This is a genomic window from Micromonospora sp. NRRL B-16802, from assembly GCF_001279555.1.
Classification (GTDB): Bacteria; Actinomycetota; Actinomycetes; order Mycobacteriales; family Micromonosporaceae; genus Micromonospora; species Micromonospora profundi.
In genome coordinates, this window is record NZ_LGEB01000086.1 from 169,502 (window position 1) to 226,459 (window position 56,958).

The window sequence follows — 56,958 nt, forward strand, 5'->3', positions numbered from 1 at the left end:
CCGCGCTCTACGCCGCGCACCCCGACTGGGTCTACTCCGTCGACGGTCGGCCGCTCACCCCGGTCCGCAACCAGTACCTGCTGGACCTGGGCCGGCCGGAGGTCGCCGAGTTCGTATACTCCACAGTGGACGGCCTGCTGCGCCGCTACGACATCGACTACCTGAAGTGGGACTTCAACCGCCCGCGTACCGAGCCGGGACGGCCGGGCGGCATCGGCCCCGTCGACCTGGACGGCGCGCACGTCGCCAACCTGCACCGGATCTACGAGCGGCTGCGCCACGACCACCCCGGCGTGTTCATCGAGGCGTGCGCCGGCGGCGGCGCGCGGACCGACCTGGCGATGGCCGCCCGCGCCGACGTGTTCTGGCCCAGCGACAACACCGGCCCGCTGGACCGGCTGGCCATCCAGTACGGCTTCCTGCACGCCAACGCCCCGCACCTGCTCAGCTCCTGGGTCACCGACGCGCCCGGCCTGTTCGACACCCGGCCGCGCTCGTTGGCGTTCCGGTTCGTGCTCGCGATGGCCGGCGTGCTCGGCGTCGGCGCTGACATCCGGGCCTGGACTGCCGCCGAGCGGGCCGAGGCGGCCGGCTGGATCGCCCGCTACAAGGAGATCCGGGACGTCGTCACGCACGGCGAGGTGCACCTGATCGGCGGCCCCGACCAGGCGCGCTGCGCCGTGCAGTACACCGCTGCGGACGAGAGCCGGGTCGTCGTGCTGGCCTGGCACACAGGCCACCTCGACGGCACCGGTCTGCTCCCGTCCCGCCCGGTGCGGCTGCCGCTGCGCGGGCTCGACCCCGTCGCGAGGTATCGGCACGGCGATCGGCGCTACTCCGGCAGTCACCTGGGCGCCGTCGGCCTGCCCGTGCAGTGGAGCCCGACCCACGACGCCGACCTCATCGTGCTGACCCGCGACTGAGGTCGGAGCACCACCACCCCACCCCCGAGGGACAGGAGTACCTCCATGCGCCTGATCCGACCGCTGACCGTCGCTCTGGCCGTGCTCGGCCTGGGCGTCGTCGGCCCGCTGCCGGCCACCGCCGGCCCACCGCCCGCCAGCCCACCGCAGCCCGGCCACGGCCACGCACCCGGCGGGCCGGGTCGACCCGGCCACGCCCCCGCCGCGACCGGCGCCGAAGACCAGGGCGCGCCGACGTTTCACAACAGCGGGCTCGCCCCCACGCCCTACCAGGGCTGGAACACCTACTTCGGCCTCGGTGGCGACCCCACCGAGGCCGAAGTACGGTCGGTCACCGACCACATGGTCAGCAGCGGCCTGCGCGACGCCGGCTACACCTACGTCTGGATCGACGGCAACTGGGCCGCGCCCACCCCTCGTAACGAGGCCGGTCAGCTCGTCGCCGACCCCGCACGCTTCCCGGGTGGGATGGCCGCGCTGGCCGCGTACATCCACAGCAAGGGCATGAAGGCCGGCATCTACACCGACGCCGGCCCGTACCTGCCGGGGCAGTGCGGGCTGGGCAGCAACGGCCACTACGCCGCCGACGTCGCACAGTTCGCCGGCTGGGGCTTCGACGCGCTCAAGGCCGACTGGCTCTGCGGCCGGGCCGCCGGGCTGGACCCGGAGGCCACCTTCCGTGAGCTGGCCGAGGCGGTGCGCCAGTCGCCCCGCCCGATGCTGCTCAACATCTGCAACCCGGTCAGCTCCGACTGGGGCGGCGGGCCGTACACCCCGGAGCAGCTCTCCACCTGGAGCTACACGTACGCGCCGACTGTCGCCGACTCGTGGCGGACGTACACCGACGTGGGGCTCACCGACCCGACGCCGCAGTGGGCGTTCCCGTGGGTCCTGCGCAACATGGACGTCAACGCGTACCACCCTGCGGCGACCGGGCCGGGCCACTACAACGACCCGGACTACCTGCTGCCGATGCGTCCGCTGCCCGACGGCGGGTACGAGTTGAGCCTGGAGGAGTCCAAGACACAGCTCGGCATGTGGGCCATCATGGCCGCGCCGCTGGTCATCGGCTCCGACCCACGCGGTCTGCCCGACGAGATGATCTCGGCGCTGACCAACCCGGAGATCATCGCGGTGGACCAGGACCCGCTGGTCCGCCAGGGCGTCAAGGTCGCCGACACCGGCACCGACGCGCAGGTCTGGAGCAAGGTGCTCACCGGCGCCGGCAAGCGGGCGGTCGCGCTGCTCAACCGGCACGACTCCGCCCAGCAGATCACTGTGACCTTCGCCGACGTCGCGCTCGACGGCCCGGTCCGGGTTCGTGACCTGTGGGCCCGCGCGGACGTCGACGCCGCGCCGAGCACGGCGGGTGTCCAGCCGTTCACCGGCTCGTACACAGTGGAGGTCCCGGCGCACGGCGTGGCCATGCTGGGTCTGCGCGGCGCCGACCAGGTCGCCGGCGCCAACCTCGGCGGCACGGCGAGCGCCAGCCCGGCGCTGGTCCGGGTGGACGACACGCACGCCACAGCCTTCGTCCGCGACGCGCAGGGCGCGTTGGCTGTCAACACCCGCTCCGGTACGACCTGGGGGACGCGCTGGACCTCGCTGGGCGGCCCGGTCGGCGGCCGGATCCTCGGCCAGCCGGCGGCGTACGCCTCGGCGGACGGCCGGATCGACGTCTTCGTGCGGGGCACCGACAACGCGGCCTGGCAGCGCAGCTTTGTCGGCGGGAAGTGGGGACCGTGGCGCAGCCTCGGCGGCTCGCTTACCGACGGACCGACTGTGGCGTGGACCAGCCCGACACAGTGGACGCTTGTCGTCCGTGGCGCCGACGGCAAGCTCTGGTCACGGACCCCGGGCGCCGGTTGGACAGGCGTCGGCGCTCCCGACGACAGGCCGATCTACGGCCGGCCGAGCGCCGTCGTCGACGACGCGGGAGTGCTGCACGTGGCGGTTCGCAGCCGTACCGACGAGGTGTGGTGGCGCAGCCGGACCGGCACCACCTGGTCGGCCTGGACCAACCTGGGCGGCACCACGAGCGGCAGCCCGACACTGCTCGCCACGTCCGGTCGGGTCTACCTGTTCGCGCTGGCCGCCGACAACCGGCTGTGGCAGCGCAACCTGACCGACGGAGGGTGGGGCGGCTGGTTCCGCCGCGGCGAGTTCGCCACCGACGCCTTCCGGGGCGCACCGGGAGCCGCCGCCGGTGCCAACGGCAGCGCCTGGCTCGCCGTACGCGGCGTTGACGACCGGGTGCACCAGATCGTCCTCTGATCCACGAATGGCGGGCCGTCGTCTCACGGCCCGCCATTCAGCATGCTCGGGAGCCCTCGGCGTCAGTCGCGGCGGATCAGGCCCGGCCCGGCGGTGATGTCGATGTCGCCGCTGTCGACGTCGTGACCGGCCGCGCAGCGGAGCACAGCCCGCACGGGCTCGCCACAGTCGTGGTGGAGGGCGATGATCGGAGGGCCTGCGTCGTCGGCGGCCCAGGCGTCGCCCCAGTTGCGCAGCGCGGTGATGACAGGCAGCAGCTCACGCCCCTTGGTGGTGAGCCGGTATTCGTGGCGGGTGCGCTGCCCCGGCTCCCGGTAGGGGATCCGTTCGAGCAGGCCGGCGGCGACCATCTCCTTCAGTCGGGAGGCGATGGCGGGCTCGCCGATCCCGACCCGGCGGACGAAGTCGTCGAAACGGCGCGTACCGAGCAGAGCGTCGCGCATGATCAGAAGCGTCGACCTGCTGCCCACGATGTCCATCGCGCGGGCCACCGAGCAGTTCGTATTCGACCAGGAGTCGCGGTCGTCCCGTAGGTCCTCCATGCGTCCAGCCTACCTGACTTGCATTAGAGCTAGTCAGGTGCTTCACTGGGTCGCTGCTGGCTTCAGCAGACGCAAGTCAGCCGGACGCACACCGTGAGGACGCCAATGGCCACCAACACCGCAGCACCCAGACCGGCTGCCACCGCCCGCTCGTCCCTTCGTGGCTCTCCCGCCGCGACGCTTCTCGCCACGTGCCTGGGCGCGATGATCACGTTCCTCCAGATCACCGCCACCGTGTCCGCCCTGACCACCATCCAGCGCGACCTGCGGGTCGACGCCACCACACTGATCTGGATTCCCAGCGCGTACACACTGGTCGTGGCGAGCGTGGTGCTGTCCGCCGCCACTCTGGGCAACCGGTACGGGCGTCGGCGCATGTTCAGCGCGGGCGTCATCGCCATGATCGTCGGCGGTGCCGTGGTGGTGAGTTCGCCCACAGTGACCTGGGTGATCGTGGGGCAGATGGTCGCGGGTCTCGGTGGTGCCCTGATCCTGCCGAACAGCCTGGCGATCCTGGGCGCCACCTTCACCGACCCGCACCGCCGTACCGAGGTCATCACCGCCTGGTCGGCGGCCTCCGGCATCGGTCTCGCGGTCGGCCCGCTGATCGCCGGGGCGCTGTTGCAGCACCACTCGTGGCACAGCGTCTATCTGTCCACGATCGTGCTGGGCCTGGTCACCCTCGTCGTCGCCGCGATCGGAGTGGCCGAGTCCCAGCCGAGCGCGGGCCGCCTCGACGTACCCGGCCTGCTGCTCGGCACCATCGCCATCGCCGCCGCCGTCTACGCCATGATCCGGGGCGGCCGGGACGGCTACACGAGTCCGGTGGTGACGTCGGCCTGGGTTGCCTCGGCCGCCGCGCTGATCGCGTTCGTGCTTGTCGAACTGCGCACCGGCGCACCGATGCTCGACGTACGGCTGTTCCGCTCGAAGTCGTTCAGCGCCGTCATGGTCGTCGCCGCGGTGTCGCTGTTCGGCTTCACCGGCGTGGCGATCCTGCTCGTCCTGTTCCAGGAGCGGGCGCAGGCCCTCAGCCCGCTGGACACCGGCTGGCGGATGCTCGTGCTCTTCGGTGTCTACGCGGTCGTGGCCTTCGGCGCGGGGCGGCTGATCCGCCGTACCGGGTTCAAGGCGCCCCTCACCGCCGGCCTCGTCCTCGGGGCACTGGCCAGCTTCGGCCTCGCCACCCAGGGCCCGACCACTCCGTTCGACCAGCGGTGGCCGCTGCTCGCGCTGTTCGGCGCGGCCTGCGCCCTGGTGGTGGCTCCGGCGACCGCGGCGGCACTGGCGAGCGTCGCGCCCGCGCAGGCGGGCATGGCCTCCGGCGCCGTCAACGCCGCCCGCCAGGTCGGCTCGGTGCTCGGCTCGTCCCTGCTCGGCACGCTGCTCACCACAACGATGCTGTCCGACCTGCCCGAGCGGCTCGCCGCCCACCAGGTCGACGCGCCCACCCGGGTCGCTGTGCAGGCAGCCGCGGCCACCGGCGCCACCGACGGCCAGCCACTGCCTGATCCGGTACGGGCGGCGCTCGCCGAGGCCCTGACCTCCGGAGTCCAGGCCGGCTTGTGGATCAACGGCGTCGTCTTCCTCGTCACCGCCGTTCTCGCGCTCACCCTCATCCGCAACCGGCCGCACCAGCACTAACCGCCGATGGTGTCGACGTCCTCGATCGCGTCGGCCGAGCCGGTGCGGGGAGGGGCCGGCCATCGGCGCCACGAAGGGTCGGCGACCTGGTCGATGGGTGTGCGGCGGTGGGCGATTCCAGCGTACGCCTCCGCCAACGGCACCGCTGTGCGAAAGGCTTGCGCCGCACCCTGCCGTCGGTGCCCGTGCAGCCGAACAGGTTGGGGGCGTACGGTGGGCATGTCGCCCGGGGCCACCGGTGGCCGCCGGATGTCGTCGCCACCAGCCCGCCAGGGCGTTACCGATCGGTCAACCCCACCGCTGGACGTGTTGGTCGTCGCCGACCAGGTCTCGCCAGTCGATTTAGCTGATACCGCCCATTCGGGCTTGCGTGATGACCGGACACGGCATCCCACACGCGCTTTCACACCGCCGTCCACGCGCAGAAGAATTCCGGACGGCTCAACCATGGGAGCACCAGATGAGGATCGCCAAGCACAGGATCGTCGACGCACTTCGCGACCGCGGCCAGCAGGCCAGGGCCGACTGGGTCGAGCGCGAGCTGCCCGAGCGGGTGGATCCGGCCAAGCACTCCGGCCTGCTCGCCACCCTGCATCTCGACGCGGCTGACCTCGTCGACGCGCCATCCCCATGAGGGTTGCGCTGCTCGGACCGGTCGCCTGGCGTACGCCCCCGCACCACTACGGCCCCTGGGAGCAGGTGACCGGCCTGCTCGCCGAAGGGCTGGTCGCCCACGGCGTGGACGTGACCCTCTTCGCGACGCTGGACTCGGTCACCTCCGCCCGACTCGACGGTGTGTGTCCCCAGGGGTACGCCGACAACCCGGACATGGACGGCCGGGTGTGGGAGGCGATGCACGTCTCCCACGCGTTCGCCCGCTCGGCGCAGTTCGACCTGGTGCACAGCCACCTCGACTGGCTGCCGCTGGCCTTCGCGGAGCACTGCCGAGCACCACTGCTCACGACAGTGCACGGCTTCTCGAGAGCGGGGATCCTGCCGGCCTACGCCCGAGCCCGATCGTCCTACGTGTCGATCTCCGACGCCGACCGGTCGCCGGAACTCGAATACGTCGCCACGGTGCAGCACGGCGTCGACCTCACCGGTCTGCCGCTCACCCCTGATGCCGGCCCCGGCTTGGTCGTGTTCGGCCGGATCCACCCCGACAAGGGCACCCACACCGCGATTGAGATCGCTCGCCGCGCCGGTCGGCCCCTGACCATCTGCGGCATCGTGCAGGACGAGCGGTACTTCGCCGAGCAGGTGGCCCCGCACATCGACGGCGACCGGGTCGTCTACCTCGGATCGGTCGGTCCCCGACGACGCGCCGAGGTGCTGGGTGCCAGCAGCGCCCTGTTGCATCCGATCGCCTTCGACGAGCCGTTCGGACTGTCCGTGGTGGAGTCGATGGTCTGCGGCACGCCTGTCGTCGCGTACGCGCGAGGGTCCATGCCGGAGGTCGTCGACGAAGGCGTGACGGGATACCTCGTCCACACCGTCGAGCAGGCCGTCGACGCGGTGACCCGGGTCGTCGACCTCGACCGAGCCGCATGCCGGGCGCGGGCTCGACAGCGCTTCAGCGCGGACCGGATGGTCACCGACTACCTCGCCGTCTACGAGCGTGTCGTCCGGGGCGGAACCCCACCCGCCGAGCGACCGGTCGTTCCCGACCAGGCGAACCTGGTCAGATCGCATCCGTAGCTGACCGTCCCCCGAACACGTTCCGCCGGTCACACACGCTGACCGGCGTGCGCCGTCACCGCGTGAGGTGCGTCCCCGTACGTGAGGTGGCCGCCGACAACCCGGAAGGCCAGACGTTCATGCCCAGTTACGGATTCCTCAGCACCCACCCGCCGACCCGGTGTGGACTTGCCACTTTCAACTCGGCCCTCGCCGCCCAGCTCACCGCCGACGGCACGCGCGGTGGCATAGTGCGGGTCACCGACCACGGGGACGACCCGCGGCCCGGCCCCGGCGTGGTGCACACCTGGTCGACGCGGACCCCGGCGGGCTGGCGGGACGCCGCGGCGGCCCTGAACTCCTTCGACGTGGCCATCGTCCAGCACGAGTACGGCATCTATCCCGGCACCGACGGCGAGGACGTCCTGCCGTTGCTGCGTCGGCTCACCGTTCCCAGCATCGTGGTCCTGCACACCGTGCTGCGTAAGCCTTCCGCGCGGCAGAAGTCCCTGCTGGAGCAGATCGTCGCCACCGCCGGTGCGGTCGTCACGATGACCGACACCGCCCGCGACCGCCTGCTCGTCGGCTACGCCGTGGCGGCGAGCAAGGTGACGGTCATCCCGCACGGCGCCGCGGAACTCGCCGGCGTGCCCGTCGAGCGGCGTACCCGACCGCACCTGCTGACCTGGGGGCTGATCGGCCCTGGCAAGGGGATCGAGTGGTCGCTGCGCGCCCTCGCCCGGTTGCAGGACCTGGAACCGACGCCCACTTACACAGTGGCCGGCCGGACCCACCCCAAGGTGATCGAGCACCACGGCGAGACGTACCGGGCGGGCCTGCACCAGCTCGGCGCCCAGCTCGGCGTCGCGCACGCCGTGGACTACCAGGACCTCTACCACGACCAGGAGACCCTCGGCCGCCTGATCCGCTCCGCCGACGTCGTCGTGCTGCCGTACGACTCCCGCGAACAGGTCACCTCCGGCGTGCTCATCGAGGCGGTGGCCGCCGGGGTGCCCGTCGTGGCAACGGCGTTCCCACACGCTGTCGAGCTGCTCACCGGCGGACCCGGTCTGGTCGTACCCCACCAGAACCCGGCGGCGCTGGCCTTGGCGATCCGACGGGTCCTGACCGAGCCGGGCCTCGCCGCCCGGCTGGCCGGTCGGGTCCGGCCGTTGGCCGCGGATCTACGCTGGCCCGCGGTGGCGGCCCGGTACGGCACCCTCGCCGAGCGACTCACCGAGGTGCGCGCGCCCGCCGTCAGTGTGGTGTCGGCGTGACCGCGACCGCCGGCCGCCCCCGGACAGCGGTCGGCCGGCAGTGGGCGCCGGCGCCCGCGCCGAGCTTCGCGCACCTGGCCCGGCTGAGCGACGACACAGGTCTGTTCGAGCACGCTAGGCACGCCATCGTCCGCCGGGAGCACGGCTACTGCACCGATGACGTGGCCCGTGGCCTGGTCGTCGTCTGCCGTGAGCCGGAGCCGACCGAGGAACTGCTACGGCTCGCGGAGCGCTACCTCGCCTTCCTGACCCATGCGCAGGACGCCCGCGGCGCCTTTCACAACCGACTCGGGTACGACAGGCGTTGGGCCGACGAGCCCGGGCTCGGCGACTGGTGGGGCCGGGCGCTGTGGGGGTTGGGCACGGCCGTTGCCCGCAGTCCGGCCGCCTGGATACGGGAGGAGGCGCTGGTCGCCTTCAGCCGAGGTGCTATCCGCCGTGCCGCGGCCCCGCACGCGATGGCCTTCGCCGGACTCGGCGCGGCCGAGGTGCTGCGTCGACATCCGGGCCACGTCGCCGCCGCCGCGTTGTTGACGGCGGCCGCCACCGCCGTCGGAGCGCCGGATTCCGACTCGCGGTGGCCCTGGCCGCAGCAGCGGTTGACCTACGCCAACGCGGCCCTCGCCGAGGTGGTGATCGTCGCCAGCCAGCTGTGCAACGGTGGCCCGACTCTCGACGAGGGCCTACGGATGCTCGCCTGGCTGCGAAGTGTCCAACTCCGCGACGGACGGCTGTCCGTCGTGCCCGCCGCAGGGTGGCAGCGCGGGATCGTACGGCTGCACCACGACCAGCAACCGATCGAGGTCGCGGCCTTCGCCGACGCCTGCGCCACGGCAGCCATGGTCACCGGCGATCCGGTCTGGGACGACGGTGTGCGGCAGGCGATCGCGTGGTTCCTCGGTGACAACGACATCGGCACGCCCATGTGGGATCCGGCAACCGGCGGCGGCTACGACGGACTGACCGCGCACGGACCCAACCTCAACCAGGGCGCCGAGTCGACCCTCGCGCTCATCTCCACCCTGCAGCACGCCCGGCGTTGGTCGTGACCGGGATCCTGGCCGTCCGGCAGGACGTCACCCTCACCTCTGATCCACGCCGGGTCATCGTCAAGCTCTTCGTCCCGGGTGAGGACGCCGCGGTGGTGCGTACCCGCGCGGGCGCTCTCATCGACCGGGTCGCGCACCTCGACGACGAGGAGGTCGACCGGCTGCTGCGGGACACCTTCGACCGCTTCGGTGCCCGCCACCGCGACCTGGCGGGAACGTTCCAGCATCACTACGACCTCGTGCGGCACCGCGCAGCCCGGGCCGAAGACCTCTCTTCCGCCAGCCGGCTCCTCGTCGGCGCCTACTTCAGCCACGAGTACGCGGTCGAGGCCGCAGCCCTGTGCAATCCGTCCATGGTGGCCCACCCCGACCAGACCCAGCTGAGCGTCGGGCAGTTGCGCGTCGCGGTCAGCCTGCGCCAGATCGGGGAGGGCCACCTGTCGTCGATCGGGTTCGCCACCGCCGTGCTCGGGCCTGGGCGCCAGCTCACCGTCACCGAACGGTCCGGCCTTCTGGCGGTCGGACAGCGGACGGGCGTACGGCACCGGCGGGATCTACTGGTGAGCGGCATGGCCGAGGAGGACTGCGACAACGAGGTCACCGCCACGGTGTTGAACGCGTTGCCCGACCGGTACGACGAGGCGACCTTCGAGCGGGTGCTCGGCGGTCTGCCGCCGGATCTGCTCTCCCGCAGCACCGGCTTGAGCACGTTGGAACACCTGCGGCGTACCAACGCGGGCAGCTACGCCACGGCCTTCCCCGCCGAGACGGCTCTGCACGAACGCGTGCTCTGGCCGGCCACCCCGGCGGAGAGCAACGGCATGGAGGACGCTCGGTTCGTCAGGTTCACCGACGAGTCAGGACCGGTGTATCGGGCCACCTACACCGCCTACGACGGCCGGAACGTCGGCACCCGTGCACTGGTCAGCACCGACCTGCGTCGTTTCGAGATGACGCCGATGCGCGGGCCGGGGGCTCGTAACAAGGGGATCGCGCTCTTTCCCCGTACCGTCGGCGGCCGGCACCTGGCTCTCTGCCGCGCCGACGGCGAGACCATCGGTCTGACCGTCCTGGACACCGAGAGCCGCTGGCAACGTCCGATCCCGCTGCACGCTCCGCAGGACAGCTGGGAGTTGATTCAGGTCGGCAACTGCGGGTCTCCCATCGAGACCGAGGCGGGCTGGCTCGTGCTCACCCACGGTGTCGGGCCGATGCGTCGGTACGCGATCGGCGCGCTTCTGCTCGACCTGCACCGACCGGAGCGGGTGGTCGCGCACCTTCCCGGCGTGCTCCTGTCGCCTGAGCGGTCCGACCGGGACGGCTACGTACCGAACGTCGTCTACTCCTGCGGCGGGCTCGTCCATGACCGCGAGCTGTGGCTGCCGTACGGGGCCAGTGACGCCCGGGTCGGCTTCGCGACCGTGCCGGTGGCGGCTCTGCTCGCCGCACTGGTGGCCGGGCCCGCCCATGCACGGTCGGAGTGACCGCGGGTCGGCAGGCTGTCGCGCGGTGACGGTGTGGTGATCAGGTGAGGTCGCTGTCGGCGAGTTGGTGGCGCAGCTTGCCCAGCGCCCGGGTGATGAGCCGTGAGACGTGCATCTGGGAAACGCCGATCTGTTCGGCGATCTGGACCTGGGTCAGGTTGCCGTGGAAACGCAGGCTCAGGATCGTGCGTTCACGTTCCGGCAGCGTGGCGAGCGCCGGGCCGAGGGCGACGCGGAGCTCGACCACGTCGAACTCGTGGTCGATCATGCCGAAGGTGTCGCCGAGTTCCATGGTGCCGTCGGCACCGACGGGCGTGGAGAGGGAAGTTGCGTGGTACGCCCGGGCACCCTCCAGCCCTTCCAGAACGGTCTCCTCCGAGACGTCAAGGTACGTCGCGACGTCGGTCACCGTCGGCGAGCGACCGAGGGTGTGCGTGAGAGCGCTGTTCGCGGCGCTGATCGACAGCCGGAGTTCCTGGAGGCGGCGGGGTACCCGCACCGCCCAGGTGCGGTCCCGGAAGTATCGCTTGATCTCGCCGACGATGGTCGGGATGGCGTACCCGCTGAAGTCGACGCCCCGGGTGGGGTCGAACTGGTCGACGGCCTTGATGAGGCCGACCACGGCGGTCTGGTTCAGGTCGTCGTCCGGGGCGCCGCGTCCCGTGTAGCGGCGTGCCAGGTGGCGGGTGAGCGGCAACCACGCCTCGATGGTGCGGTCCCGCAACGCCGGCCGGCGGGGGTCGTCGGCCGGCATCGCGGCCAGCTCGGCGGTCAGCTTGGCCGCCGGGGCGGTGCTCCGCCGGCCGAAACCGGTGCTGGTCCTGGGCTCCAAAGTAGTGACCATGGGCTGGTCCTTCCCGCGTGTGCCCGTCGATCGGGTCGACCGGAGGATCTCCGAACCGGCTTTCGCCGGAGCGCACGTACGGGCGGGGTGCGCTGTCGCAGGGCCAAAACCACGGGCCTCGCCGCCGCGTCATGTCGTTCGGATGATGCCGCGGACACTACCGGAAAGTTTGATTAATTACTAGCCAAAAGGATGATGGTGGGCGTGATGCCGAGCATTTAAATGCCTGTTGAACTCCTCCCACGGTTTGGTACTTCGCCCCCAGGCTTCTACGGTGGTGCAGACACGGGGAGGTGGAGCTTGGTCGACGCTGGTGAAGCCGCGCGCTGGCTCCAGCTCAACGCACCCCGCGGCGGGCCCGACGAGCTGTCTCTGCTCGTCACCCGCGCCGCGCCGGCCATCGGCGCGACCGAGGTCGTGATCTACCTGGCCGACTACACCCAGTCCAGCCTCGTGCCGCTGCTGGGCGCGGGTCTCGTCCGGGACGAGCTGACGATCGAGACGACGCTGGCCGGCCGCGCGTTCACAAGCCTCGACGTGCAGCGTGCCGCCGAGACCCCCGACCGACTCTGGGTGCCCCTGCTGCTCGGCTGCGAGCGGCTGGGGGTGCTGGAGGTCGTGTCGCCGGACGCTGGTGACGCGGCGATGGACGTGCCCGCCTGGGAGTTGGCGGTGAACATCGCCCAGGTCCTCGTGAACCGCCGGCTCTACGGCGATGTCGTCGAGCGGATGCGGCGCCGCCTGCCCATGCAGGTCGCCGCCGAGATCGTGTGGGGGCTGCTGCCGCCGTTGACCTTCGCCACCGACGAGCTGGTGATCACCGCCATCCTCGAACCGTGCTACGACGTCGGCGGGGACATCTTCGACTACGCGCTGAACGGTGACGTGCTCAGCGTCGGCCTCTTCGACACCTGCGGGCACGGCATCAAGGCGAGCACCCTCGCGTCGCTGGTGGTCAGCGCGTACCGCAACGCCCGCCGGTCCGGCCTCGACCTGGCCGACACGGCGACGAGCATCGACCGGTGGGTGCACTCCGAGCACCCTGGCTCCTTCGCTACCGCGCTGCTTGCCGAACTGGACCGCCGCACCGGCCAGCTCAGAATCATCAACGCGGGTCACCCGGGGGCCATGCTGCTGCGCGACGGCAAGGCCATCCGGGAGCTGCCGGGCCCGACCGCCCTGCCGCTCGGCCTGGGGTACCTGTCGGCCGGCGCCCCCCGTGTGCACCAGGAGGAACTGCACCCGGGTGACCGGATCCTCGCCTACACCGACGGCATCACCGACGCGAAGAGCGCCGACGGGGAGCGGTTCGGCCTGGACCGGCTCGTCGATTTCGTCGGCCGCGCCCTCAACGACGGGCTGCCCAGCCCCGAGACGATGCGCCGCCTGGTGCGCGCCGTCCTCGCGTACCAGGACGATCAGCTCGACGACGACGCCACGGCCATGTTCCTGGAGTGGCGGCCACCGCATCTGCCGCTCGCGCACCTCAGCCGCCTCGGCGTGCCACAGGGCTGACCGCGTCGAGTGGGATTTTGCACTCGCAGTGCACTTGTCTCCGCATCGAGGGCTGTCTAGCGTCACAGCATGGCCGACTCGTGGACATTCGCCGTGGCCCGCAACGATCTGGGCCGGACCACCCTCGTCGACAGCGCAGCGCCCACTCCGGTTGACGGCGAAGCGCTGCTGCGCGTCGACCGCGTCGGCCTCACCGCAAACAACGTGACCTACGCGGTGCTCGGCGACGCGATGCGCTACTGGCAGTTCTTTCCGCCCGAGCCCCGCGGGCTCGACGGTCAGTGGGGGTTGCCGCCGCTGTGGGGCTTCGCCGAGGTCGTCGCCTCCACAGTGGAGGGTGTCGAGGTCGGTCAGCGCGTCTACGGCTACCTGCCTCCAGCGGGCCACCTGGTGGTACGCCCCGACCGGGTGAACGCGACCGGTTTCCGCGACGCCAGCGCGCACCGGGCCGAGCTGCCGTCGCCGTACAACTCGTACCGGTCGACCACCGGTGACCCCGCGTACCGGCCAGAGCAGGAAGACCTGCTGATCCTGTTCCGGCCGCTGTTCTTCACCTCGTTCATGCTTGCCGACCAGGTCATCGACAACGATTTCTACGGTGTGCGGTCGCTGGTGCTGTCGTCGGCGTCGAGCAAGACGGCGTACGCCGCAGCCTTCGAACTGCACGGCCGTGGCCCCCGCCTGGTCGGGCTCACCTCGCCCGGCAACCTCGCGTTCACGCGGTCGCTCGGCTGCTACGACGAGGTCATCTCCTACGACGACATCGACACCCTCGACGTCGTCGAGACCGCCTACCTCGACCTGTCCGGTGCGCCGGCGACCCGCGCCGCCCTACGCGGGCACCTCGGCGACCGGCTCGTGCGGGACATCGCTGTCGGACTCACCAACCAGACACCAAACGCCGACGCCGCCGGCGAGGTCTTCTTCGCGCCGGTGCAGATGCGCAAACGCGGCCAGGACTGGGGCCGCGAAGGGCTCGACGAACGGTTCACCGCCGCCTGGCAGCGCTTCGCCCCGATGCTCAGCGGGTGGCTCGACGTGCGGGTCGGCGACGGCCCCGAGGCACTACGGGACGCCTGGCTCGACGTCCTCGCGGGCCGTACGCCGCCCCGGACGGGCCACGTCGTCCAGCTCTGAGCCAACCGTCACGGAAGGATCGCGTCGACGTATCCGCCGTCGACCCGGACCGCCGCGCCGGTCGTCGCGGAGGCGAGCGGAGACGCGAGGTAGGTGACCATGTTGGCGATCTCCTCGGGCTCGATGAGTCGCTGAAGCAACGACTGCGGCCGGTGCAGGCGCATGAACTCCCGCTGCGCCTGCTCCCACGGCAGGCTGTCGCCCATGAGGTCGGCGACGAAATCCTCGACACCGCCGGTATGGGTCGGCCCGGCGAGCACCGAGTTGACAGTCACGCCGGTGCCGGCAGCGGCCTTCGCGAACCCGCGCGAGACGCCGAGCAGAGCCGTCTTCGAGACACCGTAGTGGATCATCTCGGCGGGGATGGCGACCGCCGAGTCGCTGGCCACGTACTGCACCCGCCCCCAACCGCGCTCCATCATCCCGGGCAGATAGGCGCGGGTCAGCCGCACACCGGCCAGCACGTTCACCTCGAAGTAGCGACGCCACTCGTCGTCCGGGATCTCCAGGGCCGGGCTGGGGCCGAAGATGCCGAGGCTGTTGACCAGGATGTCGACGCTGGGCAGCAGGTCGAGCGTGCGGGCCGTACCCGCATCGGTCGACACGTCCGCGTCGACCTCCACCACGTCGGCACCCGGGACCTCGTCGCGCAACGTCGCGGCGGCGCGCTCGACCCCGGCGGCGGTACGGCCGTTGACGGCCACCCGGGCGCCGGCGCGGGCCAGGCCGGCGGTGATGGCGGCGCCGATTCCCTGGGTCGAGCCGGTGACCAGCGCGGTCCTGCCGGAAAGATCGATCTGCACCGTCATCGTCACCCCATGCGCTCGTCTCACCTCGGCCGTCCCCGTTCGGGGGGCCGTTTCGACCGTAGCGGTGCCGCCCGTGCCCGGCAGCCCGAGTCACGCAAACCCCGGCCCCGCCACCTCGCGGTCACCAACATGCCGCCGACCGCTAGGCTGTGAGCGCGGGGCATCGATGGCCCATCGCCGGCCCGGCCCCGCTGCGTCCCCACGGTTCCCCAGTTGCCGATGACTGAGTCGAGCGCTGCCGTGCACATTCCCTGGAGTTCCTCGTGACCGATATGACGTCCGCCCTGAATCCCTTCAGCGTCGAGGGGGAACGGGTCACCGACGACGAGCGCAGTCCGGAAGCGGACATCAGCGCGGATTCGATGACCCGCCTGCGTACCCCGTTCGCCACGGAGACCCCGGACCGCGAGTCGGCCGAGACGCCCGCCCGCAGCTAGCCCACAATCTGGTCACGACGGTTGGGGCTTTCCTCCACGCCGGATCGACGGGACATCCAGTTGTGGCTTCCGTCGATACCATGACCTGGCCGGCATCGCATCGATCGAGGTGCCGTCACGGGGGAGGAACAAGTCCACATGAAACGCATCGGAGCAGCCACGCTGGCGACCGCTGTCGGTGTTGCGGCCGTTGTCCTGGCCACCGGCCAGCCGGCCCTCGCCGCCGACTTCGCCAATCTGCCGCTGTCGAGCTGGGCCTATCTCGATTCGCAGAGCCCGACGTCGAAGTTCGTCAACCCGCAGGTCGCGCCGCCGGTCGGCACGCTTGTCGACGATGCGAACAGGCCGCACACCTACCGCTCCTACTTCACCTACGACCTGACCCAGCTCAAGGGCACTGTCGTGCACAACTCGTACCTCTACACGTACGAGGACGCGGTCACCGACTGCTCCACGGCAGTGACGATCGAGGTGTGGCGGACTGCCCCGGTCAAGGCCGGGACGACCTGGAACAACCCACCGGCGGAGTTGGAAAAGCTGATCTCCGCCGGTCGGGGGCAGGGCTCCTACTACTGCCCCGACTACCTGGGCTTCGACATGGTCGAGACGCTGAACGCCGCGCTCGGCCGTAACGAAAAGTCGATCACGGTCGAATACCGGATCACGGCCGCCCAGGAGGCCGACCCGCGCGCCGGCCGCACCTTTCAGCTGCCGACGCTGAGCTCCACCTCGAACCACCCGCCGACCGTGTCCGACCCGCACCTCGAATCTCCGAAACGACCGTGCGGCACCTTGACCAAACCGTCACCGGCCGCCGCGACGACGATGTTCAAGGCCACCGCCAACGATCCCGACGAAGGCGACTACGCGACAGTCCTCTACGCGATCTGGCCGGTCGACCAGCCGGACCAGCGCCGTGAGTTCTACAGCTACTACGGCACCGACCTGAGCCAGTACGCCGACGGTCAGTTGCTCGCCTGGCAGGCCCGCGCCAGCGACTACTACGACGCGGGGCCGTGGAGCAAGACCTGCTACGTGATCATGGACAAGGCGCCACCGGCGAACCCGCCGGTGGTCACCTCGAAGCTCTACCCCGAGGGCAACATCCAGGGCGGTGGCGCCGGCGTGACCGGCAGGTTCCGCGTCGCCGCCGGCGATGACCAGGATGTGGTCGCCTTCAGTTGGCGTGACAGCGGTGGCAACTCCGGCAGCGTGAAGGCCCGGCAGCCGGGCCGGACGGCTGTCATCGAATACACCCCGAAGCGTGCGTGGATCGAAACCCTCTACGTCCACTCGGTCGACGCGGCCGGCAACCGAGGGCCGGAGAAGGCGTACCAGTTCTGGGTGGCCGACACCGCGCCGAGCGCGGAGGTCGAAATGGGCGGGGTAGGGCTGCCGAGCACGATCAGCCTGACCGCGCGCAAGCCCGAGACGACAGCCTTCGGCTACCAGGTCAACGGCGGCCCGCAGATCCGGGTGCCGGCCGTCGACGGGAAAGCCACCGACCAGTTCACCTTCACCGAGGTCGGCGAGGTCGCGATCGTCGTCAGCAGCTACGTGAAGAACAAGCTGATCGGGCAGGACACCCTGCGGATCCCGGTCACGGACTCCCCGCAGGTCGAGTCCGCCGAGTTCAACTTCGACAACGAGCCGATCGCTGGCAAGACCGGCTCGTTCACGTTCAAGCCGCGCAACGCCGACGTCGTCGCCTACGAGTACGTCCTGGACAACGAGGCCGCGCAGACCGTTACGGCGGCGGCGGACGACACCGCCGTACTGCCGTGGACGGCGACCGCCGGATGGCACATGCTGATCGTGTGGTCGGTGAAGGCGGACGGCTCGAAGTCGATGGAGGCCTACTACCAGTTCAGCGTCCTCGACCCGGTGCCGAGCGCGTACGCGCCGACGCTGGAATACCTGACCCGGATCGACGGCGTCGGCCTGCCTGTGGAGTTCTACCTGAGCAGCCAACTGCCGAACGTGACAGGCTTCGCCTACCGGTTCGACGGTGGCCCGGAAACCGTCGTGCCCTCCTACGGAGCCAGCGTGTCGATCACGGTCACGCCTGTGCACACCGGTGACAACACGCTGATCGTCGAGGCGTTGCTGGCCGACGGCACCCGGTCGCCCGCGAAGAGCTTCACCTGGCGGCCGTTCGAGGCGCCGGTCATCACGACCGATCCGCCCGGCGGCGGCGCGGCCGCCCAGCCGATGACGCTGACCTTCCGCTCGGTACTGCCCGACACCAGGGAGTTCCGCTACTCGCTGGACTTCGGCGAATACCAGACCATCGCGGCGCGGCCGGACGGCACGGCGACAGTGTCGTTCACACCTCAGTGGGACGGCTGGTTCTCGGCCCGGGTCACCGCGATCGCGCAGGACGGGACGACGTCGCCAGAGCGCGAGATGACCGTCCCTGTCCGCGACACCCGGGTCTCGGTGTGGAGTCAGTACAACGAGTGGTCCCCGCGGGGCGGCATCGGTGTCCCCGGTGACTTCGCGCTCAGCACCGAATGGAAGCCCGAGGTGGTGGAGTACCTCTACCGCCTCAACGACGGCCCGGAACAGGTCACGCCCATCGGGGACAGCTGGAACACGATGGTCCGGGTCGTGCCGGACCGCAACGGACCCAACACGCTAACAGTGCGGGGTCGCACGGCGGACGGTCGGCTCTCGCCGGTCACCGAGTACCTGTTCCAGGTTGGCACCGCGCCGCAGGTCTTCTCCGAGGCGTACCCCCGGGACACCGCTGGCGGCGGTGTCGGCGTCGAGGGTCGCTTCGAGTTCAGCGGCGGCACGGCCGGCATCACGTCATTCGAATACACGATCGGCGGGGTTGCCGGCACTGTGGACGCCGACGCGGAGGGCCGTGCGTCGATCACCTGGACGCCGACCGAGGCGACAGGGCTCCACCTGATCGTCAAGGGCCGCAAGGCCGACGGCACCACCACCGACGAGACCGGGTACTTCATCGTGGTGAAAGCGGACTGATGGGCCCTCGGGTCACTATGTGTCGAGTGGCGCCCCGCAGGGCGATGGCTGCCTGCGGGGCGTCGCCGCGCGTACGCCGCCGAGGTGCTTGGTGATGCGGAGCAGCACGTGACCCGGTGGCCCGACGACGAAGGTGGCCGTGTCGGCGAGGGCGGCGATCAGGGGCAGGCCACGGCCGCCGACGGTGAGCGGGGCGGGAAGCCCGGCGTCGAGTCCGGCGTCGAGCGGGGTGCGTCCCCGGTTGCCGATCTCGATCCGGCAGGCGTCGTCGTCGATCACGATGGTGATGTCGACAGCGCTGTCGGCATCGGCGTGCATCACCGCGTTGGCGCAGGCCTCACTGATCAGCACGGCGAGCTGACCGCGGGAGTCCTCGGTGGCGTCGGTGAGGCTCAGCAGGGTGTTGAGCACGTGGCGGGCGCGGGTCACCGAGGCCGGTTGGCGCGGTAGCGACAGCGTCAGGCTCACCCGCATCGCGCAGCTCCTCCCGGCCCCCACGTCAACAGCCGACCACTCTGTCATACCCGAGTTGGGCGCCGTGGTCGTGCTCAGCACTACCCGCAGGCGCCGAGGCGAAACGGTTCCCGTGCCAGCTCGACCAGCAGCGTGCAAGGGGTTCGCCGGTCGGCCGAATAGGGTATTCGGGGGCCATCGGCGTGGGGAGGTTGTTGTGGATCTGCTGTTGTCGGCCCGGCCGGGCCGGGGCTGCACGGTGCTGGAAGTGCACGGTGAGCTGGACATGGCGACGTCCTCCCGGCTGCGCGACGGCCTGCAACAGTTGATCGACGCCGGTGATCGTCGGGTGGTGGTGGATCTCGCCGGTGTGGCGTTCATGGACTCCAGTGCCCTCGGCGCGCTGGTGGTGATGTTCAAGGCGCTGCAAGGCGTCGGCGGTCAGTTGTCCCTCGCAGCGCCGCAGCCGGCAGTGCAGGGCGTCCTGATGATCACCTCGATGTACAAGGCCATCGACGTCTACGACAGTGTGCAGGCGGCCGAGGCCAAGGTGGCGCTCACCGACGACTCCACCGGCCGCTAGTTGTCGGGCAGCGCGGTGCTGGCCCGCCCCTGGTCGGCGCCGGCACTGGTACGCCGATCCTCGCCGTGCCCCCCGTGCCAGTCGAGGATGAGCAGGGTGGCGTCGTCGGCCAGGGACGGCCCGCTGACCTCCAGCACGGCGTCGGCCAACGCCCGGACGGCCTCGCGGGGGTGCAGACCGACGATCGACCGCAACATGGCCGGTAGGTCCAGGCTGGCGGCGTTGCGCTCCCGCACGCCATCGGTGACCACCACCAACCGGTCGCCCGGCAGCAGCGTCACCTCGCCCGCGTCGTATTCGGCCGCCGCGAACATGCCGAGAGGGAAGTTGCCCGGCAGCGAAAGCATCTGAGTGGCGCCGTCACGGACCAGCATGGGCGGCACGTGCCCGGCGTTGAGCAGCGCACACACGCCGGTGCGCAGGTCGAGACGGCCGAGCACAGCGGTGACGAAACCGCCGGGGACCGGGGTGTGCTCGGCGACCGCGGCATTCGCGGCCAGTGCCTGCTCCACCAGGCCGATCGCCTGGCGGCGGGTGTTGCGCAGGCTGCCCACGCCGAGGGTGGCGGTGAGCGCGCTGGTCACCCCGTGGCCCATGGCATCGGTGACGCTGAAGTGCAGAACGTCACGGGCGAGGCTGTAGTCGAAGGTGTCGCCGCCGATGCTCGCCGCGGGTTCGAGCCAGCCGGACAGGGTGAACGCGCTGCCCTCACAGGTGAACGCGGAGGGCAGTAGGCGGCGCTGGATTTCGGCGGACAGGGTGAACGGAGTGGTGCGTTGCCCCCACTCGAACAGATCGGTGTGCCGGCGGTTGGCGATCACCACGAACGCCAACAGGTGCGCCGTGCGGCTTATCTCATCCAGATCCCGTTGAACAGGCTCGGCGGGCAGGAGCATTTCAAGCAGACCGATCGCCTCACCACGGTCGGTCACCGGCGCCAACACCGTCCACCCGTCGGTGTGCTTGACGACCTGCACCGTCTGGGTGCGTAGCGCCTGCTCGGCGGGGCCACCATCGAACGGCAGCACCGTGGCGCTCTCGTTGCCGTCGTGGCGGTCCGCCCCGGTGCCGTCGATCGGCACCTGATCCAACCGGACCAACGCTCGGCCGCTGAGGTCCGCGATCAGGAACGCGACGCTCCGTGCCCCCAGCGCCGCGCCGATTTCCCTGGTGACCGCCTTGACCGCATCGACCGGCGAGGCGTTCTCCGCCGCGTCCAACATGTGGCTCATGACCTGCTCCCCGCTGCCTTCCACGATCCGAGCCTACGAGATCCGGCAGACCTCGCCGAGCACGAGTATCGCGGCCGTAGCAGGGAGGCAGGCCGGGACGCGTACCTGCGGTCGAGGGCGGGTGTCCGGCGACCGGCGGACACCGCCCTCGCCGTCGACCGGGGTTTCGACGCGGTGGGCACCGGCCTCGGGACGGTATCGGTCCGAGTAGACCCGAGGCGACGACCGGCTGGGCTCAGACGGGCGCGGGCAGGGCCGACATGGCCATGACGAGCGACCCGAGCAGCGCTGCGTCCTGCGCGAATGTGGACAGGACGATGTCCGGCCGGTACGGCAACGCGTGGTTGAGCCGTTCGATGAGCATTTCCCGCACGACCTCGTTGCCGGCGACGCTGCCGACAAGCACGATCCGCTGCGGGTCGAGCAGGAGGCAGCAGGTGACGAGTTGGCGGGCCAACTCGTCGACGCGCCGACGCAACTCGTCGCGGGCCTGGCCGGGCTGCGCCGCAGCGGTGCAGAGCGCGGCGGCCTGGCCGGTCATCCCCAGTCGCAGCGCCAGCTCGTCCAACGCGCGGCCGGAGAATGTCGCCTCCAGCATCGGCTCCAGGCCCGCTGGCCAGCTGTGATCTGTCAGGCCGTAGGCGATCTCCCCGGCCGCGCCGTGGTAGCCGGGCATCACCTCGCCGCCGACCGTCACCGCCGCGGCCACCCCGGTGCCGAGCCCGATCACCAGACCGGGATCGACTCCCTGCAACGCCCCGAAGCGCAGTTCCGCGTAGGCGGCGGCGTTGAGGTCGTTCGACACCCGTACGGAGGTCAGCCCGAGGTGGTCGCGGACCGCGTCGGCCAGCCGCAGTTGCTCCCAGCCGGGTACGTTCGGCGCCAGGTCGATGCTGTCGTCGTGGACCACGCCGGGGGAGGCGATGCCGGCCGCAACGAGCGTGCCGCCGGTGCGGTCCGCGAGTTCCCGTGCCCGGTCGAGAGCCCTGGTGAGGGCCTGCTGAGCACCGTGCTCGGCGTGGGTGGGCAGTCGCTCGGAGACGAGCAGTCGACCGTCGGCGTCGCCCACCCCGATAGCCATTTTCGTGCCGCCGAAATCGATGCCGAGCAGCCGCGGGTTCGCCGATTGTTCCATGGTGATGTCAGATCGCCCTTCGGGCCGTCGGTCCACGTCGTGCCGCGAACGCGGCGACACGACATCATCGTTCACGCGGTGCCGTGTCTGTTGCCCCGTCACCGCGCCACCCTCGCCGCGACCGCCTCGGCCAACGCCTCGTCGGCACGGACCAGCCGGTCCCGGAACGTGTCCACACGCGCCGCTACCGCCGTCATCATGCTTCGCAGTTGCGCCACCTGCTCGCGTACCGCCGCTTCGCCCGGACCGTCGGCCTGGGCCCGGCGGAGCACGAACTCCGGGTGCACCGCGGCGGCCAGCAGGTCCCGGATCGCGGCCTCGTCGAGCTCGGCGAGGCCGAGGTCGGCGGCGGTCGACCGGACGTCCTGTTCGGTCCAGGTGGCGGGCGGGCCGTTGCGCACCAGCCGACCGAGCAGCGAGTGTGCGCCCCGGAACGGTACGCCGTGGCGAGCCAGCGCGTCCGCCGCGGCGGTCGTGGTGGCGCCCGAGGCGACGATCTCCTCGCCGGCCGGCGGACGCAGCGGGTCCAACTCCGCGATCAGCCCGCCGAGTAGGGAGAAGAACCGGTACGCCCGGTCGTCGCCGTCCCAGAGCCGGGCCTGTACGTCGGTGGTGGCGTTGTTGGAGTCCTCCCACCAGGCGGCGCCCACGTTGTTGAGCACGCTGACGGCGTCCGCGGCGGCGGCGCCGGCCATCGAGACGAGGTGTTCCAGCACGACAGGGTTGCGCTTCTGCGGCATGATGCTGCTGCCCTGGGTGAACTCGCCGGGCGTGACGACCCAGCCCCAGCTCAGCCAGTCCATCAGGGTGCGGGCCAGCCGGGCGCCGGTGGCGAGCGCCTGCGCGTTGAGGGTGGCGACGCGGACGAGGTGGTCGGCGCCGGCCACCGCCTCGTACGAGTTGATGATGAGCCGTTCGAAGCCGAGCAGGTCCGCCAGGCGGCGGGGCGAGATGTCCAGGTCGGTGCCGGCGAAGGCGCAGGAGCCCAGGGGCGAACGGTTCATCTCGTCAAGCAGGTCGGCGTAGGCGAACCCCTCGCCGACAAGCGCTTCGGCGTAGCCGGCGAAGACGTGCCCGATGCTCGTCGGCTGGGCCGGGCGCCGGTGGGTGTAGCCGGTGATGACCACGTCGGCGTGCCGGTCGGCGCGGTCCAGGATGGTCCGGCCGGCGGCCAGCACCGCGTCGAGCACCTGGAGGAGTTGATCGCGCAGCACCATCCGGAAGACACCGGCGTCGAGGTCGTTGCGGCTGCGGGCGAGCTGCACGCTGAGCTGGGACACCTCGACCCCGCAGGCGGCGGCGAGGCGCTTCTCCAGCGTGTAGTAGACGTCCTCGACGCTGCCGTCGTAGTCGAACTCCTCCGGCCGGTCCTCGGTCAGGACGAGCAACCCGCGCAGCATCATCGCGGCCGAGTCAGCGGGGATCAGCCCCTGCTCGGCGAGCATGACGACGTGGGCCTGGCTCGCCTTGACCATCGCGGGATACAGGTGGGCGGCGTGGTGATCGAACACGACGCGGAGGTGGTGCTGCTGATAGATGGTCAGTGCGGGCGTCATCCAGGTCTCCCAATGCGATGCGTTGTCGTACGGGTGGCGGGCGGGGTCATCCGATGGCCTGGTCCGACCGGCCGGTGCCGCCGGACCGGTCGGACCAGGCGGTCTTGTCGGACGAGGCGGGCTGGTCCGCCCCGGGTGGACCGGGTAGCGGCGAGGCCAGCCATGCCTCGATCACCTCACGCAGCCGCGCGCCGGCCAGCTGCCGGATTTCTCGCCCGGCCGACTCGGTGGCCAGCGAGACGTGACCCGACCAGCCCTGCCACGGGTCGGGCCGCGACTCCACGAGCACGTACGGGTAGGGGGTGGTCAGCTTCGGCTTCGGTGGCAGGTCCGGTGCGGCGGCCAGGTGCACCGCCGCCGGGTCGAAGCCGAGCACGGCCGAGCTTTCGTACGCTCCGCCGTGTCCCCGGGACGGCAGGGGGCCGAAGATCTCGGCTGTCTCGTCCGGGCTGACCAGCTGGAACCAGTTGGCGAGCAGCAGGCTCGCCAGGTGCCGTCCGGAGACCCACTCCATTGCGGCACGCACGGTGGAGAGGTTGGCGTCGTGTCCGTTGACCACGAGGAGCCGGGGGAAGCCCGCCTCGACGATGCCGGCGAGCACGTCGCTGAGGTACCCGACGGCGATCTCGGGGCGCAGCGCCACGGTGCCCGGCCAGGGTCGCGTCTGGCCGGGGCAGGCGGCGTACGGTGCGGCGGGAAAGAGCACGGCACGGGCCGAGCCGGTGGCCAGTTCCCCCGCGAACCCCTCGGCGAGGAGCAGGTCGGTGCCGAGCGGCAGGTGCGGGCCGTGCCACTCGACGGCGCCGACCGGCAGCACCGCGAGGTCCGCCGCCTCGACGACCGCGGCGAACGCGTGGCCGGGAACCCGGGTGACCGGGAGCAGCCCGCCCTCGACACGCCAGCGTTCGATCAGTTCGTCCACTGTGCGGCCTTCCTGCTCGCGGTACGGCTGCTGTCCAGCCGACCGGAGAACCACATCACCACGAAGATGAGCAGCACCTGGAGCATTCCGTAGGCAGCAGCGGTGCCGAGTTCGAACGAGTACATCCGGTTGTTGATGGCCACCGAGATCGGCACCGTCGACGAGGTGTAGATCAGCACCGAGGCGACGAACTCGCCGACACCGTGCACGAACGCCAGCAGTGCGCCGGCGAGCACGCCGGGGAGCATCAGCCGCACGGTGATTGTGTAGAAGGCCCGCACCCAGGAGGCGCCGAGGTTGCGGGCGGCCTCCTCCAGCGACGGGTCGATGAGCGCCAGCGCCGCCGAGCTGGACCGGAACACGATCGGCAGGAACCGCACGAAGTAGGCGAGCGGCAGGATCCAGAAGGTTCCGACAAGGACCTGCCCGAGGCTGAACGCGTTGCCTGTGCTGAACGCCGAGATCAGGTTGATCGCGACGACAGTTCCGGGCAGCGCCCAGGCGATCATCACGGCCACGTCGAGCAGGCCGCGTCCGACGAACCGCAACCGCCGCACCGCGTACGCGATGAGCACGCCGATCACCACGCAGCCGACCACGGCAAGAAGGCTCATCTGTACCGAGTTGAGGATCGGCCGGAACGCCTTGGGGTCGGTGAAGATCGTGACGAAGTTCTCGAAGGTGTACGTCGTCGGCAGCACCTGCGTGGTCCAGGTGCGGTTCTCGGAGAACGCGACGAGCGCGATCGTGGCGACCGGGGCGAGCAGGATCATCGTGGCCAGCACCGAGGCGAACGGCGCCAACCACCGCCCGATCGGGTTGTTGATCTCGCGCCGGTTCGCGGAGATCCCCTTCGACTGCGACTGGTAGCTGCGCCGGCCCTCGTACCACCGCATCGCCAGCAGGAAGATGATGGAGACGATGCCCAGCACGGAGGCGTACGCCGAGGCCATCGGCAGGTCGCCGTTGGTCCGGTTGATGTAGATCTGCATCGTCATGGTCTGGCTGACGTTGAACAGCAGCGGCGCGGTGTACGACGCCAGTGAGGTCATGAAGACCAGCAGCGACGCCGAGACCAGCGCCGGGGTGAGCATCGGCAGCATGACGGTCAGCCAGACCCGCACCCGGCTGGCGCCGAGGTTGTACGCCGCCTCCTCGACCGATGGGTCCATTCCGGCCAGTGCTGCGGCGGCGGCCAGGTAGAAGAACGGGTACATGGTGAACGTGTGCACCACGAGTACGCCGGCGATCCCGTCGAACGCCAGGACCGGTTGGTCGGTGCCGAAGAGCGCCTGCAACCCGCGCGGCAGGATGCCGATGTTGCTGTAGAGCAGCTGGAACGACACGGCACCGATCAGCGGTGGCAGGGCCGCCGGCACCAGGATGAACGCCTCCATGAGCCGCCGGCCGCGGAAGGTGAACCGCTTGAGCAGGAAGGCCATCGAGACGCCGACGATGCCGCAGAGCAGGACGCTCGCCGCCGAGATGAACAGCGAGGTGAACAGGGACTGCCGGGCCACCCCGGAGGAGGTGAAGAACTGGAGGTAGTTCTTCGTGCCGTCGGCGCTGACGCTCTCGGCGAAGGTGGCGAACATCGGTTGGACGACGTAGCCCCAGAGCACCAGGACGAGGGGGAAGACGAGCAGGTAGGGGAACCACCGTGAGGTGGCGCCACCGGCCAGGCGCTGGCCGAGCCCTGCCAGCCGGCCGGGTGTGGGTTCGGAACGAACGGTCACGGCCGGACCACCCAGAGCCGTTCGGCTACGAGGCGCAGGCCCACGACGTCGTCGAGCTTGATGCCGGTCGGCGGGTCGATCACGGCTGCCATCACGTCGATGCCGTCGACGTCGACGTTGAGGTGGGTGGCCATGCCGGTGAACTCGATGTGGGTGATCCGGCCGCGCAGCGCCGCCTCGTCGTTCGAGCCGGCGAGCGTGATGTGCTCCGGGCGGGCCGACACCAACGCGGTGTCTCCCTCGGTGAGGCCGTGCCCCGAGGCGGCACCGACGTCGAGCGTCGCGCCACCGGGGAGGCGTACCTGCACCTGGGTCTCCGCCGCGCCGACCACAGGCAGGCTCAGGACGTTGCTGCGACCGATGAACCGGGCCACGAACGAGTTCGTGGGCCGGTAGTAGATCTCCTGCGGAGCGCCGACCTGCTGGACCTTCCCGGACTGCATGACGGCGATGCGGTCCGACATCGACATGGCCTCAGCCTGGTCGTGCGTGACGTAGATGCTGGTGAGGCCGCTCTCGCGGTGGATCCGCCGGATCTCGGTGCGCGTCTCCTCGCGGAGCTTCGCGTCGAGATTGGACAGCGGCTCGTCGAGCAGCAGGGTGCGGGGCCGGATGACAAGTGCCCGGGCCAACGCGACGCGCTGCTGCTGGCCGCCGGAGAGCGCGTCGATGCGCCTGTCGCCGTACCCGGTGAGGTGCACCTGGGCGAGTGCCTCGTTGATCCGGCGGGTCCGCTCCTCGCGGGAGACCCGACGGACCTTCAGCCCGTACGCGACGTTCTGCGCCACCGACATGTGGGGAAAGAGCGCGTAGTTCTGGAAAACCATGCCGGTGTCCCGTTTGTTCGGCGACCAACGCGTCACGTCGTCGTCGCCGAAGTGGATGTGCCCGGACGTCGGGAAATAGAACCCCGCCACCATCCTCAGGGTCGTGGTCTTGCCGCATCCGCTCGGTCCGAGGAGGGTGAAGAACTCACCGGCTCCGATGGTGATGGTGACGTTGTCGACCGCCGCTGCGTCGCTCGACTTGTCGAAGCGCTTGCTGACGGCCGCCAGCCGGACATCGATCATGTTTCTGGGTCCTTCCGGGACGGGGCCGGGTCGTGCCGTGGCACGACCCGGCCCCCGTTAACTCAGCCCTTGTCCTTGATCTCCGCGTTCCAGTGGTTGATCCAGGCCGTCTCGTTCTTGCCGATCACGTCCCAGTCGACGTCCATCGGCTTGAGGCCGAGGTTGGACAGCCACTCCGGCTTCTCGGAGATCTCCACCGCGGGGATCTGGAAGTAGTCCTTGGCGAGGGTGGCCCGCAGCGAGTCGTCGAAGAGGAACTCGAGGAACTTCTCGGCACCGGCCTTGTTGCCGCCCTTGACCGCGGCGACACCGTCGACGAGCACCGGGGCGCCCGAGGCCGGCATGACGTAGCCGAACGGCATCTTCTTGTCGGCCTGCAGCAGCACGTCCTGGAGGTTCCAGGCGCTCACCACACCCTGCTCACGCGACATCTTCAGGTACAGGTCGGCGGGGTTGGCGGCGTACTCGACGGTGTTGGCGTCGAGCTTGCGCAGCCAGTCGTAGCCGGGCTGGGGGTTCGAGCCGTCGGGCGAGAGACGCTGGATCATCGAGGAGTAGATCGAGCGCATGGTGCCGGAGGCGGCCACGTCCCGGATGATGATCTTGTCTTTCCACTGGGGGTCGATCAGGTCGTCCCAGTCCTTCGGCGCCTGCTCGGCGGTCAGCGCCTTGTTGTTGTACATGATGACCTCGGGCAGCAGGATCTCGCCGAACCAGCGGCCCTCGGCGTCCTTGTACCGCGCGTCCATCTTCCCGGCGAACGAGGGCTGCCAGGCCTCCAGCAGACCCTCCGTGGCGCCGGTGGCGAGACCCTGCTGGGTGCCGCCCCACCACACCGAGGCCTGCGGGTTCGCCTTCTCGGCGCGAACCCGCTCGAGCACCTCCTGGGCGCCCATGTTGAGCACCTCGACCTTGCCCTTGTACTCGGGGTTCTTCGCGGTGAACTGCTCGACGACGTAGTCGGTGACAGCCTTGTCGCGGGCGCTGTAGATGACGAACTTCTCGGCCGACGCGGCCGGGGACGAGCCGGCGTCGCCGCTGTCGTCACTGCCGCCGCCGCAGGCGGCGGTGGCAGCCAGCATCGCGCCGAGCGCGATTGTCATGACCCAGGGACGTCTCATTGGTACCTCCACTCAAGGGGGATCTACGGGGGATTTCTGATGGAAGCTCGTAAATCGAAATCGCTGTGCCGAAATACGGTGGTTCTCCGCCCGGTCACGTCGATCGACGATCGAGTGGTGCCCGGAGCGGGGTTCGGGGGTCCGCCGGTGCGGGATGTGGGCGTGCCTCGTCCGGTTGTTCAGGTGCGGACGCAGGGAGTGAAGAAGGGGGACGGGGTGTCGGTCGGTGGTGGTGGTCAGGGCAGGGTGGGCAGCGGAACCGCGGCCGACAGCGCGTAGCTGATCGCTCCGTGCAGCACGGCCTGGTCGCCGAGGGTGGCTCGACGTACCTCAGTCGGGGCCGGGGTCTTGGCCGAGAGCAGTCTCTGGAGTTGTTCGAGCGTGGCGTCGTCGAGCTCCGCGGCGGCGCCGCTGAGCAGCACCATCCCCGGGTCGATCACGCAGACGCAGGAGAGGATGAGCCGGGCCCAGGCGTCGAGCACCTCGTCGAGATACTCGCGCGCCGGGCGCGACGTGGCGGCGAGTGCGATCAGCTCCCGCACCGGCGACTCCGGCCGCCGCCCCGGATGCAGGGCGACCACCTGCTCGGCGATGGCGTTCACCGACCACCGGGCCTCGAACTCGCCCACGCCGCTGTAGCTGTGTTTGGGCGCGGAGTCCAGGGGCATGAAGCCCACCTCGCCGGCCGCCCCGCTGGCGCCCCTGCGGACCTTGCCGTCGAGGACGAGACCGGCGCCGATGCCGTCCGCGACGTGCACCAGCAGCAGGTTGGCGACGTCCGCTCCGGCGCCGGCGACACACTCACCGGCGGCCATCAGGTTGACATCGTTGTCGACGACGACGGGCACGCCGAGGCGTTGCTGAACCGACGCGCCGATCGGCCACGCCTCGACGAGCCCTACCGACGGCGCGAGGCGTACCGCGCCGTTTGTCGAGACGCCCGGCACCGCGATGGCGACGCCGCGCAACGACGGCAGGTTGTCGCCGACGAGGTCCAGGACGAACCCGCAGATGGTCTCGACAACGTCGCCACCGAACCGCGCGGTGCGGTGCGCGATGAGCGCGCCCTCGCTGTCGGCGATTTCGCAACTGATCCGGGTCGGCTCCAGCGACACCGCGGCGACGAGCTCGGCACGCGGGTTGAACTCGAGCATTTCGCGAGGACGGCCGGTGGTGGGGGCGCCCGGCCCGCGTTCGATGAGGTAGCCCTCGGCGATGAGCTCTCGCACGAGAACTGTCACGGTGGCCGCCGGAAGACCCGTCATCTCGGCGAGGTCCACCCGGGACAGCAGTCGCGCCTGCCGGGCAGCCAGGATCACCGAGAGACGCTTGATCTCACGGGACCGCTCACGGCTGACCGGGCTGGTCGTTGCTTTGTCGGACACAGTTATTTCCTACTGAGAAAAAACTATGGCGTCAAGTAACGAGATCATCTCGGTACCTGGCGTGGGAAAACAGAGATCCACGGCGGGCCGCGGTCCGGCTGGACGGTCCCGATCGGACGAATGCGGCTCCAGTGCAGAAGTCGCGCCTCCCAAAATCGGGCAAACGGCTCTGATCACCAAAGTGGAGCGACGAGCCAAGCCTGTGAACAGGCACATCGTTTCTTCGGAGAAGGAAGAAAGTCGCTCCGGCCTATTGACTAGCACGTCGCAAGATCCCTAGCGTTACCGCCCGAAGGCCTTCTGGTGAATCCATCCCTACCACTGTGCGAGCCGCTCTGACGTGGCGGTGGTCAGGCACCACACCCCCACTGCCGAGCGACCCTCACGCGTGGAGACCGCCCCGCGGTCTCCAGTGGACAGCTGTTCACTTCCGGGCCCGGCAGGAGCCAACTGCCAAGAGGCTCCTGCCGGGCCCACACCGTCCCCCCGCAGCACTCGCCCCCACACGAAGAGGTATGCCAATGAAATGGCGCACCACGGCGACTATCGCCATGTGCGGTTTGCTGTCGCTAGGCCTGACCAGTCCGGTCCAGGCCGGCCCCAAGGCCTCATCACCCAAGCCCGACGCCAAGGCCGTCAAGCCTGTCGACCTGGACGTCATGTTCATCGGCGCGCACCCCGATGACGAGGCCGGCCAGCTCGGCATGCTGGGATACTGGAACGAGTATCACGGCATGAAGGCCGGCGTCATCACCACCACCCGTGGAGAGGGCGGCGGCAACGCCACCGGCCTCGAAGAGGGCCCCGAACTCGGCATCCTGCGCGAGGCCGAGGAGCGCAAGGCGGTGGCCTACGCCGGCATCGAGCACATCTACAACCTGGACGCGCTCGACTTCTGGTACACGGCCAGTGCCCCGCTGACCGAAGAGGTCTGGGGTCACCAGGAGACGCTCTCCCGGATCGTGCGGGTGCTGCGGACCACCAAGCCCGAGGTCATCCTCACGATGAACCCCTCGGCCACCCAGGGCAACCACGGTAACCACCAGAAGTCGGCCATGCTGGCGGTCGAGGCGTTCTACGCCGCGGCGGACCCGAAGGCCTTCCCGGAGCAGATCAAGAACGAGGGCCTCAAGCCCTGGCGGGTCTCCCGGATCTTCCAGACCGGTGGCAGCGGCACGACCGGCACCAACGGCCCCGCCTGCGAGACCACGTTCACGCCGGCTGAGGCCAGCAACGTCATCTTCGGCACCTGGCAGGGCTACGAGTCGGCACGGCACGACGGCAACCGGTGGAACACGGTCCAGACCTGGGCCCGCCGGGAGTACGTGTCGCAGGGCTGGGGCAACAGCTCCTTCCCGACGACCAACCCGGCCAGCATCGGCTGCAACCGGCTGACCCTGATCGACACGCGCACCCCGTACCCGGACCCGAACGTCGGTGCCGGCACCGGTGCGCTTCAGGGCGCCACCCTCCGTGCCCCCGGCGGCCTGCCGCTGGGCACCGAGGTCCACGTGCGTCCGCAGAAGTGGGAGGCCCTCGCCGGCCAGCCCATCAAGGTCGACACGGTGCTCTACTCCGAGAAGGCCATCCCCGGCGCCAAGGTCACTCTTGACGTTCCGGCTGGCTGGACGGTCAGTGGTAACGGCAACGTCGGCACGCTCACCCCGCGCAAGGAGGTCGTGAAGAGCTTCACGGTCACTCCGCCCGCGCAGGTCACTGTGGGCGAGCGGTTCCTGATCAACGCCACGCTGACGAGCAAGAAGGACGGCAGCGGTACCAGCAGCGCCCGCGTGCAGGGAACTGCTCCGGTGCGCGGCACCCTGGAGCCGCTGGAGGAGATCGCCGACTTCCGCGAGTGGTCGGTCCGTAACAAGGTCCAGCAGCTCGACGCGCTCATCGAGTCCCTGCTGAACATCCCCAGCGGTGGCACCCGTGACGTCAAGGTCAACCTGACCAACCACGGCACGCGGGTCGAGTCCGGAACGGTCAAGCTGAACGTCCCGGCCGGCTTCACGGTGGCGCAGCAGCAGCTGGCGTACAGCGGGCTTCAGCCCGGTGCCCGCACCTCGGTGACCTTCACGGTCACCAACTCCGACACGTCGCTGCCGACCGCCAACCGGGCGCCGGACAACGGCGCGTACCGGGTGGGCATCGAGACCAGCTACAACGGTGGCAGCGCCATCGAGCCGGGCGTGTTCAACCTGGTGCCGACCACCACCATCCCGAAGGCGGCCACCGCGCCGGTCGTTGACGGCCACGGCCACGACCACGAGTACACCGGCGAGGTCGTCGACATCTCGACGCGCTGGGAGGGCACCGCCGCTCCGGCGTCGGACATCTCCGGCACCGCCCAGTTCACCCACACCGACGACGCCCTGTACGCCGTCTTCAACATCACCGACGACGTGCTCGGCACCCTCCTGCCGGCGGTGGACTGCAAGCGTCCGCGCCGTAACGACAACATCGAGTTCGGCATCGACCCGCGCGGCAACTCGGCGAACACCTCCACGGTGTTCAACGTGGCGCTCTTCCCGGCCACCAACGACCCGGCCAACGGCAACCCGCCGTGCTTCGCCCGGGAGCGCGACAACCACCAGGGTGGTCCGGAGACCGCGCCGGGTCTTGAGATCGCCTCGGTCGTCACCAGCAACCCGTACACGGGTTACCGGATCGAGGTCAAGATCCCGTTCAGCGTGCTGCCGGACAACATCGACCCGGCCCGCATGGGGATGAACGTCCTGGTCAACGACTCGGACACGCAGGATCTGTCCTCGCAGACCCGGGTCGGCTGGTCGACCTGGAGCGGCGTTCGGGCTGACCCGTGGCGCTGGGGCAACGCGATCCTGCCGGATCTGACGGCCCGGCCGTCGGCGCCCAAGGCTCCGATCATGCCGGACACGGCGGCGCAGAGCGTCAACTCGCCGCAGACCATCCTCCAGTCCTCCTCGGACGGGGTGGCACCGGGTGGTTACGCGGCGCTGCCGGACGGCACCGTGAAGATCAAGAAGGTCACCGCGACCAACTCGAAGGTCTCGGTGGAGCTCAAGGTGAAGAAGTCCGGCACCGCCCGGGTCTTCGTCTGGGACGGCGAGCGGGTCGTGGCGGAGACCACGGCCAGCCTGAGCAAGGACCGCACTCTGGTCCTGCCGCTGAGCGGGGCGCTTCCGGCCGGTTCGTCGCTGCTCGTCTCGTACGAGAGTGGTGACGCCACCGCCGGTCTCGCTCACCAGCTGCGCTGATCGATTCGGTAAACGCGTCGACCTGACGCACTGATGGGCCGGGCCGCGAGGCCCGGCCCATCAGCCGTGTCCATACCAGTCTCGTCGGAACGCTCCTACACTCCAGCCCGAACCACGCTCGGCCTTTCGAGGCTGCCGGGACAGGGAAACCGACGGGAGACCACAAGTGAGCGACGCCGACCTGCCGTTGTCCGCAACGCCCCGAACCGGGTTGCGTCGCATGAAGGAGAAGGGGCACAGCGATCGGAGCGCCCTCTTCGACGTCCTGCGGGCCAGCTTCGTCTGCCACCTCGGCGTGCTCGTGGACGGCTACCCGATGGTCGTTCCCACCGTCTACGGATTCGACGACAAGCACCTCTACCTGCACGGGTCGGTGGCCAGCCGGAGCCTCACCACCGGCGCGGAGGTCTGTGCCACCGTCACTGTCGTCGACGGCCTGGTCCTGGCACGCTCGGTCTTCGAACACGGGGTCAACTACCGCAGCGCGATGGTCTACGGTCTGCCGCGTTGGGTGACCGACCCCGACGAGAAGCTGCATGGCCTCCGGACGCTCACCGAGCACGTCGCCCCCGGCCAGTGGGACTACGCCCGTCAACCTAACCGGAAGGAACTGGCTGCCACCGCACTACTGGCGCTTCCGCTCACCGAGGCGTCGGTCAAGACGCGCAGCGGCCCGCCGGACGATGGCGACAGCCCGGACGCGGAACGTGGCAACTGGGCAGGGGAACTGCCGCTGATCGCGCGGTGGCAGCAGCCCTTGGCCGACCCCGCACTGCCGGCGACCGTACCGGTGCCGGCGCACGTGGCCGCCCGCGCCGGTGCGCGGGTCGACGAACCCTGATCGACAACGGCCGCCGTAGCTGGCGGCGTTCTAGCGCAGTTGCCGGGCCAACTCCGTGAGGGAGAGTCGGGGGTCGGTGGCCGCGCAGGCGGCCGCCGCCGTCAGCGCCCGGGGAGAGCCCGCGCAGTGGGCGACGATGCTCTCCAATGCCTCCCGCTCGGTGGCGAGCCGCCGCTCACCGAGACGGGAACGGAGCAGGTTCCACGCCTCCGCGGGGCCGAGTTCGTCGACAACGACGGGACGCGCGGCCTCCGCTGCCACCAGGCAGCTCAGGCGATCGCGGCTGGTCACCACGACCATGCAGCCCGCCACACCGGGCAACAGCGGTCGTGCCTGGTCGGCGTCCCGCGCGTCGTCGAGCACGATGAGCATCCGCCGCCCGGCCAGGGCGCTCCGGTACAGCCCGGCCCGTGCGGCCGGATCGCACGGAATGTCGCCGGGTACGTCCAGCGCCTGGATGAGGCTGCCGAGCGCGTCGGACGGGGCCACCACCTGGTCGTCCGGGCGGCTGCCCCGCAGATCGAGGTAGAGCACGCCGTCGGCGAAGCGAGGGGCGACGCGGTGCGCCCAGTGCAGGGCCAACGCCGTCTTGCCGATGCCGCTCGGCCCGGTGAGGACGCAGATCACCACTGCCGACATTCGCCGAGGTCCACCGTCGAGCAGCCCGTCGAGTTGGGCGAGTTGTGCTGATCGGCCGACGAAGTCCGGAGTGCCGAGCGGTAGCTGCATGGGACGTATGCGGGACGTTGGTGAGGGGCGGGCGGGAAGATCGAGCGCGTCGCGCAGCAGACGAACGGTCGCCGGTCGCGGCTGGGTCACCCGCGCCGACTCCAGGTTGCGGATGCTCCGGACGCTCAGTCCGGTTTTCGCGGCCAATTCCTCCTGGGTGAGGTTGGCCCGCTGTCGTGCTGCGATGATTTCATCACTCAGGGTATTGATGAAGCCGATCACAATGCCGCCTCCACTCGTCGGCCCCGTACGTATTTGGCCGAATTGCGCGGGCGATGCGCCGGATTTGACCCGCTGTCTGGGAAGTCAGCAGCGACATTTGCCGGTGATCTGCCGGTGCGATTCCTGTTTGCGTGGTCACTTTAAGTCCACAGTGGCCTTGCCGCCATTGGTGGCGGTGAAAGTGGCCAAAACGCGTGACGCCGTACCGAGCCTGCTATGCGCCGTATGTCAGCACTGGTCGATCACCGCTTGGACATCGGTGGAACTAATTGCGTTGCGTAATACCTCAGTCCAACCGAGCACGGAGGATGGGCATGCGTAGATATGTCAGCGATGCGGCGGAACTTACCGAGGAGTACGGAATCCAGATCGGTCGCTGGAAGCAGTACCGGGACCTCGGGCCGCTGCCGTTCGACGCGATGTGGTGCGTCATCCCGCCCGGTGGCAGCAGCTCCGAGGACGTACACCCGGAGGTCGAGTTCGCGGTCGTGACCCGCGGCACCGCCATCTACGAGGAGGGTGGGGAGAAGGTCGAAGTGCCGACCGGCGGCGTCATCCTGCTCGACCCCGAACAGCGCCACGTCATCCACAACCCGTCCCCGGTACAGCCGCTGACGATCCTGAGCATCTACTGGATGCCCCAGGACGCCGCCGCCGTCGCGGATGCTGCCGATGCGGACGCCGCCGCTGCCACTGACGGTGCGAGTGGTGGTGCGGGTCGTGACTGAGGCCCTCGGTGCGGCCGTACCGGCCGCACCGGGCGCCGTGCTCGTGGTGACCCCACCGCCGACACCGAACGGGCCACTGCACGTCGGCCACCTCTCCGGCCCGTACGTCGCCGGGGACATCGCGGTCCGCGCGCTGCGCGCCGACGGCCGCCGGGTGGTAGCGCAGTCCGGCCTGGACGCCCACCAGAACTACGTGCTGGCGCGGGCCGAGGCGCTCGGGGAGGCCGTGACGGACACCGCCGCCCGCTACCAGGCGTTGATCTGTACGGCCCTGGACGCGGCCCGCATCCGCTACGACATCATGGCCGACCCGCTGGCCGACGAGGGCTACCGCAGTACCGTGGCCGGGCTGCTCACCGAGCTGGTCGAGGCGAAAGCCGTCGAGATCGCCCCGGTGTCGCTGCGCGCCTGCTCCGCCTGCCACCGGGTCCTGCACCACGTACGGGTCACCGGGACCTGCCCGGTCTGCGGAGCTGGGGCCGCCGGTGGCACGTGTGAGGGCTGCGGCGGGTTCTGCACCGGCGAGACCCTGGTCGGGGCGCGATCGACCTGCTGCTCGGCCGCACCCGAGCCGGTCACCCACACGATCCCGGTGCTCCGCCTGGCAGAGCACCGGGAGCGACTTGCCGAGTTCTGGTCCCGCGCAGTGCTGCCGCCCCGGCTGCGCCGGCTCGTCGGGTCGTACCTCGATGGGGCGCTGCCGGATGTGCCGCTCGCCTATCCGACGGACTGGGGCATCGAGTGGGACGACGGTCTGCGGATCGACGTGTGGGCCGAGATGGCCCTGGCCAACCTGGTAATGCCCGCCCGCCACCTGCGTCCCGACGCGGACTCCCTGGCCGGGTACCTCGACGCTTGGCAGGGCATCGACGAGCAGTGGATCTTCCTGGGGGTCGACAACGCGTTCTACTACGCGGTCCTGATCCCGGCCCTGCACCTCGCCGCCGGCCTGCCCGATCGTCCGACCGGTCTGGTGGTCAACGAGTTCTACCGGCTCACCGGCTCGAAGTTCTCCACCAGCCGGCAACACGCCATCTGGGCCGACGAGTTCCTGTCCAGCGAGGACCCGGCCGTGGTGCGGGCGTTCGTGAGCTGGGACCGGCCGGACAGCTACGAGTCCGACTTCCGGCCGGAGGCGTACCAGGCATTCAAGACGCGGTACGCGGCCGCCCTTGACGGGAACGTCCCCGCCCTCGACGCGGCGCTTGCGGACATCGAGCTGACGCGGGGCGAGCAGGCGTTGCGCCCGGAACACTTCGACCCCGCCACGGCGGTCCGCGCGGCGCTGACCGCGTACCGCAGCAGCCCGGAACGGGCGGCCCGGCTGTTGGGTCTGATCGGCGGCACCCTCCCGGCGGAGTCCGGTGGCTGAGCCACGGGTACTCGTCGTCGGCGCCGGCCTGGGTGGGGCCCTGCTGGCTCGACGGTTGCAGGACGCCGGCGCCCAGCCGGTGTTGATCGGCGCGGGAATCGACGGGCCGGAGGGCGGGTACGCCGACGCCACGGCGGCGTCCGGCGGCCTGGTGCGGGCGTTCGAGCCCGACCCGGCCGCCCGTTCCCTGGCCACCGCCAGCCTCGCCGAGCTGCTGGCCGACCCGGTGCTTGCCGAGCAGGCAGGCTGGCGGGAGAGCGGCTCGCTCTACCTGCTGGATGCCGGTGACCTCGATCTGGTGGCCGGTGTCGGGGCGCCGGGGATCGAGGTGTTGACAGGTACGCAGGTCGCCCGCCGGTTCGGCTTCGACCGCCTGCCGGAGCGCAGCGCGGCGGTCTGGGAACCGCACGCCGGATACATCGTCCCGGACCGACTGCGCCGGGCGGCCCTCGCCGGGCTGGACCGGACCGAGGCCACGCCTGTGGCACGGCTCGACGACGACACTGTCGAACTGCGGGACGGTCGGCGGCTAACCGGCGACCTCGTGGTCGTCGCCGCCGGCGCGTGGACCCCCGGCCTGCTGCGTTCCGCCGGGCTCACCACCACGCTGCGCACAAAACACATCCAGTACGCCCACTACGCCGTGGCCCGGAACGACCTGCCGTGTTTCGTCGACGAGACCAGTGGTCTCTACGGCCGACCGGCGGGACCGGGACGCCTGCTGCTCGGCCTGCCGAGCACGCGCTGGGACGTCGAACCGCCGACCCCCGAGCCGGACGTCGACCTGACCGAACAGGTCCGGGCAACCGCCCTGCTGCGGCTGCCCGGTCTGGACCCGCGGCCGCTGGGCCCACCGGTCAGCGCCGTCGACTGCTACAGCGAGCCCGCCGGTCTGGCGCTGCGAGCCGTCGCCGGAACCGCGCACACCTTCACCTTCACCGGCGGAAGTGGAGGCGCCGCCAAGACCGCGTTGGCCGCCAGCCGCCTCGCCGCCACCGCCCTGCTCACCAACCGTTCCGCCGTCAATGTCCCAACGGGTTAGACAGAGGCAGAAGATGACGCAGACATATCACGCAGTGGGTATCGGTGCCGGGCCAGCCAACCTGAGCCTCGCGGCCATGTACGACGTCCTCGCGCCACACCAGATCGCCCTGTTCGAGGCGCGTGACCAGCCGGGGTGGCACGACGGGATGCTGCACAGCGGCGTACGGATGCAGACCGGCTGGGTCAAGGACCTGGTCTCGCTGTACGACCCGACCCATCCGCTGTCGTTCCTCAACTACCTGGTCACCACGGGCCGGGTCTACGCACTGCTGGGCGCGGGCTTCGACACGATCCCGCGTGTGGAGTACCAGCAGTACCTGGTGTGGGCGGCGAGCCAGTTGCCGAACATCACCTACGGCACCCGGATCGACCACGTCGAGTTCGACGGCGCGTTGGTGAGCCACAGCCGCGGGGAAGCTGTCGCCCGGTCCCAGCACCTGGTGATCGGCACCGGGACGATGCCCTTCGTGCCGGAGTTCCTGGGTGCCCTCGACCCCCGACACGTCTTCGTCGCCGACGAGCTGAACCAGCGCCTCACCACAGTGCCCGACGAACCGGACCTGCCCTGGATCGTGATCGGCAGCGGCCAGACCAGCGCCGAATGTGTCGCGGCGCTGCTCAGCCGCGGGTGCCGCGACATCAAGTGGATCGGCCGCCGGTCGTGGTTCGCGCCGCTGGAGGATTCCCCCTCCGCGAACGACCTGTACCGACCCGCGTACCAGGAAGCGTTCCTCAACCTCTCAAGGGACGTCCGCGAACGCCTCGTCTCCGGTCAGATCCTCACCAGCGACGGCATCTCACCCGGCACGCTGCGCGGCATCTACCAGCACAACTACGAGGAGCGGCTGCGGGCCGGGCGGTTCCCGGTCACGATCATGCCGAGCCGGACCGTGACCGGCGCCCGGCAGCTGGACGGCGAGATCGAGTTGGAATGCCTCACCGCCGGCAGTGGCGAGGAACGGCACCGGGCGGCGAACGTGGTGGTCGCGGCGGGACGGCGGCTCGCGCCGCTGCCCTTCGACCCGGACCTGTCGGCCCTGGTCGACGTCGACGAGCGCGGCGAGCCGATCATCGAGTCGGACTACTCGATCCGGTGGAAGCACGCCGACGACCACAAGATCTTCGTGCTGAACCGGGGCCGATACGTGCAGGGGCTCGTCGACTCCAACCTGAGCATCCTGCCGATCCGCAGCGCGATGATTCTCAACTCGATCGCGGGTCGCGTCGTCTGCCCGTTCCGCGACGACTACCTCAGCACTCAGTGGGCGTGAGCGCGATGACCACATTCGACTACGACGACAAGATCTTCGTCTCCGTTGACCACGGCGATCCCGATGTCGCACCGCTGACCGGGCACTACCACCAGCGCGGCGACCTCGTGTGGGCGGAGATCACCGGCGGTGCCGTACGACGCGGCTCACTGGCCGGGACCTGCGACGCCGAGGGCGTGGTGCGGTTCGCGTACATGGAGGTGCTCACGGACGGCGCCATAGTGGTCGGCGAGTGTGTCTCCCATCCCGAGCGGCTTCCGGACGGACGGATCCGGCTGCGCGAGGAGTGGCGCCGACACGGCCCACGGCCGGACAGCGGCGTGTCCGTCATCGAGGAGGTCGCACCAGCCTTCGCCGCTCAGAGAAAGAACCCGCAGCATGTCTGACATCCAGATCGTCGCCTTCATCGCCGCCAGCCTCCTGATCATCATCGTGCCGGGGGTGGACTTCGCGCTTGTCACCAGGCAAACCGTCCGGTACGGCCGGCGGGCTGGCTTCGTGGTGCTGGGCGGGCTCGTCGTGGCCGCCCTGGTGCACGCCTCGCTCGCCACGGCCGGTCTGTCCGCGTTGCTGCTCTCCTCGCCGGTGCTCTACACGGTGCTGCGCATCGCCGGCGCCCTCTACCTCATCTACCTGGGCGGCACCATCCTCTGGGCCACCCGGCCACGGCGGGTGGCCCCGGCCGAGCAGCCGGTCACGGTTGGCGCGGGGTCGGGCGGCAACGGCACGGGTACGACTGCCGTGGAACCCCCCGCGGACGAGGAACCGCACGTGGCGCGGCGGTCGTTCATCATGGGGATCACCAGCCAGCTGCTGAACATCAAGGTGGTCATCTTCTACGTGTCGTTCGTGCCGCAGTTCGTCAAGCCTGGCGACGGTGCGGCGGCCCGGACGGCGGTGCTTGCCGCGACGTTCATCGGCCTCGCGGTGCTCTGGTGGGCCTGCTACATCCTGCTCATCGACCGGCTGCACCCCTGGTTGACCCGCCCGTCCGTGCTCAAGGTGATCGAGCGGCTGACCGGCGTGATCCTGATCGTCCTCGCGATCCGGATCGCCCTCAGCTCCTGAGCAAGGTGTTCGGCGGGCCGACGGGCGTCGGGTGCCGCGATTGCGTTGATCGAGGCCTCGCGGGCACTGCTAAAGTCGGCCGGCCTGGTGAGGGGGAGTCGGCGATGGCGATGGCGACAACGTTCCGTGAAGCACTCTCGCAGTTGCTCAAGGCGCGCTTTCCCATCCTCTACGTCGAGTCGTACGAGGAGCACCGGGTCATCCAGGAGGTGACGGCGGTGGCCCGCGACGCGGACCTCGTGCGTACCCCCCGGTCGGTGTGGACATGGTCAGCCACGGAAGGGCTGGTACAACCGGACGGCAACCCGCGCAAAGGCACGACGGACCCGGAGGACGCGCTCACCGCGGCGCTTCGGATCGACGAACCCAGCGTGCTCATCTTCAAGGACCTGCACCCGGCGCACGGAGGTGGTGAACGGCCCGGAAGCCCGGGTGTGATCCGGCGTCTGCGGGACGTGGCGGTGGCCTTCAAGTCCGGTCCGGTCGCTCGCGCGTTGGTGCTCGTCTCTCCCGTGCTGCGGATACCCGTCGAGTTGGAGAAGGACATCACCATCGTCGACTTCGCGCTCCCGAGCGACGCGGAGATCCGGTTGGTGCTCGACGGGATGATCGCGGCCAACTGTGCCAGCGGCCGGATACAGATGGGGCTTGACGACATCGGCCGGGAACGGCTCGCCAAGGCGGCCCTTGGCCTCACGCTCCAGGAGGCCGAGAACGCCTTCGCCCGCGCGATGGTCAACGACGGCGTGCTCGACCTCGACGACATCGCGGTGGTGCATGAGGAGAAACGGCAGACGGTACGCAAGTCAGGGCTGCTGGAGTTCGTCGACGTCAACGTCGACCTGGCCGACGTGGGCGGGCTGGAGAATCTGAAGCGGTGGCTCGCCAAGCGGGACAATTCCTGGCTGGCGGAGGCGGCGGAGTACGGGCTTCCCGCGCCCCGGGGTGTGCTGATCACGGGCGTACCCGGCTGCGGGAAGTCGTTGACGGCGAAGGCCGTCGCCGCGACCTGGGGGTTGCCGCTGCTCCGGTTGGACGTCGGCCGGGTCTTCTCGGGGCTCGTCGGGTCGAGCGAGCAGAATCTCCGCAACGCCATCCGGACGGCGGAGGCGACCTCACCATGCGTCCTCTGGGTCGACGAGATTGAGAAGGGCTTTCCGGCGGGCGGTGCCAGCGGCGGCGACTCGGGCACCTCGTCACGCGTCTTCGGTACGTTCCTTACCTGGCTCCAGGAGAAGACGAAGCCGGTCTTCGTCATCGCGACGGCCAACAACATCGAGAGCCTGCCACCGGAGATGTTGCGCAAGGGACGCTTCGACGAGATCTTCTTCGTCGACCTCCCGACCAGCACCGAGCGCGTTGCCATCTGGTCCGTCCACATCGCGAAGCGCCTGACCCGCCCCGCTGTCGCCGGTGGTGTCACCGTCGACGACCCTCTGCTCAAGGAACTCTCCGTGCTGAGCGAGGGCTATGCGGGCGCGGAGATCGAGCAGGCGGTGATCGCCGGTCTCTTCGACGCTTTCTCAGAGCGACGCCCGTTGCGCAAGGACGACCTCGTGCGCGGTGTGGCGAACATGGTGCCGCTGAGCGTGACCCAGGCGGAGCGGATTGCGGCTATTCGCGCCTGGGCGGAGGTACGCACTGTCGCGGCCACTGCTGCCGAGGACTGGGACCTGCGTGGGCGTGCCGGCACACCCAATCCGCCCACCGTTGCCAACCGACCAGGCGATCCGCCACCTCGTGGCGGCGGTGAAAGATCAGTCGAATTCTGATGCTCCCTTCGCGAACGAGAGGGCTGGTCCCTTGAGCGTCTCACTGCTGCTCGTGCCGCTGGCCGTGGCGACCGTCGCCGCCGTTCGCGGCGCCACCGCCGACCGCGATGAACGTGGCCACATCATCTGCCAGGTGCAGACACGGATGCGGGACGAGGTGTTGCTGACCGCTGCCCTGCGCGAGACCGACGCGGTCGTCACCGTCGACGGCCAGGGGATCGTCGCGGCCTGGGACCGCGTGCAGGCGAACTTCCAGCGCGGAGAGAACGACGTGTGGTCGGCGCACCTGACCGGTGAGGTCGACGAGCAGCGAGCCGTCGACATCATCCGCGCCGTGGACGCCGGATACGGGCGGCAGGTCCAGCGCGCCGTCCTCGACCGGCTCCGGGAGCGAGCTCCGGCCGCCGGACTTCGGCTGGAGTCCGAGACCGTCGCCGACGATGCGAGCGTACGGATGGTCTTCGCGGTCGAGGGGCGGCAGTCATGACGGAGAAGCCGCAGATCGTGTTGACGGTGGCGACCGACGGCATCGTGAGCGCCGAGACCAGAGGTGTGGTGGGTAGCGGCTGTCTCGACTACATCAGCGTGTTGGAAGATCTACTCGACGCGCGCACCGTGGAGAGCGCATACACCGCCGACTACACCAGGACCACCGTGAACGCGCGGAACCTTCAGGAAGATCTCGATGTCGAACGTGCCTAACGGGGCGTGGGCCGCTCCACCGCCTCCCGCGAACCCGGGCGCGAGCCTGTGGTGGCGGATCCTGCACAGCTGGTGGCTGCTGCTTCCCCTGGTCGGTATGGGCTGCCTGGGGGGAGCGGGCTTCCTCTACGTGGGGCTCCGCGCCCGACGTGCGACCTGGTGGATACCGGGCATCGTCTATGCCGCTGCCGGTATCGGCGCGTTCGTGTTCCTGGACGGTTCGGGCAAGCGGACCACCGTGGGCGGCTGGGCAGCCGGCGCACTTCTAGCGATCTGGGTGGCGAGCATCTTTCACGCCTGCCTCATCAACTCGGCCTGGCTGCGGTGGCAGGCAAACCACGTGCCCTGGTACGCGCAACCGACGGCACCGCCGCCCGTCTGGACAGGTGGCCCCTATTCTCCGGCTCCGGCGGGAGCACCGTTCTACCCGCCGACGCCCGCGCCGCCCGCGGTGGCGGGCGTCATCCCGACCCCCGACGCCTACTACGGTCCAGGTCCCACGGCGGCGCCGCAGCAGGCACCAGCGGCGATACCGCAGCCCGCTGGCACTGCGGCAGTGCCCCCGTCGATCGACGTCAACGCCGCGACACCCGCGCAGCTCGCCGCGCTCCCGAACTTCCACCCGGCCCGGGTGCACCAGGTGATGACCGAACGGCAGGCACGCCGGGGCTTCGGCAGCGTGGAGGAGTTCGCCACGGCGGCGAACCTGGCCCCGCACGAGTTCGCCCACGTCAGGCACCTGCTGACCTGCGCACCGCCGCACCCGGGGTCGCCGCCCGCCCAGTCGCCGCCGTTACCCCACGGCCGCGTACTCGATGTCTGATGGCGGTCCCCGCCCGCTTCCCTCCGCATCGGGGCTGGTGTCGGTAGCACGGTTCCTCGCGTCGACACGGGCCGAAGGACCGGGCGAGCGCACGGCGGTCTGGGTGCAGGGCTGCACGATCCGATGCGCCGGCTGCTTCAACCCCCACATGTGGACCTTTCGGGGCGGTGAGGGGCTTGCACCGGACGACCTGGCAGCCCGCATCCTCCACACCGGCACCGACGGGTTGACGCTGCTGGGCGGGGAGCCTTTCGACCAAGCCGCGGCGCTTGCCGAGGTCGCGACCGCTGTACGCCGAGCCGGTCGGTCGGTCATGACCTTCACCGGCTACACCAGCGAGCAGCTGCGGGAGGCCGTCGCCGAGGGCCGTGAGGATGTCGCCGCGTTGCTCGGCGAGACGGATCTGCTCGTCGCCGGCCCGTTCCTGCGGGACCGCATCGACACCGTCCGGCCGTGGGTGGGGTCGGCGAACCAGGAGTTCATCGCGCTGAGCGACCGCTTCCCGCACCTGCTCGACGACGTGCGACGCGAGCACGACCGCATCGAGATCAGCGTCGACGCCTCCGGTCAGATCGCCGTCAACGGGTGGGCGGAGCTGGAACTGCTGGACGAACTGCTGAGCTCCCTGGGCCGCAACCCGCCTGCTCGGCCGCCTCGGGGGGCCAGCCCGACTGCATAGGCGAGGCCGGCCGCCCCGGTCGTTCCGGGACTTCTGCCGCGACCGGCTGGCCGGCGGGCTGTCGACATCGGACGACCCTTCGTCATCGCGGGTCTGACCTGGCCTGTCCCGCGTCGTCGGCACTGCGCGGCCGCGTCAGCGTTGCCGCCACACCTGGAACGTCTGCTGGAGCCGCCAGGTCCCGTCGGGCTGTCGTGCCTCGTTGCGCCAGCGGAACTCGTCGGCCTCGATGTCGGAGAAGGTCCAGCGCAGATCGTCACCGTCGAGCACGATCTCGTCGGCGACGCGGGACGCCAGGAATGTGTGCGTCCGACGTCGGCCCGGCCCCACCCAGGTCGAGCGCCAGATCCCCGCACCGGCTGTGGGATCCGGGAATCGCAGGCTGACGCCGTGCTCGACGCCGGGCAGGATCCACACATCGGTGGTTGCCGACCCGCCCAGCGCGTACCCGAAGTGCCACTCGCCTCGACGGACCGTCGAGGTGCCCTCGGGGTCGTACTCGGTGCAGTCCAACAACCAGGACCCGGCGAACTGCCCGAACAGGCTGAGGTCGACGCCTTCGGCGGGCCCGTCCGCGAGGAAGGCGGCAGCGACGGCGGCGGACGGATCGATCACCATGCCAGAACGATAGTCGCACCGTGACGTCGGCACGGCGCGCAACAGTCGTTGACGCGGACGATCATCACGACTCACCGTCACGGCGAACGGCAGCCAGCGCACCGGCGATCGCGGTTCCGAATCCGATGGCCATCAGTGGCATTCCCATCCCGAAGGGCAGCTCACCGACCCAGTCGATGCTGGTGCGCTCCGGCAGCGTGCCCAGGCTCACCGCGACCACGGCACCGGCGAGGAACATCCCGGCCACCGTCGCGCCGGCGGCGAACAGGGCGAGTTCCACCGACCGGCCGGCCCAGAGGCTGGCGCAGATGGCGATCACGAGGAACACCACTACCCACCAGGTCCAGCCGCCCTCCTTCTCCAGGTAGCCCCAACCCGAGTACCACCACTGGCGGCGAGGGCTGCCACGGAACCACGGGGTCAGGTAACCGAACAGTGCGGTAGCGGTGCCGATCAGAAGCAACCCATTGGGTTGCGGGCGGTACCAGCGAGGGGTGTCGTCCATGGTCCAGGAAACTAGCAGCCCTGATCATCGGCGCAGGTCGGTGATCGTCGCCCTGCCGGCCCTGCCCGGCGTCCCCTGGGGACGCCGGGCAGGTGCGTGTCCGCGAACTGTCGATCAGGCGCGGCGGAGCTGGAGTACCGCCACGCGGGCATCGTGGCCGTCGACATTCATGGGGATGACCTTGCGTTTGCGGAGCTGGATCTGCACCCCGTTGGTGCCCTGGAGCCAGCCGATCTGGTCGATGCCGGTAGCGAAGGCGCGCGTCTCCTTCGCCGGGAAGAGCTTCGGCATCGGGTCGCGGTTGGTGTCACCGGTCCAGATCACCGGGTAGCCACGGGCGTTCCAGCTGGCGATCCGGTCGTGGAGGACGTCGAAGTGGCGGGCCCACCGGTTCCTGCGCCACGCCTCCTCCGGATCGGTCCTGCCGTTGTGGGCGCCGGCGACGAAGTGCGTGTTGAGAAAGGCGAACTGAAGGGCCGCGTCGTCGTGCGCGGCCAGGAGAACCTCGGAGATGACGCGGTTCGGCGAGACATGTGCCTTGCCCTCGTGGACGGCCGTGACGTCGGCGCGGAGCACGTCGTACACCCGGGGCACGGAGATGGGTACGCGGTGCCCGCCGTCGTCCAGGTGCACGTTGCGGTAGCGGGGGCCGAACTGGCCGTTGATCCAGCCCTTCTCCTTCGTGTCGCCGTCTCCCTCACCGATCTCCTGCCAGCCGACCAGGGGAAGGTCCTCGGGGCCGGTCAGGCGCAGAGCGTTCCGGACGGCGGTGATCGCGGCCTTGCGCTGGCCGAGGTTGGTGCGGCCGATGTTGGCGGTGACGACGCCGAGGTCGCGCCAGGCGGTCGCCGCGCCGGCCGGTTCGGCGAAGGTGAAGGCACCGGTGGTGCCGGCGAGGACGACGCCACCGGCGACGCCGAGGGCCTGCCGTCTGCTTATCGGATTCATTCGATCCTCTCTGGGGACTGTCCGTCGGGCGAGTGAGGTGTGGGATCGCTGACTACGAGACGAGGAAGCCGCTGGTGGGGCGGGTCAGCACGCCTGTCATCGGGAACCGGGGGCCGCCGTCCCACCAGTGCCAGACCACCCGGGCGGTGCCGTCGGCGGCGCGGAAGACGTCCATTCCGCCGGGCCCCTGGTGATTGCCGGGCAGGCCCCGGATCGGGTTCAGCCCGGCCGTGCCGGTGAAGCCGAAGAACGGACGGGTGACACCTTCACGGATGGGGGTGCAGCGGGAGCTGGGCAGCGGGGTCGTGCCGCAGTTCGCGATGCCGGTGGAGTATCGGGCGCTGTCCCAGTTGTTGCCCGAGTACATCAGGTACCACCTGCCGTCGGCCTCCTTCCACATCGACGGGTTCTCGACCACGTGGGTGCCGCCGTTGATCTTGGCGGAGTCCCAGGTGATGTCGGCGCTCTTGAGCATGTCCCGCCGGGTGTCCCAGATCGCGCGTCCCTCGCCGTCGGTGCGCACGGTGGAGATGCCGGTCCCCGCGCCGGTGGTGATGGCGTCGTCCCGATAGGTGACGTACAGGTTCCCGCCGCCCACGAACGGGTTGGCGTCGAGCGCCCACCGGCCCGCGTCGGGGCACGCCCATTCGCCCTGGTTCTGGAAGGGGCCACGGGCGCTGTCGGCGACGGCCCGCCCGATGCACTTCTGGCCGGAGCCCTTCCGGGACGCCGTGTAGAACATGAAGAACCGGTCGCCGAAGCGTGCGACGCCGGGTGCCCAGACCGACCCGCCGGGCTCCGCCCAGCCACCCGGGCCGGAGGGCAGGGCGTCGTGCGACGCGCAGTTGGTCATGCCGACGCTGTTGCCGGAGCCGTGGACGAGGACGGGCACGTACAGCTTGCCGGTGGCGCCGCAGCGCGCGCCGGTCCCGGCGCCGACCGTGGTGCCGTAGGTGACGTACGAGCCGTCCTTCGCCAGCACGGTGTCGGGGTCGGCGAGCGGGAACGTGGACGTGCTCGCCAGGGTGGCGAAGTCGTCCTGGGGCACCGCGCCGGCGGGCGGCGCTCCCGTGGTCGCGACCAGTGCGGCCGCCGCGAAGGCGACGATCGCCCCGCGCTTTCGGAGAGATTTCATCATCGGGCAGCCTTCTTCGAGATGGGTGGGTTCGCTGGGGCGGTTCCACCGGTCCGCCAGCAGCACCGCAGTGCCGAAGGCCCTCCGGCCGTTAGTCCGGGTCACGATGACCCTGGTTCGCTCCGCGCCGGCCGCTCGGGCGGTGCCCGCGTCGGCCTAGCCGAGGAATTTCGCCGTCACCGCGTCGGTGACCGGTGCCGGCTCTGCCGTGGGAGGTGCGGTCGCATGGAACCTCCCTATCGACGATCATCGCTGTTGTTTGGAGGCTATCGAAGGGTGTGAAAATTGTCTACGAACCTCGGTGACTTGATGAAGGATCTGTGCATCGAGACGTACCCGGAACCGACCTTCCGGCGGTCGGCGGGCGGCGATTCATCCGACATGGCGCTGTTCTTCGGCGCCCGCAAGCCCGCCGCCGCGCTGGCCGAGATCGCCGCGCTCAACGCGTCCAACCTGGTGTTGCTCGGCCGCGCCGCGCGTGCGGACCGCCTGGCCGGTGCCGCACTGGCTCCGTACGCCGCATGGACCCTCTTCGCCACAGTGCTCAACGGCACCATCGTGGGCCTCAACAGAGGCAGGTGAGCCGGCCGCCGGACGGCATTCCGCCGGCCCGGCGCGAGCGCCACGTCGCGCTTGGCGCGAGCCATGACGTCAACGACCGTCGCTTCCGTTGCGACGTACCCGCACACCTTGGCAGCGGGGCGCGCCTCCGCTACCGTCCATGGAAACGCTCCCATGAACTTAGATACATCGATGTGATCAGGAGGAAACACGTCGTGGCTACCCTGTCCTCGCTACGCCGCAGATCGGTGGCCGCCAGCGTGGCTGCCGTCGCGGGTGCCGCCGTCGTCGGGGCCTGCCTCGCCGTCGGCAGCGCCTCCGCAGGAACGCTGTCCGGATCGCTCTACCGTGACCCCACGTCGGCTGTCGTCCGCTGGGTCGCCGCCAACCCTGGCGACTCGCGTACCGCCGTGATCCGCGACAAGATCGCGAGTCAGCCGCAGGCCCGATGGTTCGCCAACTTCAACCCGTCGACAGTGCAGGCCGAGGTCTCCGAGCACATCAGCGCTGCCAACGCGGCCCAGCAGATCCCGGTGCTGGCGGTATACGAGATCACCAACCGGGACTGCGGCGGGGCCAGCGCGGGCGGGGCACCGGACCTCAACCAGTACCAGACGTGGGTGTCCAACTTCTCCAGAGGGCTGGGCAACCAGACCGTCATCATCATCCTGGAGACCGATTCGCTCGCCCTGCTGACCTGCTTGAGCAGCGCTGAGATCAACGCGCGCAACCAGGCGATCACGACTGCCACCCGGACCATCAAGTCGGGCAACCCCAACGCCAAGGTGTACCTCGACGGCGGCCACTCCACCTGGAACAGCGCAGGTGAGACGGCAAACCGGCTCCGCGCGGCCGGCGTGCAGTACGCCGACGGCTTCTTCACGAACGTGTCGAACTACAACTCCACCTCCAGCGAGGCGAACTTCGGCCGGGCCGTCATCTCCGCCCTCAACGGCATGGGCCTCTCCGGCAAGCGCCAGGTCATCGACACCAGCCGCAACGGTGGCGCCAGCGGTGACTGGTGCGGCGACGACAACACCGACCGGCGCATCGGGCAGTACCCGACGACGAACACCGGCGACAGCAACATCGACGCGTACCTCTGGGTGAAGCCGCCGGGTGAGGCGGACGGCTGCCGCTACACGGCCGGCTCGTTCCAGCCCGACCTGGCCTTCAGCCTGGCCAACGGCGCGCCCAACCCGCCGCCGACGACCGCTCCTCCGACGACCCCGCCGCCGACCACGGCTGCCCCCACCACCCCGCCGCCGACCACGGCTCCCCCCACCACGCCGCCTCCCACCACGCCGCCGCCGACCGGTAACGGCTGCTCCGCTTCGGTGGTGCTCAACCAGTGGCCCGGCGGCTTCACCGCGAGCGTGACGGTCACCGCAGGCTCCGCGGCCATCAACGGCTGGACCGTGACCATCGCGCTGCCCGGCGGCGCCGCCGTCACCAGCACCTGGAGCGCCCAGGCCAGCGGTAACAGCGGAACCGTGCGGTTCACGAACGTGAGCTACAACGGACAGGTCGGCGCCGGCCAGTCGACCAACTTCGGCTTCCAGGGCACCGGCACCGGCCCGGGTGCGGCCACCTGCGCGGCCGCCTGACCCCCACACCACGGCGGGCCCGGCGCGGAGGAGCACCCTCCGCGCCGGGCCCGCTCCCGTCCCGAGGTACGTCTGCCCGCCAAGGGCAGGATTGGCCATACTTTTTCGGCGGCTCGTCCAGCCGGGCGGCGCGGGGCCGGTGCCGGTAGGTTCGGGTTTCGAGCACCTTCACTGTCGTCGTCTGGGGGCGCTGGCCACGTGTCGCAGATCGAGAAGATCACCGGTGAACTCCGCGCCTTGATGGCGGGGGTCGAACGCGCGCAGGGGCTGGCGGCCGCCGCCGACAGCCAGGCGCAGGAGGTGGCGTTGCGAGCGGCGGGCGCGGGCTTCGTCGCCGTGGCCGCAGGTGTGACCCGGATACGCAACGCGATCGCGGGCGTCCAGGGCGGCCTGGGAAGTCTTGCCGGGTCGATCGGTGAGGCGACGAAGGCCACAACGGCGGTGCCGAACGAGGCCAGTGCACAGGAGACGGTCGCCGGGCTGGCGCCGGTGCGGAGTGCAGTGGATGCCGCCCGTGAGGCGGCAGCCGGGGCCATCACCCAGATCGGCGAGGCGCAGCAGCTCGTCACAGTGGTCCTGCAGGGCGGGCAGCCCGGGCCGCTGTTGCAGGCGCTGGATGCCGTCAAGCAGGTCCTGATGCAGGTCGTTGCGCGTACCGGAGGGGCCGGGCAGGCCATCGACGTGGCGATCGCGCAGGCGCGGCAGTTGGGGGCGTCGGGAAACTGACGAGGCTGGCGGTCATCCATCGGCCAACTCCACCCCTTCCGAGCACGGTGATCCGCCTTCGACAGCGGCTGAAGGAACTGGCGGCCGTAATGCGCGACGATGCGATCATTCAGCTCGTTCGGCGAGACTGATGAAGGGGCGCAGATGGCTGTCGAGTACCAGCTGACGCTGGCGGGCGACATCCCACTCGATCAGGTGGCGGAACTGGCTGCTCCCGGAGCGGTCGAGACGTCCACGGCGTCCGGCGGCAGGATGCTCAGCGCCGACCTGAACGACGAGGACGGGTACGTCGTGGACATCACCCGTGGCCGGCACGGCTACTACGGTGCCCAGGACGACGGTGGCGCTCTGTGGCAGTGGGAGCCGGAGACCTACGTCGACGTCAGCTTCTACATGCGCAAGGACACTCTTGTCGACAAGGGCAAGCCCCACATGTTGGCGACAGTGGCCAGGGTCCTCGCCGCCAGGGCCGAGGATGCGGCCCTGACCTTCAACTACGACGTGCTGATGCTGACCCGCGTCGCGGGAGTCATCCAGAAGCACAACATGGACGGCTGGTACGACGACGACTACGACCGGATTCTTCACGTCTGACGGTCGTACGTCCTCGGCGGGCCACCGCGGCGAGGCTGCTCGACACGTCGCGCTGTCGCGCGGCGTCACCTCATAATCACGGGCCTCGCTCGTTTCAGGTTGGCGACCAACTCTTCGCGGCTCTGCCCGGGCACGGAATGGGTCCACGCGGTGTGCCGGGAGCGGAGCGCCACGTCTCGCTCAGCGGGCTGTTGTCCACGGTGTCGAACGGGCAAGCCGAGAGGACCACGACGGCGAGCAGGAGCCACCCGGTTCGAGTGCTTCTGGATACTGTTACGGGCCGCGCACGTCCTGCAGTCCGGCCAGGGTGCCCTCGTAGGCCGAATGTTTGGCTGACCAGCAATCCCAACTGCGGCAACCAGGGGAAACAATGCGGGAAGACGAACTGCGGGACCTGGTCCAGCGCAGCCCCTGGCTGATCCGGGCGCTGGGCGCCGTCCGGGACTCCGGCCTGCCTGACGCATGGATCGGCGCCGGCGCCATCCGCGACCTGGTCTGGGGCGAGCGGTACGGCGATGGATTCGACCCCTCGCTGGTGCGGGACATCGACGTCGTCTTCCACGACCCGACGGACCTGAGCCGCGACAACGATGACCGGGCAACCCAGCAGCTGGTGATGGCCTGGCCGGAGCCGCCATGGGAGGCGAAGAACCAAGCCGCCGTGCACACCTGGTACCCGGCCAAGTTCGGCGGCGGCCCGGTGACGCCGTTGCGCACCATCGCCGACGCGGTCGCCACCTGGCCGGAGTACGCCACCGCCGTGGCGATCCGCCTCGACGCGTACGACCAGATCGCGGTGTGTGCGCCGCACGACCTCGACGACCTGCTCGACGGTGTGTGGCGGCGCAACCCGACCAGGGTCAGCCCGGAGATCTCCCGGCAGCGACTGGCCCGCCATCGCCCCACCGAACGCTGGCCCGGCGTCCGCGTCGTGATGTGAGCCGGCGTTCGAAGCCCGCTGCCCCTGTCGATCCGCTGCTCGCAGGAGTGCCGTCATGGCGGCAGATGCGTGCGCCTGGCCCCATCTTTCCTCGACACGAGGTGAGCAGCGCCGGCCGGCGATCAGAGCTGCATTGCAATGTCGATCACCTGGATCGGCTCCTGCTTCCAGGCCGCCAGCAGACCGTTGACCACCTCGACCGTGTCTCTCCAGCCGGCACGGCCACTCAGGCCGGCGGCCAGCAGGCTCGGCGGGACCTGCCCGGCACGCAGCAGTTGCTGCCAGCCCGCGACGTCGAGCCGCACGTATTCCAGCGCGGGCAGCTCGCTGACGGCCGGAAGATTGGCGACGACGGCGGATTCGGTGACCACGGTGCGCAGCCGACGGTGGCCGGCCAGCGCGGACAGGTCAGCGGGCGCCGTTCCGGCCCTGACGTACAGCACCTCGGTCTCCGGCCGGACATCGGCGAGCGTCTTGCTGGTGCGCGATCCGACCCGTAAGAGCAGCCCGCCTTCCGGACCCAGCTTCGCCAGGGTGGCGGGCCGCTCGGTGAGCAGCTCGGTCAGCGAGGGCGCCAGCCAGCGGGCGCCGGCCGACTCTTCGTGGTCGACGAACAGCACCTGGCCGAACGTCCCCTGCGGCCCGGGGGCGAGGTCGATGACGTAGAGGTTTCCGCCGCCGTCGTCTCCGACGACGAACCATGCAGGCGAGGCCGCCAACGGCTGCACCCGGCCGTGCGGGTCGGGTGCGACGACCTCGGTCGCGCCGTACGTCCAGGACAGGTATCGGGCCTGCGGTTCCAGGTAGGCTCGGGCGGCGGCGTCGGCCAGCGGCACGATTCGCATTCCATAAAAGCGTTCCTGGTCGGCAGGCTGCAGGACGAGGGTGCCCTCGGCTGCGGCGAAATAGAGCGCTCGGACGTCGTCAGGCAGCGCGACGCCGAGGTCCGCCTCCGCCCCGGCCACCTCCGACGGTTCGGCCGGCCGTGCGTCCGGCAGCAGATGTCGGACCAGCGCGTTGACGGTCGCCGCGTCGGCGCCGGCGGAAACGGCCACGTCGTAGCGGGTCGGCTCGCGGCGGTACGGCTCCGGGTGTGCTCCGGCGACCAGGTGCACGTTCTCCAGAAGATCGCTGCCCATCCCGAACGAAACCTGCGGCGCGCTCGGGACGATGCTCACCACCGCCGCCCCGGAGCGGGTCGTGACGCCGCGCACCGCGACGGCCTGTCCGCCGGTCAGCCCGGCCAGCGATCTGAGCATGTCCGTCGGCCGCTCACCTCGCTCCAGGCCCAGCCCGTGGAGGCGGTGGTCGCCGTCGTAGGTGATAGATCCGCCGAACGCGCCCGGGGCCATCGTGCCGCGGAACTCGGCCTCTGCTGCCTCGGGCGGCATGCTGCTGCGCAGCGCGGTGACGAACGGACGCCAGGCACCGGCCTGAAGCAACGTAGCGTCGATCATCGCCTGATCGTAGGCATCGGGTCGGACAACCCGACAGATTCTCCGGTTCGTTTCTCGTAGTCCCACCGCCCCTCACCCGCAGAACCTGCTCCGGGTGTGGTCCTGGGCTGGGAGAACAGGGATGCGGCTAGCGTGGGTGAACGCGGGGCCACCCCTTGCCACCCCAGGTCGCGAGACTGTGCCCTCGCGCCTCGTAGCTCAGGGGATAGAGCATCGGTTTCCTAACCCGACGCCCCGCGTGTAGCCGCAGGCTGATGACCTGCGGCTTCTCTCTTTTCGGGCCTCCTGCCCAGTCGCACGCGCGCGCCGCTGTGATCGCCTGCTGAAGATCAGCAGAGGGGTATAAACGCTGCTCAGTGCCACTTCTGCATGGCTCGCGGCCTCGCTGCTTCGGCGACGTCCGAGTGCCCCGCCGGCTCATGGCAGCCTCATGTCAGGTGTGGACTCCGACCGAGCTTGTTGCCGAGAGTTGGCAACTGATCGACGGCGCGTCTGGCACTGGTCAGCGGGTCTTTTTCGTTGCTCGCGTGCGGGGTGGGGTCAGCAGGTCGGCGATCGCGGCGATGGCGGACGGCACGAGGCGGTAGTAGGCCCAGACGCCGCGCTTGTCACGCTCGAGCAGGCCGGCCTCGGTGAGGATCCGCAGGTGGTGGCTGACGGTCGGCTGGGAGAGTCCGAGGGGCGCGGTGAGGTCGCTGACGGATGCCTCCCCCTGCGGTGCGGACTGGATCAGGCTGAGCAGTCGCAGCCGGGCCGGGTCGGCGAACGCCTTGAGCACTCCCGCGAGCCGTTCGGCATCGGCGCGATCGATCGGCTCGCCGGCGAGGGGCGAGATGGCGGGCGTCGCACTCTTCATAGTTCCCACGTCGTGCATCGTTGCAGCTGACACCGTCGATCGGCTGGTGAACGAGGGCAGGATCACGGTGAGTTCGTGTGCGGGTCCACCGCTTCTGTCGTCTCGGCATGATGATCTACGGGTCGAGGGAGGTGTCTCGGGTCGCCGAGACCACATGGGTCACCCTGCGTCCGGTGCGGTTCATGCCGGACGACGTCGACGGTCGGGTGCTGTTCGGTGTGGACACCCGTAAGGCCGCCGGCGGTGCCGGTGAGGGTGTGGCGGCAGACTGGCCGGCCCGCTCCCGGCTGAGGTCGTCGGGCGATGAGCCGGCCGCCCGCCAGAGCGAGAGTCCCCCGTCCCCGGGTCGGTCCTGGTAGCCCGTACTCCTGCTTGTCGCATCTCTTCGCATCCCGGCCGTCGGCCGGGATGTTGCTGTTCGTGGCCGGCCGCCGGTGCCCGCGCGCGCGGGCACCGGCGGCCGGCAGGGTCCGACCATGGGCAGCGGCGGACGGACGACGTGGGTGCCGGGTGGCGCACCGCTCGTGGCGCCGACGACGTGGCGTTGTTGTCGGAAAAGATCACCGCTGCACGGGTGACCGCGCTGCGACACGCGGTCGCCGCGGCAGCCCGTTCGGCGCGGCCGGTGCCGGTTGCGGTGTGGAGGGCGTCGAGGACGGTGAGGAGGCCGCGCATCTCGTCGAGGGGAGCGGCGTCACCCACTGTGAGCGCGTCCACGATCGCCAGGCGTGCCGGGTTCGCCGAGCGCGGAGTGGATCCCGGCGCGCCTCCGCAGGGAAGCAAACTCAGTGGCCAGGTCCACACACCGCATCGGATCGACGACGGATCATGTGCTACGGTAAGCGAGTTGCAGTTTTGATTTCCGTAGACGTTTTCCGGCGCCTGATGGGGCATCTGAAACCCATCCAGGCGCTTTTCGTTTTTCGTGTCGTTTCGACGCGGGTGATCAACGCGGCGGCGTAAGGGTCCGCACAGTGCGGCCTTTAACAGCCTGCGAAGGAGCAGACATGACCACAGGCACCGTGAAGTGGTTCAACGCCGACAAGGGCTTCGGCTTCATCAGCCCGGACGACGGCGGCGCCGACGTCTTCGCCCACTTCTCCGCGATCTCGGCGAGCGGCTTCCGCAGCCTCGACGAGAATCAGAAGGTGGAGTTCGACGTCACCCAGGGCCAGAAGGGCCCGCAGGCGGAGAACATCCGCCCGCTCTGATCCACATTCTGTGAGCGGCGGCCCGACTGGTTCAGCGGGCCGCCGTTCGGCGTCTCATGCGCTCACCACGCCATCGCGAAAACCGTCTGATCAGCAGAAGGCCGGTCATCTCGGTGTGGAGCCAGCTCAGCATTGGCCCCGTGCTCTCCTCCCTGGATCGATTCGGACCTCGGGCGCTAGTCTGCCAAGCATCGACCCTTATCTCTAGCGAGCCGGATTCCGCCTCGCCGCCGCCCTGACGGTCGAGGCACGTACGGTCGCGGTCAGGTGGAGCACACCATGATCGGACTCGACGCCTTACCTCCTGATGACGTTCAGACAGTCGGGACCCGGGGTGTACGGCGTTACATCCTGAAGGGTTGATGACTATGACGACGACCTACTCCGGTCCTGCGAGGCTGATCCTGGTCGACGGCGCCTGCATCTCCGGCATGGCTTCCCTCAGTACCAACCACCGCGGAGGACTCAACGGCTGGGGCGGCACGTTCCGTCCGGACGAGATCACGACAGACCTTCGCAACGCAGTCCAGGGGCTGCAATTGGAGCTGCCCTACGATCGGGTGGGGACAGTCGACGTCACCGGCATACGCAAGCTACTCGCCACGCAGGTATTGATGTCGTTGGTAGGCCGCGGACCCGCACCATTCTGATCGTACGCCGCTATATCGCCGCCCCGACGCGGTCAATCGGCACGGGGGCGCGGAGACCCCGGTCGAGACGCTGGTCGACGTGTTCCTGCACGGCGTGGTCGATCCTGCGTCCGCTGCCGCGTGAACCGCGGCCACCGAATCTGGGGTGTGGTCGGAGCCGTTGGCATGGCCGCAGCACTGTGGATGGTCGCCGTCCCGCTGCTGGGGCACCGGCTCACCGTCACCGGTGGGCCACCCGGGCGGGAAAGACTGGAAATCGGTCTTACTCCGGTCGTGATCGCCGCGCTCGCCGCCGCCCTGGCTGGCTGGGCGCTGCTCGCTCTCCTGGAGCGGGTGCTGCCCCGGTCCGCGCGGCTCGTCTGGACGATCACCGCGCTCGGGGTCCCTGCTGGTGCCCTTTGCGCCCCTAACGGCCTCCGGTATGGACGTCGCGACCCGGGTCATCCTCGGTGCTCTGCACGTGGCGGTAGCGACCGTGCTGATTGCGATCATGACCCGCACCGCCGCTCGCACCGCCCTCAGTACGGTCACCGACGCGTCGGACACGGACGAGATCAGCGCTGATGGCAAAGCGGGCATGGCTCACTTCGGACGATCGACAAAGCGTAGAAACCTCGATGATCATCTGAACGGGTCAGGCCCGCCCTGCTACCACCAGCAAGGGCGCGTCTCTACACCAACCAAATCAAGCCGGGCACCCCACGACTTTGCCGGGGCCCTGCGCCTGGCACACCCGCCAGGCCCGGCAACCGGGCCAGATATCGTCACCCCTGCCCGGCCAGCGGCAGGTAATCACCGCTCCGTCAAAGCGGGAAGCTCACATCGATGATGTGTGACCTGGCCCATCCTGTCTGGGTCGCCGCA

The 56,958-nt window shown here is 69.9% G+C and carries 54 protein-coding genes (1 of these 54 running past the window's edge); 35 read left to right on the plus strand and 19 right to left on the minus strand.

Annotated features, from left to right (window positions below):
* Both ADK66_RS23925 and ADK66_RS23930 read left to right on the plus strand, forming a co-directional pair.
* Nucleotides 1-923: the 3' end of an alpha-galactosidase gene (locus ADK66_RS23925; RefSeq protein WP_053659005.1), read on the plus strand. Its footprint begins 1,156 nt before the window's first position; the window shows 923 of its 2,079 coding nt (coding positions 1,157-2,079); its start codon lies beyond the left edge, outside the window; its stop codon occupies nt 921-923.
* Between the two features lie 45 nt (nt 924-968).
* On the plus strand, nt 969-3,197 hold the full coding sequence (locus ADK66_RS23930) for a glycoside hydrolase family 27 protein (RefSeq protein ID WP_053659007.1): 2,229 nt from the start codon (nt 969-971) through the stop codon (nt 3,195-3,197).
* A 62-nt stretch (nt 3,198-3,259) separates the two neighbouring features.
* Here ADK66_RS23930 and ADK66_RS23935 read toward each other — a convergent pair whose 3' ends face one another.
* Nucleotides 3,260-3,739 carry a helix-turn-helix domain-containing protein gene (locus tag ADK66_RS23935; RefSeq protein WP_053659010.1) on the minus strand — a complete coding sequence of 160 codons (480 nt, stop codon included), beginning with the start codon at nt 3,737-3,739 and terminating at the stop codon, nt 3,260-3,262.
* Between the two features lie 204 nt (nt 3,740-3,943).
* Here ADK66_RS23935 and ADK66_RS23940 point away from each other — a divergent pair, with 204 nt between their 5' ends.
* The 6 genes from ADK66_RS23940 to ADK66_RS23960 all read left to right on the plus strand — a co-directional run bounded on the left by ADK66_RS23940 (nt 3,944) and on the right by ADK66_RS23960 (nt 10,870).
* Nucleotides 3,944-5,383 carry an MFS transporter gene (locus tag ADK66_RS23940; RefSeq protein ID WP_231640167.1) on the plus strand — a complete coding sequence of 480 codons (1,440 nt, stop codon included), beginning with the start codon at nt 3,944-3,946 and terminating at the stop codon, nt 5,381-5,383.
* A 460-nt stretch (nt 5,384-5,843) separates the two neighbouring features.
* The gene (locus ADK66_RS31970) at nt 5,844-6,017 is read left to right on the plus strand and encodes a hypothetical protein (protein WP_167946021.1); all 174 of its coding nucleotides are present in this window, start codon (nt 5,844-5,846) and stop codon (nt 6,015-6,017) included.
* Nucleotides 6,014-7,081, plus strand: a complete 1,068-nt coding sequence (locus tag ADK66_RS23945; protein WP_053659012.1) for a glycosyltransferase family 4 protein — start codon at nt 6,014-6,016, stop codon at nt 7,079-7,081. The genes ADK66_RS31970 and ADK66_RS23945 overlap by 4 nt, the downstream gene beginning before the upstream one ends.
* 119 nt (nt 7,082-7,200) lie before the next feature.
* A complete protein-coding gene (locus tag ADK66_RS23950) occupies nt 7,201-8,337 on the plus strand; it encodes a glycosyltransferase (RefSeq protein ID WP_053659439.1) in 1,137 nt (378 codons plus the stop codon).
* Complete coding sequence (locus ADK66_RS23955; RefSeq protein ID WP_053659014.1) at nt 8,334-9,386, plus strand: hypothetical protein; 1,053 nt, start codon at nt 8,334-8,336, stop codon at nt 9,384-9,386. Before ADK66_RS23950 ends, ADK66_RS23955 begins: the two co-directional genes overlap by 4 nt.
* A complete protein-coding gene (locus tag ADK66_RS23960; RefSeq protein WP_053659016.1) occupies nt 9,383-10,870 on the plus strand; it encodes a glycosylase in 1,488 nt (495 codons plus the stop codon). Before ADK66_RS23955 ends, ADK66_RS23960 begins: the two co-directional genes overlap by 4 nt.
* A 40-nt stretch (nt 10,871-10,910) precedes the next feature.
* Here ADK66_RS23960 and ADK66_RS23965 read toward each other — a convergent pair whose 3' ends face one another.
* A complete protein-coding gene (locus ADK66_RS23965; RefSeq protein ID WP_053659018.1) occupies nt 10,911-11,714 on the minus strand; it encodes a SigB/SigF/SigG family RNA polymerase sigma factor in 804 nt (267 codons plus the stop codon).
* Between the two features lie 300 nt (nt 11,715-12,014).
* On the opposite strand from ADK66_RS23965, the gene ADK66_RS23970 reads away from it, so the two are divergent.
* Both ADK66_RS23970 and ADK66_RS23975 read left to right on the plus strand, forming a co-directional pair.
* Nucleotides 12,015-13,229 (plus strand): PP2C family protein-serine/threonine phosphatase, encoded by a 1,215-nt coding sequence (locus tag ADK66_RS23970; protein ID WP_053659020.1) that lies wholly within the window; start codon nt 12,015-12,017, stop codon nt 13,227-13,229.
* A 69-nt stretch (nt 13,230-13,298) separates the two neighbouring features.
* Nucleotides 13,299-14,366, plus strand: a complete 1,068-nt coding sequence (locus tag ADK66_RS23975; RefSeq protein ID WP_053659022.1) for a DUF2855 family protein — start codon at nt 13,299-13,301, stop codon at nt 14,364-14,366.
* Between the two features lie 8 nt (nt 14,367-14,374).
* On the opposite strand, the gene ADK66_RS23980 is transcribed toward ADK66_RS23975, so the two are convergent.
* On the minus strand, nt 14,375-15,175 hold the full coding sequence (locus ADK66_RS23980; RefSeq protein ID WP_197281624.1) for an SDR family NAD(P)-dependent oxidoreductase: 801 nt from the start codon (nt 15,173-15,175) through the stop codon (nt 14,375-14,377).
* 263 nt (nt 15,176-15,438) lie between these two features.
* On the opposite strand from ADK66_RS23980, the gene ADK66_RS31625 reads away from it, so the two are divergent.
* A complete protein-coding gene (locus ADK66_RS31625) occupies nt 15,439-15,612 on the plus strand; it encodes a hypothetical protein (protein WP_157552877.1) in 174 nt (57 codons plus the stop codon).
* 138 nt (nt 15,613-15,750) lie between these two features.
* Nucleotides 15,751-18,603 carry a hypothetical protein gene (locus tag ADK66_RS23985; protein ID WP_053659024.1) on the plus strand — a complete coding sequence of 951 codons (2,853 nt, stop codon included), beginning with the start codon at nt 15,751-15,753 and terminating at the stop codon, nt 18,601-18,603.
* A 15-nt stretch (nt 18,604-18,618) separates the two neighbouring features.
* Here ADK66_RS23985 and ADK66_RS31975 read toward each other — a convergent pair whose 3' ends face one another.
* A complete protein-coding gene (locus ADK66_RS31975) occupies nt 18,619-19,077 on the minus strand; it encodes an ATP-binding protein (RefSeq protein WP_053659026.1) in 459 nt (152 codons plus the stop codon).
* A 196-nt stretch (nt 19,078-19,273) separates the two neighbouring features.
* On the opposite strand from ADK66_RS31975, the gene ADK66_RS23995 reads away from it, so the two are divergent.
* Nucleotides 19,274-19,639, plus strand: a complete 366-nt coding sequence (locus ADK66_RS23995; protein ID WP_053659028.1) for an STAS domain-containing protein — start codon at nt 19,274-19,276, stop codon at nt 19,637-19,639.
* On the opposite strand, the gene ADK66_RS24000 is transcribed toward ADK66_RS23995, so the two are convergent.
* The 8 genes from ADK66_RS24000 to ADK66_RS24035 form a co-directional block, all read right to left on the minus strand.
* Nucleotides 19,636-20,871, minus strand: coding sequence for a PP2C family protein-serine/threonine phosphatase (locus tag ADK66_RS24000; RefSeq protein ID WP_231640168.1), 1,236 nt, complete (start codon nt 20,869-20,871; stop codon nt 19,636-19,638). The two genes, ADK66_RS23995 and ADK66_RS24000, sit on opposite strands and share 4 nt — an antisense overlap.
* Nucleotides 20,872-21,106: 235 nt before the next feature.
* Nucleotides 21,107-22,006, minus strand: a complete 900-nt coding sequence (locus ADK66_RS24005; protein WP_053659031.1) for an ROK family protein — start codon at nt 22,004-22,006, stop codon at nt 21,107-21,109.
* Between the two features lie 98 nt (nt 22,007-22,104).
* A complete protein-coding gene (locus ADK66_RS24010; RefSeq protein WP_053659033.1) occupies nt 22,105-23,562 on the minus strand; it encodes an argininosuccinate lyase in 1,458 nt (485 codons plus the stop codon).
* Between the two features lie 46 nt (nt 23,563-23,608).
* Nucleotides 23,609-24,484: a creatininase family protein gene (locus tag ADK66_RS24015; RefSeq protein ID WP_053659035.1), complete on the minus strand. Its 876-nt coding sequence runs from the start codon at nt 24,482-24,484 to the stop codon at nt 23,609-23,611.
* Nucleotides 24,472-26,220 (minus strand): iron ABC transporter permease, encoded by a 1,749-nt coding sequence (locus tag ADK66_RS24020; RefSeq protein ID WP_053659037.1) that lies wholly within the window; start codon nt 26,218-26,220, stop codon nt 24,472-24,474. The genes ADK66_RS24015 and ADK66_RS24020 overlap by 13 nt, the downstream gene beginning before the upstream one ends.
* Nucleotides 26,217-27,290, minus strand: a complete 1,074-nt coding sequence (locus ADK66_RS24025) for an ABC transporter ATP-binding protein (RefSeq protein ID WP_053659039.1) — start codon at nt 27,288-27,290, stop codon at nt 26,217-26,219. The genes ADK66_RS24020 and ADK66_RS24025 overlap by 4 nt, the downstream gene beginning before the upstream one ends.
* Before the next feature lie 62 nt (nt 27,291-27,352).
* Complete coding sequence (locus tag ADK66_RS24030) at nt 27,353-28,411, minus strand: extracellular solute-binding protein (protein ID WP_053659041.1); 1,059 nt, start codon at nt 28,409-28,411, stop codon at nt 27,353-27,355.
* Nucleotides 28,412-28,647: 236 nt separating this feature from the next.
* A complete protein-coding gene (locus tag ADK66_RS24035; RefSeq protein ID WP_053659043.1) occupies nt 28,648-29,796 on the minus strand; it encodes an ROK family transcriptional regulator in 1,149 nt (382 codons plus the stop codon).
* A 521-nt stretch (nt 29,797-30,317) separates the two neighbouring features.
* Between ADK66_RS24035 and ADK66_RS24040 the strand changes: the two genes are divergently transcribed.
* A complete protein-coding gene (locus ADK66_RS24040; RefSeq protein ID WP_053659045.1) occupies nt 30,318-33,035 on the plus strand; it encodes a sugar-binding protein in 2,718 nt (905 codons plus the stop codon).
* Nucleotides 33,036-33,255: 220 nt separating this feature from the next.
* Nucleotides 33,256-33,876, plus strand: coding sequence for a pyridoxamine 5'-phosphate oxidase family protein (locus ADK66_RS24045; RefSeq protein WP_197281629.1), 621 nt, complete (start codon nt 33,256-33,258; stop codon nt 33,874-33,876).
* A 30-nt stretch (nt 33,877-33,906) separates the two neighbouring features.
* Here the strand turns inward: ADK66_RS24045 and ADK66_RS24050 are convergent, their stop codons facing one another.
* A complete protein-coding gene (locus ADK66_RS24050; protein ID WP_053659049.1) occupies nt 33,907-34,827 on the minus strand; it encodes an NB-ARC domain-containing protein in 921 nt (306 codons plus the stop codon).
* A gap of 314 nt (nt 34,828-35,141) precedes the next feature.
* Between ADK66_RS24050 and ADK66_RS24055 the strand changes: the two genes are divergently transcribed.
* The 11 genes from ADK66_RS24055 to ADK66_RS24105 all read left to right on the plus strand — a co-directional run bounded on the left by ADK66_RS24055 (nt 35,142) and on the right by ADK66_RS24105 (nt 44,286).
* Nucleotides 35,142-35,555 carry a cupin domain-containing protein gene (locus tag ADK66_RS24055; RefSeq protein WP_053659051.1) on the plus strand — a complete coding sequence of 138 codons (414 nt, stop codon included), beginning with the start codon at nt 35,142-35,144 and terminating at the stop codon, nt 35,553-35,555.
* Nucleotides 35,548-36,927: a class I tRNA ligase family protein gene (locus tag ADK66_RS24060; protein WP_053659443.1), complete on the plus strand. Its 1,380-nt coding sequence runs from the start codon at nt 35,548-35,550 to the stop codon at nt 36,925-36,927. The genes ADK66_RS24055 and ADK66_RS24060 overlap by 8 nt, the downstream gene beginning before the upstream one ends.
* Nucleotides 36,920-37,969: an FAD-binding oxidoreductase gene (locus tag ADK66_RS24065; protein ID WP_053659053.1), complete on the plus strand. Its 1,050-nt coding sequence runs from the start codon at nt 36,920-36,922 to the stop codon at nt 37,967-37,969. The genes ADK66_RS24060 and ADK66_RS24065 overlap by 8 nt, the downstream gene beginning before the upstream one ends.
* A gap of 13 nt (nt 37,970-37,982) precedes the next feature.
* Nucleotides 37,983-39,242: a lysine N(6)-hydroxylase/L-ornithine N(5)-oxygenase family protein gene (locus ADK66_RS24070; protein WP_053659055.1), complete on the plus strand. Its 1,260-nt coding sequence runs from the start codon at nt 37,983-37,985 to the stop codon at nt 39,240-39,242.
* 5 nt (nt 39,243-39,247) lie between these two features.
* Entirely contained in the window at nt 39,248-39,628 is a 381-nt protein-coding gene (locus tag ADK66_RS24075; RefSeq protein WP_053659445.1) for a hypothetical protein, read from the plus strand.
* Nucleotides 39,621-40,310, plus strand: coding sequence for a LysE family translocator (locus tag ADK66_RS24080; protein WP_053659057.1), 690 nt, complete (start codon nt 39,621-39,623; stop codon nt 40,308-40,310). The genes ADK66_RS24075 and ADK66_RS24080 overlap by 8 nt, the downstream gene beginning before the upstream one ends.
* A gap of 104 nt (nt 40,311-40,414) precedes the next feature.
* On the plus strand, nt 40,415-42,082 hold the full coding sequence (locus ADK66_RS24085) for an AAA family ATPase (RefSeq protein ID WP_231640170.1): 1,668 nt from the start codon (nt 40,415-40,417) through the stop codon (nt 42,080-42,082).
* A gap of 31 nt (nt 42,083-42,113) precedes the next feature.
* Nucleotides 42,114-42,569: a hypothetical protein gene (locus ADK66_RS24090; RefSeq protein ID WP_053659062.1), complete on the plus strand. Its 456-nt coding sequence runs from the start codon at nt 42,114-42,116 to the stop codon at nt 42,567-42,569.
* On the plus strand, nt 42,566-42,784 hold the full coding sequence (locus tag ADK66_RS24095; RefSeq protein WP_053659064.1) for a DUF2997 domain-containing protein: 219 nt from the start codon (nt 42,566-42,568) through the stop codon (nt 42,782-42,784). The genes ADK66_RS24090 and ADK66_RS24095 overlap by 4 nt, the downstream gene beginning before the upstream one ends.
* Complete coding sequence (locus tag ADK66_RS24100; RefSeq protein ID WP_157552880.1) at nt 42,768-43,607, plus strand: hypothetical protein; 840 nt, start codon at nt 42,768-42,770, stop codon at nt 43,605-43,607. The genes ADK66_RS24095 and ADK66_RS24100 overlap by 17 nt, the downstream gene beginning before the upstream one ends.
* Complete coding sequence (locus ADK66_RS24105) at nt 43,600-44,286, plus strand: 4Fe-4S single cluster domain-containing protein (RefSeq protein WP_053659068.1); 687 nt, start codon at nt 43,600-43,602, stop codon at nt 44,284-44,286. Before ADK66_RS24100 ends, ADK66_RS24105 begins: the two co-directional genes overlap by 8 nt.
* Before the next feature lie 135 nt (nt 44,287-44,421).
* On the opposite strand, the gene ADK66_RS24110 is transcribed toward ADK66_RS24105, so the two are convergent.
* The 4 genes from ADK66_RS24110 to ADK66_RS24125 all read right to left on the minus strand — a co-directional run bounded on the left by ADK66_RS24110 (nt 44,422) and on the right by ADK66_RS24125 (nt 47,492).
* Nucleotides 44,422-44,904, minus strand: coding sequence for a hypothetical protein (locus ADK66_RS24110; RefSeq protein WP_053659070.1), 483 nt, complete (start codon nt 44,902-44,904; stop codon nt 44,422-44,424).
* Between the two features lie 64 nt (nt 44,905-44,968).
* Nucleotides 44,969-45,409, minus strand: coding sequence for a hypothetical protein (locus ADK66_RS24115; RefSeq protein ID WP_053659072.1), 441 nt, complete (start codon nt 45,407-45,409; stop codon nt 44,969-44,971).
* A gap of 114 nt (nt 45,410-45,523) precedes the next feature.
* Complete coding sequence (locus tag ADK66_RS24120; RefSeq protein WP_053659074.1) at nt 45,524-46,357, minus strand: hypothetical protein; 834 nt, start codon at nt 46,355-46,357, stop codon at nt 45,524-45,526.
* Nucleotides 46,358-46,409: 52 nt separating this feature from the next.
* Nucleotides 46,410-47,492: a family 43 glycosylhydrolase gene (locus ADK66_RS24125; protein WP_231640171.1), complete on the minus strand. Its 1,083-nt coding sequence runs from the start codon at nt 47,490-47,492 to the stop codon at nt 46,410-46,412.
* Between the two features lie 309 nt (nt 47,493-47,801).
* Here ADK66_RS24125 and ADK66_RS24130 point away from each other — a divergent pair, with 309 nt between their 5' ends.
* The 5 genes from ADK66_RS24130 to ADK66_RS24150 all read left to right on the plus strand — a co-directional run bounded on the left by ADK66_RS24130 (nt 47,802) and on the right by ADK66_RS24150 (nt 51,920).
* Nucleotides 47,802-48,074: a tryptophan-rich sensory protein gene (locus ADK66_RS24130; protein WP_231640172.1), complete on the plus strand. Its 273-nt coding sequence runs from the start codon at nt 47,802-47,804 to the stop codon at nt 48,072-48,074.
* 194 nt (nt 48,075-48,268) lie between these two features.
* Complete coding sequence (locus tag ADK66_RS24135) at nt 48,269-49,660, plus strand: glycoside hydrolase family 6 protein (RefSeq protein WP_053659075.1); 1,392 nt, start codon at nt 48,269-48,271, stop codon at nt 49,658-49,660.
* A 198-nt stretch (nt 49,661-49,858) separates the two neighbouring features.
* The gene (locus ADK66_RS24140) at nt 49,859-50,386 is read left to right on the plus strand and encodes a DUF6244 family protein (protein WP_053659077.1); all 528 of its coding nucleotides are present in this window, start codon (nt 49,859-49,861) and stop codon (nt 50,384-50,386) included.
* A gap of 144 nt (nt 50,387-50,530) precedes the next feature.
* A complete protein-coding gene (locus ADK66_RS24145) occupies nt 50,531-50,980 on the plus strand; it encodes a SitI3 family protein (RefSeq protein WP_053659081.1) in 450 nt (149 codons plus the stop codon).
* A 370-nt stretch (nt 50,981-51,350) separates the two neighbouring features.
* Nucleotides 51,351-51,920, plus strand: coding sequence for a nucleotidyltransferase family protein (locus ADK66_RS24150; protein ID WP_053659083.1), 570 nt, complete (start codon nt 51,351-51,353; stop codon nt 51,918-51,920).
* Between the two features lie 122 nt (nt 51,921-52,042).
* On the opposite strand, the gene ADK66_RS24155 is transcribed toward ADK66_RS24150, so the two are convergent.
* Together ADK66_RS24155 and ADK66_RS24160 are read right to left on the minus strand one after the other, a co-directional pair.
* Entirely contained in the window at nt 52,043-53,377 is a 1,335-nt protein-coding gene (locus ADK66_RS24155; protein WP_053659085.1) for an SMI1/KNR4 family protein, read from the minus strand.
* 502 nt (nt 53,378-53,879) lie between these two features.
* Nucleotides 53,880-54,251, minus strand: a complete 372-nt coding sequence (locus ADK66_RS24160) for a helix-turn-helix transcriptional regulator (RefSeq protein ID WP_053659088.1) — start codon at nt 54,249-54,251, stop codon at nt 53,880-53,882.
* Nucleotides 54,252-54,406: 155 nt separating this feature from the next.
* On the opposite strand from ADK66_RS24160, the gene ADK66_RS31980 reads away from it, so the two are divergent.
* The 4 genes from ADK66_RS31980 to ADK66_RS32770 all read left to right on the plus strand — a co-directional run bounded on the left by ADK66_RS31980 (nt 54,407) and on the right by ADK66_RS32770 (nt 56,658).
* The gene (locus ADK66_RS31980; RefSeq protein ID WP_197281625.1) at nt 54,407-54,592 is read left to right on the plus strand and encodes a hypothetical protein; all 186 of its coding nucleotides are present in this window, start codon (nt 54,407-54,409) and stop codon (nt 54,590-54,592) included.
* 648 nt (nt 54,593-55,240) lie between these two features.
* The gene (locus tag ADK66_RS24170) at nt 55,241-55,444 is read left to right on the plus strand and encodes a cold-shock protein (protein WP_043326981.1); all 204 of its coding nucleotides are present in this window, start codon (nt 55,241-55,243) and stop codon (nt 55,442-55,444) included.
* 368 nt (nt 55,445-55,812) lie between these two features.
* On the plus strand, nt 55,813-56,094 hold the full coding sequence (locus ADK66_RS24175; RefSeq protein ID WP_053659092.1) for a hypothetical protein: 282 nt from the start codon (nt 55,813-55,815) through the stop codon (nt 56,092-56,094).
* Nucleotides 56,095-56,214: 120 nt separating this feature from the next.
* Nucleotides 56,215-56,658: a DUF6069 family protein gene (locus ADK66_RS32770; protein ID WP_369814821.1), complete on the plus strand. Its 444-nt coding sequence runs from the start codon at nt 56,215-56,217 to the stop codon at nt 56,656-56,658.
* Nucleotides 56,659-56,958: the final 300 nt, after the last annotated feature.

Bases quoted from the DNA above. Each gene is read 5' to 3' on its own strand.
- ADK66_RS23930 (WP_053659007.1), top strand. From the start codon at position 969: ATGCGCCTGATCCGACCGCTGACCGTCGCTCTGGCCGTGCTCGGCCTG.
- ADK66_RS23935 (WP_053659010.1), bottom strand. From the start codon at position 3,739: ATGGAGGACCTACGGGACGACCGCGACTCCTGGTCGAATACGAACTGC.
- ADK66_RS23940 (WP_231640167.1), top strand. From the start codon at position 3,944: ATGATCACGTTCCTCCAGATCACCGCCACCGTGTCCGCCCTGACCACC.
- ADK66_RS31970 (WP_167946021.1), top strand. From the start codon at position 5,844: ATGAGGATCGCCAAGCACAGGATCGTCGACGCACTTCGCGACCGCGGC.
- ADK66_RS23945 (WP_053659012.1), top strand. From the start codon at position 6,014: ATGAGGGTTGCGCTGCTCGGACCGGTCGCCTGGCGTACGCCCCCGCAC.
- ADK66_RS23950 (WP_053659439.1), top strand. From the start codon at position 7,201: ATGCCCAGTTACGGATTCCTCAGCACCCACCCGCCGACCCGGTGTGGA.
- ADK66_RS23965 (WP_053659018.1), bottom strand. From the start codon at position 11,714: ATGGTCACTACTTTGGAGCCCAGGACCAGCACCGGTTTCGGCCGGCGG.
- ADK66_RS23975 (WP_053659022.1), top strand. From the start codon at position 13,299: ATGGCCGACTCGTGGACATTCGCCGTGGCCCGCAACGATCTGGGCCGG.
- ADK66_RS23980 (WP_197281624.1), bottom strand. From the start codon at position 15,175: ATGACGGTGCAGATCGATCTTTCCGGCAGGACCGCGCTGGTCACCGGC.
- ADK66_RS23985 (WP_053659024.1), top strand. From the start codon at position 15,751: ATGAAACGCATCGGAGCAGCCACGCTGGCGACCGCTGTCGGTGTTGCG.
- ADK66_RS31975 (WP_053659026.1), bottom strand. From the start codon at position 19,077: ATGCGGGTGAGCCTGACGCTGTCGCTACCGCGCCAACCGGCCTCGGTG.
- ADK66_RS24000 (WP_231640168.1), bottom strand. From the start codon at position 20,871: ATGAGCCACATGTTGGACGCGGCGGAGAACGCCTCGCCGGTCGATGCG.
- ADK66_RS24005 (WP_053659031.1), bottom strand. From the start codon at position 22,006: ATGGAACAATCGGCGAACCCGCGGCTGCTCGGCATCGATTTCGGCGGC.
- ADK66_RS24010 (WP_053659033.1), bottom strand. From the start codon at position 23,562: ATGACGCCCGCACTGACCATCTATCAGCAGCACCACCTCCGCGTCGTG.
- ADK66_RS24025 (WP_053659039.1), bottom strand. From the start codon at position 27,290: ATGATCGATGTCCGGCTGGCGGCCGTCAGCAAGCGCTTCGACAAGTCG.
- ADK66_RS24030 (WP_053659041.1), bottom strand. From the start codon at position 28,411: ATGAGACGTCCCTGGGTCATGACAATCGCGCTCGGCGCGATGCTGGCT.
- ADK66_RS24040 (WP_053659045.1), top strand. From the start codon at position 30,318: ATGAAATGGCGCACCACGGCGACTATCGCCATGTGCGGTTTGCTGTCG.
- ADK66_RS24045 (WP_197281629.1), top strand. From the start codon at position 33,256: ATGAAGGAGAAGGGGCACAGCGATCGGAGCGCCCTCTTCGACGTCCTG.
- ADK66_RS24055 (WP_053659051.1), top strand. From the start codon at position 35,142: ATGCGTAGATATGTCAGCGATGCGGCGGAACTTACCGAGGAGTACGGA.
- ADK66_RS24070 (WP_053659055.1), top strand. From the start codon at position 37,983: ATGACGCAGACATATCACGCAGTGGGTATCGGTGCCGGGCCAGCCAAC.
- ADK66_RS24075 (WP_053659445.1), top strand. From the start codon at position 39,248: ATGACCACATTCGACTACGACGACAAGATCTTCGTCTCCGTTGACCAC.
- ADK66_RS24080 (WP_053659057.1), top strand. From the start codon at position 39,621: ATGTCTGACATCCAGATCGTCGCCTTCATCGCCGCCAGCCTCCTGATC.
- ADK66_RS24085 (WP_231640170.1), top strand. From the start codon at position 40,415: ATGGCGATGGCGACAACGTTCCGTGAAGCACTCTCGCAGTTGCTCAAG.
- ADK66_RS24095 (WP_053659064.1), top strand. From the start codon at position 42,566: ATGACGGAGAAGCCGCAGATCGTGTTGACGGTGGCGACCGACGGCATC.
- ADK66_RS24100 (WP_157552880.1), top strand. From the start codon at position 42,768: ATGTCGAACGTGCCTAACGGGGCGTGGGCCGCTCCACCGCCTCCCGCG.
- ADK66_RS24105 (WP_053659068.1), top strand. From the start codon at position 43,600: ATGTCTGATGGCGGTCCCCGCCCGCTTCCCTCCGCATCGGGGCTGGTG.
- ADK66_RS24110 (WP_053659070.1), bottom strand. From the start codon at position 44,904: ATGGTGATCGATCCGTCCGCCGCCGTCGCTGCCGCCTTCCTCGCGGAC.
- ADK66_RS24115 (WP_053659072.1), bottom strand. From the start codon at position 45,409: ATGGACGACACCCCTCGCTGGTACCGCCCGCAACCCAATGGGTTGCTT.
- ADK66_RS24120 (WP_053659074.1), bottom strand. From the start codon at position 46,357: ATGAATCCGATAAGCAGACGGCAGGCCCTCGGCGTCGCCGGTGGCGTC.
- ADK66_RS24125 (WP_231640171.1), bottom strand. From the start codon at position 47,492: ATGAAATCTCTCCGAAAGCGCGGGGCGATCGTCGCCTTCGCGGCGGCC.
- ADK66_RS24130 (WP_231640172.1), top strand. From the start codon at position 47,802: ATGAAGGATCTGTGCATCGAGACGTACCCGGAACCGACCTTCCGGCGG.
- ADK66_RS24145 (WP_053659081.1), top strand. From the start codon at position 50,531: ATGGCTGTCGAGTACCAGCTGACGCTGGCGGGCGACATCCCACTCGAT.
- ADK66_RS24150 (WP_053659083.1), top strand. From the start codon at position 51,351: ATGCGGGAAGACGAACTGCGGGACCTGGTCCAGCGCAGCCCCTGGCTG.
- ADK66_RS24155 (WP_053659085.1), bottom strand. From the start codon at position 53,377: ATGATCGACGCTACGTTGCTTCAGGCCGGTGCCTGGCGTCCGTTCGTC.
- ADK66_RS24160 (WP_053659088.1), bottom strand. From the start codon at position 54,251: ATGCACGACGTGGGAACTATGAAGAGTGCGACGCCCGCCATCTCGCCC.
- ADK66_RS24170 (WP_043326981.1), top strand. From the start codon at position 55,241: ATGACCACAGGCACCGTGAAGTGGTTCAACGCCGACAAGGGCTTCGGC.
- ADK66_RS24175 (WP_053659092.1), top strand. From the start codon at position 55,813: ATGACGACGACCTACTCCGGTCCTGCGAGGCTGATCCTGGTCGACGGC.